At 48.7% G+C, this 54,490-nt stretch carries 43 protein-coding genes and 1 pseudogene; 22 read left to right on the forward strand and 22 right to left on the reverse strand.

Annotation, left to right across the window (positions count from 1 at the left end; translation table 11 throughout):
• The first annotated feature begins 254 nt into the window (after positions 1 to 254).
• From DXC51_RS27175 to DXC51_RS27205, 7 genes and pseudogenes are all read left to right on the forward strand, one after another.
• The gene (locus tag DXC51_RS27175; protein WP_147332416.1) at positions 255 to 2,525 is read left to right on the forward strand and encodes a helix-turn-helix domain-containing protein; all 2,271 of its coding nucleotides are present in this window, start codon (positions 255 to 257) and stop codon (positions 2,523 to 2,525) included.
• Positions 2,526 to 2,715: 190 nt separating this feature from the next.
• Positions 2,716 to 4,293 (forward strand): annotated as a pseudogene (locus tag DXC51_RS30810) (transglutaminase-like domain-containing protein); the annotation flags it as partial.
• Between the two features lie 879 nt (positions 4,294 to 5,172).
• A complete protein-coding gene (locus DXC51_RS27185) occupies positions 5,173 to 6,024 on the forward strand; it encodes a YitT family protein (RefSeq protein WP_021637819.1) in 852 nt (283 codons plus the stop codon).
• Positions 5,990 to 7,498: a leucyl aminopeptidase family protein gene (locus DXC51_RS27190; protein ID WP_243003282.1), complete on the forward strand. Its 1,509-nt coding sequence runs from the start codon at positions 5,990 to 5,992 to the stop codon at positions 7,496 to 7,498. Before DXC51_RS27185 ends, DXC51_RS27190 begins: the two co-directional genes overlap by 35 nt.
• A 102-nt stretch (positions 7,499 to 7,600) precedes the next feature.
• Positions 7,601 to 8,917, forward strand: a complete 1,317-nt coding sequence (locus DXC51_RS27195) for an ABC transporter substrate-binding protein (RefSeq protein ID WP_117545812.1) — start codon at positions 7,601 to 7,603, stop codon at positions 8,915 to 8,917.
• A gap of 9 nt (positions 8,918 to 8,926) precedes the next feature.
• On the forward strand, positions 8,927 to 11,407 hold the full coding sequence (locus DXC51_RS27200) for a hybrid sensor histidine kinase/response regulator (RefSeq protein WP_117545813.1): 2,481 nt from the start codon (positions 8,927 to 8,929) through the stop codon (positions 11,405 to 11,407).
• Positions 11,408 to 11,491: 84 nt separating this feature from the next.
• Positions 11,492 to 14,170 (forward strand): glycoside hydrolase family 3 protein, encoded by a 2,679-nt coding sequence (locus DXC51_RS27205; RefSeq protein ID WP_117545814.1) that lies wholly within the window; start codon positions 11,492 to 11,494, stop codon positions 14,168 to 14,170.
• Between the two features lie 14 nt (positions 14,171 to 14,184).
• On the opposite strand, the gene DXC51_RS27210 is transcribed toward DXC51_RS27205, so the two are convergent.
• The 4 genes from DXC51_RS27210 to DXC51_RS27225 form a co-directional block, all read right to left on the reverse strand.
• A complete protein-coding gene (locus tag DXC51_RS27210; protein WP_117545815.1) occupies positions 14,185 to 14,916 on the reverse strand; it encodes an ABC transporter permease in 732 nt (243 codons plus the stop codon).
• Positions 14,909 to 15,847, reverse strand: coding sequence for an ABC transporter ATP-binding protein (locus tag DXC51_RS27215; RefSeq protein ID WP_117545816.1), 939 nt, complete (start codon positions 15,845 to 15,847; stop codon positions 14,909 to 14,911). Before DXC51_RS27215 ends, DXC51_RS27210 begins: the two co-directional genes overlap by 8 nt.
• A gap of 208 nt (positions 15,848 to 16,055) precedes the next feature.
• Positions 16,056 to 17,141, reverse strand: a complete 1,086-nt coding sequence (locus tag DXC51_RS27220; RefSeq protein ID WP_181970216.1) for a HAMP domain-containing sensor histidine kinase — start codon at positions 17,139 to 17,141, stop codon at positions 16,056 to 16,058.
• Positions 17,129 to 17,821, reverse strand: coding sequence for a response regulator transcription factor (locus DXC51_RS27225; protein ID WP_117545818.1), 693 nt, complete (start codon positions 17,819 to 17,821; stop codon positions 17,129 to 17,131). Before DXC51_RS27225 ends, DXC51_RS27220 begins: the two co-directional genes overlap by 13 nt.
• Positions 17,822 to 18,879: 1,058 nt before the next feature.
• On the opposite strand from DXC51_RS27225, the gene DXC51_RS27230 reads away from it, so the two are divergent.
• Complete coding sequence (locus DXC51_RS27230; protein ID WP_117545819.1) at positions 18,880 to 20,718, forward strand: family 43 glycosylhydrolase; 1,839 nt, start codon at positions 18,880 to 18,882, stop codon at positions 20,716 to 20,718.
• Positions 20,719 to 20,734: 16 nt separating this feature from the next.
• Here the strand turns inward: DXC51_RS27230 and DXC51_RS27235 are convergent, their stop codons facing one another.
• On the reverse strand, positions 20,735 to 21,610 hold the full coding sequence (locus DXC51_RS27235; protein ID WP_320919254.1) for a helix-turn-helix transcriptional regulator: 876 nt from the start codon (positions 21,608 to 21,610) through the stop codon (positions 20,735 to 20,737).
• A 214-nt stretch (positions 21,611 to 21,824) separates the two neighbouring features.
• On the opposite strand from DXC51_RS27235, the gene DXC51_RS27240 reads away from it, so the two are divergent.
• Positions 21,825 to 22,346: a DEAD/DEAH box helicase family protein gene (locus DXC51_RS27240; RefSeq protein ID WP_025488657.1), complete on the forward strand. Its 522-nt coding sequence runs from the start codon at positions 21,825 to 21,827 to the stop codon at positions 22,344 to 22,346.
• Here DXC51_RS27240 and DXC51_RS27245 read toward each other — a convergent pair.
• Positions 22,327 to 23,151 (reverse strand): MerR family transcriptional regulator, encoded by an 825-nt coding sequence (locus tag DXC51_RS27245; RefSeq protein WP_181970217.1) that lies wholly within the window; start codon positions 23,149 to 23,151, stop codon positions 22,327 to 22,329. The two genes, DXC51_RS27240 and DXC51_RS27245, sit on opposite strands and share 20 nt — an antisense overlap.
• Positions 23,152 to 23,291: 140 nt before the next feature.
• On the opposite strand from DXC51_RS27245, the gene DXC51_RS27250 reads away from it, so the two are divergent.
• Positions 23,292 to 23,918, forward strand: coding sequence for a GNAT family N-acetyltransferase (locus DXC51_RS27250; RefSeq protein WP_117545822.1), 627 nt, complete (start codon positions 23,292 to 23,294; stop codon positions 23,916 to 23,918).
• Between the two features lie 220 nt (positions 23,919 to 24,138).
• Here DXC51_RS27250 and DXC51_RS27255 read toward each other — a convergent pair whose 3' ends face one another.
• From DXC51_RS27255 to DXC51_RS30340, 5 genes are all read right to left on the reverse strand, one after another.
• On the reverse strand, positions 24,139 to 25,866 hold the full coding sequence (locus DXC51_RS27255) for a beta-L-arabinofuranosidase domain-containing protein (protein ID WP_117545823.1): 1,728 nt from the start codon (positions 25,864 to 25,866) through the stop codon (positions 24,139 to 24,141).
• Positions 25,867 to 25,906: 40 nt separating this feature from the next.
• A complete protein-coding gene (locus DXC51_RS27260; RefSeq protein ID WP_117545824.1) occupies positions 25,907 to 26,941 on the reverse strand; it encodes an SDR family oxidoreductase in 1,035 nt (344 codons plus the stop codon).
• 109 nt (positions 26,942 to 27,050) lie between these two features.
• Positions 27,051 to 28,685, reverse strand: a complete 1,635-nt coding sequence (locus DXC51_RS27265; RefSeq protein ID WP_102287694.1) for an MGH1-like glycoside hydrolase domain-containing protein — start codon at positions 28,683 to 28,685, stop codon at positions 27,051 to 27,053.
• Positions 28,686 to 28,898: 213 nt separating this feature from the next.
• A complete protein-coding gene (locus tag DXC51_RS27270; RefSeq protein WP_117545826.1) occupies positions 28,899 to 30,740 on the reverse strand; it encodes a sensor histidine kinase in 1,842 nt (613 codons plus the stop codon).
• 38 nt (positions 30,741 to 30,778) lie between these two features.
• Positions 30,779 to 32,446 carry a response regulator transcription factor gene (locus tag DXC51_RS30340; RefSeq protein WP_146045278.1) on the reverse strand — a complete coding sequence of 556 codons (1,668 nt, stop codon included), beginning with the start codon at positions 32,444 to 32,446 and terminating at the stop codon, positions 30,779 to 30,781.
• 156 nt (positions 32,447 to 32,602) lie between these two features.
• Between DXC51_RS30340 and DXC51_RS27280 the strand changes: the two genes are divergently transcribed.
• The 3 genes from DXC51_RS27280 (at position 32,603) to DXC51_RS27290 (ending at position 36,194) form a co-directional block, all read left to right on the forward strand.
• Positions 32,603 to 33,547 carry an ABC transporter permease gene (locus DXC51_RS27280; RefSeq protein ID WP_102287697.1) on the forward strand — a complete coding sequence of 315 codons (945 nt, stop codon included), beginning with the start codon at positions 32,603 to 32,605 and terminating at the stop codon, positions 33,545 to 33,547.
• Between the two features lie 17 nt (positions 33,548 to 33,564).
• Positions 33,565 to 34,464 (forward strand): carbohydrate ABC transporter permease, encoded by a 900-nt coding sequence (locus tag DXC51_RS27285; protein WP_102287698.1) that lies wholly within the window; start codon positions 33,565 to 33,567, stop codon positions 34,462 to 34,464.
• 104 nt (positions 34,465 to 34,568) lie between these two features.
• Complete coding sequence (locus DXC51_RS27290) at positions 34,569 to 36,194, forward strand: ABC transporter substrate-binding protein (RefSeq protein ID WP_117545827.1); 1,626 nt, start codon at positions 34,569 to 34,571, stop codon at positions 36,192 to 36,194.
• Positions 36,195 to 36,300: 106 nt separating this feature from the next.
• Here DXC51_RS27290 and DXC51_RS27295 read toward each other — a convergent pair whose 3' ends face one another.
• Together DXC51_RS27295 and DXC51_RS29365 are read right to left on the reverse strand one after the other, a co-directional pair.
• Entirely contained in the window at positions 36,301 to 37,155 is an 855-nt protein-coding gene (locus DXC51_RS27295; protein WP_102287700.1) for an alpha/beta hydrolase, read from the reverse strand.
• A gap of 128 nt (positions 37,156 to 37,283) precedes the next feature.
• Positions 37,284 to 37,484 (reverse strand): hypothetical protein, encoded by a 201-nt coding sequence (locus DXC51_RS29365; RefSeq protein ID WP_147332417.1) that lies wholly within the window; start codon positions 37,482 to 37,484, stop codon positions 37,284 to 37,286.
• 181 nt (positions 37,485 to 37,665) lie between these two features.
• On the opposite strand from DXC51_RS29365, the gene DXC51_RS27300 reads away from it, so the two are divergent.
• Entirely contained in the window at positions 37,666 to 39,108 is a 1,443-nt protein-coding gene (locus DXC51_RS27300) for an MATE family efflux transporter (protein WP_117545828.1), read from the forward strand.
• Positions 39,109 to 39,314: 206 nt separating this feature from the next.
• Here the strand turns inward: DXC51_RS27300 and DXC51_RS27305 are convergent, their stop codons facing one another.
• Positions 39,315 to 40,319, reverse strand: coding sequence for a hypothetical protein (locus DXC51_RS27305; protein ID WP_117545829.1), 1,005 nt, complete (start codon positions 40,317 to 40,319; stop codon positions 39,315 to 39,317).
• A 352-nt stretch (positions 40,320 to 40,671) separates the two neighbouring features.
• Here DXC51_RS27305 and DXC51_RS27310 point away from each other — a divergent pair, with 352 nt between their 5' ends.
• The 3 genes from DXC51_RS27310 to DXC51_RS27320 all read left to right on the forward strand — a co-directional run bounded on the left by DXC51_RS27310 (position 40,672) and on the right by DXC51_RS27320 (position 42,932).
• On the forward strand, positions 40,672 to 41,283 hold the full coding sequence (locus DXC51_RS27310; RefSeq protein WP_117545830.1) for a TetR/AcrR family transcriptional regulator: 612 nt from the start codon (positions 40,672 to 40,674) through the stop codon (positions 41,281 to 41,283).
• A gap of 152 nt (positions 41,284 to 41,435) precedes the next feature.
• The gene (locus DXC51_RS27315) at positions 41,436 to 42,212 is read left to right on the forward strand and encodes an alpha/beta fold hydrolase (protein WP_117545831.1); all 777 of its coding nucleotides are present in this window, start codon (positions 41,436 to 41,438) and stop codon (positions 42,210 to 42,212) included.
• Positions 42,213 to 42,242: 30 nt separating this feature from the next.
• Entirely contained in the window at positions 42,243 to 42,932 is a 690-nt protein-coding gene (locus DXC51_RS27320; protein WP_117545832.1) for an HAD family hydrolase, read from the forward strand.
• A gap of 15 nt (positions 42,933 to 42,947) precedes the next feature.
• On the opposite strand, the gene DXC51_RS27325 is transcribed toward DXC51_RS27320, so the two are convergent.
• The gene (locus DXC51_RS27325; protein ID WP_025488665.1) at positions 42,948 to 43,436 is read right to left on the reverse strand and encodes a hypothetical protein; all 489 of its coding nucleotides are present in this window, start codon (positions 43,434 to 43,436) and stop codon (positions 42,948 to 42,950) included.
• 259 nt (positions 43,437 to 43,695) lie between these two features.
• Between DXC51_RS27325 and DXC51_RS27330 the strand changes: the two genes are divergently transcribed.
• Positions 43,696 to 44,589 (forward strand): metallophosphoesterase family protein, encoded by an 894-nt coding sequence (locus DXC51_RS27330; protein WP_117545833.1) that lies wholly within the window; start codon positions 43,696 to 43,698, stop codon positions 44,587 to 44,589.
• A gap of 17 nt (positions 44,590 to 44,606) precedes the next feature.
• Complete coding sequence (locus DXC51_RS27335; RefSeq protein ID WP_117545834.1) at positions 44,607 to 45,128, forward strand: methyltransferase family protein; 522 nt, start codon at positions 44,607 to 44,609, stop codon at positions 45,126 to 45,128.
• A gap of 71 nt (positions 45,129 to 45,199) precedes the next feature.
• On the opposite strand, the gene DXC51_RS27340 is transcribed toward DXC51_RS27335, so the two are convergent.
• The 5 genes from DXC51_RS27340 to DXC51_RS27360 form a co-directional block, all read right to left on the reverse strand.
• Positions 45,200 to 46,540 (reverse strand): sensor histidine kinase, encoded by a 1,341-nt coding sequence (locus DXC51_RS27340; protein ID WP_117545835.1) that lies wholly within the window; start codon positions 46,538 to 46,540, stop codon positions 45,200 to 45,202.
• Positions 46,516 to 47,190 carry a response regulator transcription factor gene (locus tag DXC51_RS27345; RefSeq protein ID WP_021635232.1) on the reverse strand — a complete coding sequence of 225 codons (675 nt, stop codon included), beginning with the start codon at positions 47,188 to 47,190 and terminating at the stop codon, positions 46,516 to 46,518. Before DXC51_RS27345 ends, DXC51_RS27340 begins: the two co-directional genes overlap by 25 nt.
• A gap of 140 nt (positions 47,191 to 47,330) precedes the next feature.
• Positions 47,331 to 48,062, reverse strand: coding sequence for a lantibiotic immunity ABC transporter MutG family permease subunit (locus DXC51_RS27350; RefSeq protein ID WP_117545836.1), 732 nt, complete (start codon positions 48,060 to 48,062; stop codon positions 47,331 to 47,333).
• Entirely contained in the window at positions 48,059 to 48,820 is a 762-nt protein-coding gene (locus tag DXC51_RS27355) for a lantibiotic immunity ABC transporter MutE/EpiE family permease subunit (protein ID WP_117545837.1), read from the reverse strand. The genes DXC51_RS27350 and DXC51_RS27355 overlap by 4 nt, the downstream gene beginning before the upstream one ends.
• Positions 48,820 to 49,521, reverse strand: coding sequence for a lantibiotic protection ABC transporter ATP-binding protein (locus tag DXC51_RS27360; RefSeq protein WP_117545838.1), 702 nt, complete (start codon positions 49,519 to 49,521; stop codon positions 48,820 to 48,822). Before DXC51_RS27360 ends, DXC51_RS27355 begins: the two co-directional genes overlap by 1 nt.
• Positions 49,522 to 49,874: 353 nt before the next feature.
• On the opposite strand from DXC51_RS27360, the gene DXC51_RS27365 reads away from it, so the two are divergent.
• From DXC51_RS27365 to DXC51_RS27375, 3 genes are all read left to right on the forward strand, one after another.
• On the forward strand, positions 49,875 to 50,678 hold the full coding sequence (locus tag DXC51_RS27365) for a sialate O-acetylesterase (protein WP_102288577.1): 804 nt from the start codon (positions 49,875 to 49,877) through the stop codon (positions 50,676 to 50,678).
• A 458-nt stretch (positions 50,679 to 51,136) separates the two neighbouring features.
• Positions 51,137 to 52,054 (forward strand): RpnC/YadD family protein, encoded by a 918-nt coding sequence (locus DXC51_RS27370; protein WP_117545839.1) that lies wholly within the window; start codon positions 51,137 to 51,139, stop codon positions 52,052 to 52,054.
• Positions 52,055 to 52,116: 62 nt separating this feature from the next.
• Positions 52,117 to 52,359: a hypothetical protein gene (locus DXC51_RS27375; protein WP_117531464.1), complete on the forward strand. Its 243-nt coding sequence runs from the start codon at positions 52,117 to 52,119 to the stop codon at positions 52,357 to 52,359.
• Between the two features lie 287 nt (positions 52,360 to 52,646).
• On the opposite strand, the gene DXC51_RS27380 is transcribed toward DXC51_RS27375, so the two are convergent.
• Positions 52,647 to 53,132 carry an NADH-quinone oxidoreductase subunit NuoE family protein gene (locus DXC51_RS27380; protein ID WP_117545840.1) on the reverse strand — a complete coding sequence of 162 codons (486 nt, stop codon included), beginning with the start codon at positions 53,130 to 53,132 and terminating at the stop codon, positions 52,647 to 52,649.
• Between the two features lie 224 nt (positions 53,133 to 53,356).
• Entirely contained in the window at positions 53,357 to 54,373 is a 1,017-nt protein-coding gene (locus DXC51_RS27385) for a LacI family DNA-binding transcriptional regulator (protein WP_021635245.1), read from the reverse strand.
• Positions 54,374 to 54,490: the final 117 nt, after the last annotated feature.

A 54,490-nucleotide genomic window follows, 5' to 3' on the forward strand; every position in this document is an offset into this window, starting at 1 on the left:
CAGGGCGGCAGGACCGCGGCGGCGAGAGCCCCTGTGAGGCGGGAACGGGAGACCTTTTTTCATGCAAAAACAGATCGGTTTTTCATAGTAATCTTTTTTTCCTTATAGTATAATGGACGGGTGGGCAGCTGGGGCAGGGTGCGGCTGCAAAGACGGGAGAACGTGATGCCGGGGGAGGCTCCGGTGTCGGATGCGTTCCGGGGGAGCCGGGTATTTTTAACGGCTGTACGAAAGAAAAGAAGGGGAGAGATACTGTGAGAAGACCTGTACGATATAGAGTGAACCAGTTGTCAATGAATCTGCTGATTTCCTATCTTTCTATCCTGATAGCGCCGCTGCTTGCCATAGTGATTATTTATTTTACGGCTACCAGCCTGCTTTTGTCCGTGCAGAAGGAAAAGATGTTCACAACGCTGAATATGACCGCGCTGGAGGTGAACCGGAGTATTGAAGAGGCCGGGAATATGGGAGGCTATATCAGCAATTCCCCGGAGCTGCGGGATCTTTGCAGCAAGATCCGGCAGGAAAAGGATTATTATGATATGTATTTATATATCCGGTCGCTGTCGGATTATTCTATGTTCAACGCCGCCATAGAAAACATCTATTTTTTCTTTGAAAAAGGGGAATACATGGTGATGGACAAGGTGGTGGTGCCTGCGGATGACAGAGGCTACGCTTCCGTGGGCATGCTTGGCAGCGAAAGCTATAAGGAGCTGCTGGAAAACTTCGCCGGCAAGGTATACAGCAAGGATGTGCTCCGCCTGCAGGACGATGGGACGGATAAGAAGCTGATGGTGGCCCAGTCCTTCCCCTTCAGCGGTTATGAGAATCCCGAAGGGACGCTGGTGGTGGTGCTTAACGACAACCTGATAGATGGACAGCTGCGCAACAACCTGATCCATGGGCAGGGGATAACGCTGATGCTGGATAAAGAGCGGGACGGAGAGTATTTCCAGAAAATCATTACCGGGGAAAACTGTGACGTGGGAGCGGACGAGCTGCCCATGGATTACATCCTGGGGAAAAAGGACGGGGAGTTCTCCCTGCATGGGGAACGTTATATCATATGTGCGGTGGAAAGCCCCGGTTCCCCTTACAGATATGTTTCCATACTGCCGAAAAAAACGCTGCTGGGACAAATCGGTTCCATAAAGTATCTGATCGTGGCGCTGTGCGTGACGGCCATGCTGGCGGGGCTGGCCGTATGTATTGGGCTGTGGAGGAAGCGCAGGGACGTGGTTCTTTCCTTCAGCAGATATCAGGATGAATTCGGAACGGCCCAGGGCAACGGGAAGCCGGTGCGCAGCTTCTGGGAGGGCATTCCCTACCTGCTTGACAGCGCCGCCAATCTGCAGACAACGCTGAAGCTGCAGAAGAATTTCATGCGCACGGCAGTGGTGCGCAAGCTGCTGTTCGGAGAATATACCTCCGGCGCGGAGCTGGAAGAGGAGCTTAAGAGCGTGGACATCACCCTGGAGGGGGATGCCTACTGCGCTGCGGTAATCCAGATACGCAGCAGTGTTATGAGTAAGGATCTGGAGCAGTGGAACGAGCTGCGGCTGTTCATCAGGGAATGTATACAGGAGCAGATCTGCATCTCCAAGATTTACTGTGAGCTGGATCAGTCCCGCAGCGCCCTGATTTTTCCTGTGAGCAGGGAGGAAGCGAGGGAGACCATCCGTGAGCTGCTGACAGACTTCGGGGAGAGCCTTCTCATGGAAAAAGAGCTGGAAACCTATGTGGGGCTGGGCAGGAATGTGACGGATCGGATGGAAATCGCCACCTCCTGTGACGATGCCAGGGAGATTACGGAATATCTGGCCTTCCATAACATGCGTACCGTGATGTGCAAGGAGGAAATGCCGAAGCAGACGGACAGCTTCTTTTTCCCCATAGAGACGGAGCTTCTTCTTGTAAAGAGCATCCGCCAGGGCAACCAGGAGGAGATTGACGATATTTTCCGGGTGCTCACCTTTGAAAACTTTACCTACAGGAAGCTTTCCGTCACCATGGCGGGTTACCTGACAGATCTGGTGCGGGCCACCGTGCTGCGGGCGCTGAAGGAGGAAGAGGACGCCGCTTCCGGCGCGGAGGAGCGGATTAACGGGGCGGAGAGCCTGGAAGAGCTTGCGGGGATATGCAGGCAGCTGCTGGCCGGCGCCTCCGGTCAGAAGAGGAAAAAAGAGGAGCAGGATGCGGATGCCCTGAAGCAGTCGATCCGGAAAACGGTGGCTGAAAAATATAGCCGGCAGGATTTTAATCTCAGCCAGCTGGCGGAAGAGCTGCAGGTTTCTGAAAACAGGCTGTATAAGCAGTTTAAGTCGCTGTTTGGCATGAGCTTCAGCGAGTATCTGGAAAATGAAAGGATTAAAATGGCCTGCGAGCTTTTGAAAAAACAGGTCCCGGTAAAGGACGTGGCGGAGGCTGTGGGCTATGGCAGCGATTTTTCCTTCCGCAGGGCATTTAAGCGTGTTATGGGGCTGGCGCCCAGCTATTATGCGGAGGGGCTGGATAATAAATGATGCATGGATGCGCGCGCCGGCGCGATGGATGGGAGGTATGAAAATGTTATCAAATCGTTTGATAGAATATGCGGAGAAAAAATATGCGGAAAGGCTGCCGTATCTGGAAACGGTGCGGGCCGGACTGGAGGAGGGATTCTCCCGGTGCACGCCGGAGGAAGCGGCGCTGATGCGGTTTTTCTACGGCACGATGCCTCTGCGGGATGCGGGGGAGTATGATTTCCGGGTGTTCCTTTCCTTTGTCAGACATGGGCTTTGGCTGCGGGAGCATGTGGCGTGGTGCGCCGCCCTTCCGGAGGATATTTTTGTAAACCATGTGCTGTATTACCGGATCAATTCCGAGGACATCAGTGAAAACAGGGCTTTTTTTTATGAACAGCTGAAGGACAGGCTGACCGGGAAGGAGCTCTGGAAATCACCCCGTCAGGCCGTAATCGAAATCAATTACTGGTGTGCGGAGCATGCAACGTACCAGGCGTCCGATATGAGAACCGCATCACCCATGACGGTATACAGGAGCGGGAAGGGGCGCTGCGGGGAGGAATCCACCTTTATGGTGACGGCGCTGCGCAGCGTCGGCATCCCTGCCCGGCAGGTATACACTCCCAGATGGGCCCATTGCGACGATAACCATGCCTGGGTGGAGGTATGGGCGGAGGGCCGGTGGTACTTCCTGGGGGCGTGCGAGCCGGAGGAGGTGCTTAACAAGGGATGGTTTTCCCATGCATCCAGCCGCGCGCTGCTGGTGCACAGCAGGAATTTTTCAGATTTTACCGGAGAGGAAGCGGAGGAATGTATTGGCAGGGAGGGCGTGACCTGGTTCTATAACAATACCTCCGTCTATGCCCGGACCCGCAGGCTTACGGTGGCGGTAAAGGATCGGGAGGGAAAGGCGGTAAAGGACGCGCTGGTTTCCTTTGAAATCCTGAATATGGGAGAGTACTGCAGCGTGGCGTCGCTGTCAACGGATGAAAAAGGCGAGGTGCACTTGACGGCGGGGCTGGGAGATTTCCATGTGAGGGCGCAGGCCGGCGGCTATTTTGGAGAACAGCTTGTATCCGGGGCAAGGCAGGAGCGGGCGGAAATCGTGCTGGCCGCTGCTGTGGCGCAAGATAACTGGATCAGGGATGTGTGGGAGCCAAAGGAAATAACTGCGCCGGAGGATTATCCCATGAATCCGGGCGCTGTGACACCGGAGCAAAAGCAGAGAAAGCGGCTGCGGCTTGCCGCCGCCAATAAAATGCGGGAGGAGAGAATCCGTTCCTTTTACCGGGAGGAGGCTGCGGCCAGGTATCCGGAGGAAAAGGAGCTGCTGCGCATTGCGGCCGGCAATTTTGACGAGGTGCTCCGGTTCCTGGAAAAGGATGGGAATCCCCACAGGAAAGCGCTGCTTCACAGCTTAAGCGCAAAGGATTATCTGGATGTAAGGGCAGCGGTGCTGGAGGATGCGCTTTGCGGGGCGGAAAAGGTCAGGGGCGCATGGCCGGAGGAAATTTACCGGGAATATCTGCTGTGCCCCAGGATTTATTATGAAGAGCTGACGGCTTACCACAGCTTTATTGACGGGTATTTTACGGAAGCGGAGAAAGAAGCATTCAGGGAAGATCCGGAGAAGCTCTGGGCTTATATAGAAAAAGAAATCAGTTATGAACCGGCGCTTGATTACCGGACCATCTGCGCCACGCCGGTGGGCTGCCTGACGCTGAAGCAGGGGAATGAAACGTCGAGGAAAATCCTGTTTGCGGCAGCCTGCCGTACCCTGGGGATTCCCGCCAGGCTGAACCGGGTGACGGCGGAGCCGGAGTATTATACGGGAACGCAGTTCCGTACGCCGGGGAAGAGCGTTGGACAAGAAAAAGCTGATGCAGCGCCGGGGAATACGGACGCGTCGCTGGTATTGCAGGTGGAGGACGGCAGTAAATGGATTTATTATCAGACCTGGACGATTGGGAAGCTGGACGGCCTGCAGTTTGTTACATTGGATTATGAAGGCCTGCGTTTTGGCGGAAACTGCCTGGAGCTGTCCCTGGAGCCGGGGATTTACCGGCTGATCACCACCTCGCGCATGCCAAACGGCAACCAGCATGCGGCGGAGCGTACCTTCCAGCTGGCAGACGGAGAGCGCAGGGAAATATCCATGAGCCTGCGGGAGGGCAGCCTGGAGGATATGCTTGTGAACAATGAGCTTCCTGATTTTGAGGTGACGGATGCGGACGGGAAACGCTGTCCTGCGGCCCGGCTTACGGCCGGAGGCAGCGCGGTACTCTGTTTTCTGGAGGAAGGCGCGGAGCCTACGGAGCATGTTTTAAATGAACTGATGCAGCAGGCGGGCGACTGGAATGCGGTGGAGGCGAAGCTTATATTTATCGTAAGGGACGCAGAGGCGCTTGCCAACGCCACGCTTGCCCGCACGCTGGAGAAAATCCCCTGTGTTTCCGTTTATTTTGACCCGGAGGGAGAAACGCCGGAGCCAATCGCCAGACGGATGTATGTGGATCCGGAAAAGCTTCCGCTGCTGGTGGTGACAAAGCACGGTATGACAGGAATTTACGCAAGCAGCGGCTATAATGTGGGAAGCGTGGATCTCATGCTGAAAATTCTGAGCAGATAAAGGGGGAAGCCGCCCTGGGGCGGCGCAAAAACAGACGTGAAGGAAAAGAATACAAAAGCGGTTATTGTTCTGAATGTGGTTGGTATCTTTCTGTATACGGTAGGGATGAGGAGCTTTGCGGCGCCGGCCAGGATTGCGCCCGGCGGCGCCAGCGGTATCGCCATCCTGGTGAACTTCCTGACGGGTTTTCCCATGGGTTTGTTCTGTGCACTGTTTAATTTCCCGATTCTGGCGGTTGTGCTGTGGAAAAAGATTTTCCCGGCCGGATTTGTGGGAAAGGCGACGGCAAGCATTGTACTGCTGTCACTGATGACGGACCTGCTGGCGCCCGTCCTGCCCCATTATCAGGGAAATGCCCTTCTGGCGGCGCTGTTTGCCGGGGCCTTCATGGGCACGGGGCTGGCAATGGTTTATCTGGGCACATCGGATACGGGCGGCATTACCATGATTGGCCTGATCCTGCAGAAGTATTTTCCCCACCTGAAGGTGGGAACGCTTGTGTCCGCCATCAATATGGTAATCGTCCTGGCCTCCGGTGTGGTTTACCGGAACATTGACAGCATCCTGTATGCTATTGTGACGGTATATGTGTCCGGGCTTTTTATGGACAGGCTGGTGAACCAGGCGAATTCCAAGGATTTGATTATTGTAATGAGTGAATGCACGGACAAGGTGCGCTGCGTTTTCCTGGATGAGCATAAAGGAATCACCATTCTGAAGGGAGAGGGCGGTTATACCAGCGAAACCCAGAGGGTGATTCTGGGAGCGGCAGGGAAGGCGGACTGTTCAAAAATCCAGGAAAAAATCCGCAGGGTGGATCCAAAGGCTTTAATCATTGTGGCGGAGGCCAGCAATGTGGTGGGCAAGGGCTTCGGAAGAATGCTGTGATTCCGGCGGGAAGGCTTTGTCATGGAATCTGGAAAAAAGGGAGGATGGAAAAATGGTTACGGTAACGGAAGGGAAGAATGCCCGTTTTTATATTGATTTTGCGTGGGAGAAGGATCCCCATATCAGAAGCTTCCGGCTGGGGCTGGAGGAGGTTTTTGAAGGAAAATACCTGGAGACGCTGTATGTGCCCGTTCAGGGACAGGCGTTTCTGCTGGTTGGGTGCGGTAAGGAAAAGGAGACAGGGCTTCTGGAGGTGAAGGAAATCCTGGCGGCCGCCTCAGCCAGGTGCCGGGAGATGAAGGTGAAGGAATGCTCCGTTGATATCTCTGTTTTCACGCAGCTTCTGGGGAAGGATGCGGTGACGCAGAGTGTGCTGGGGCTGGAGCTGGGAGGCTACAGCTATTCTTTTTCCAAGGAAAAGAAGGAGGAGGCTCCCTGCTGTTTCCAGCTGGAAAGGGTCAGCGGGCTTGAAGGGCTGGAGGAATTAATTGAAGAGGCGCAGGAGCTGGCAGGGGATATCCTTTTTGCCAGGGATCTGGTAAATACGCCGGGGAACCATCTGCGTCCCATGGATCTGGACCGGGCTGTGACGGGCTTCGTGGAGGATGTGGAAATCGAGGCGCAGACCTTTGTTTACGGACAGCTGCGCGCCATGAAAATGGAGGGGCTGTATGGCGTGGGCGGCAGCAGTGAGTATCCGCCCTGTATGCTCGTCCTGCGCTACCGGGGCAATCCGGACAGCAGCGAGGTATACGGCCTGGTAGGAAAGGGCGTGACCTGCGATACCGGAGGCTACTGTCTGAAACCCAGCGGTTCCATGGCCGGGATCAAGGGGGATATGGCAGGGGCGGCCGCCGTTGCGGGAGCGCTCCATGCTGTGGCGGCAAGGAAGCTTAAGGTGAATGTAACGGCCTGCCTGCCCATGTGTGAAAACAGGATTTCCCAGTCTGCGCTGCTGCCGGGGGATGTGATCACAGGGTACGGCGGCAAGACCATTGAGGTTCTCAATACGGATGCGGAAGGCAGGCTGATTCTGGCGGATGCGGTGAGCTTTTGTATCCGTGATGAAGGGATAACGAAGCTTTTGGATATCGCAACGCTGACCGGGGCGGCCTGGAACGCGCTGGGCTATACCATCGCGGGGGCGATGTCGGATGATGATGATTTTTACAGGGTATTTGAAAAAGGACTGGCGCATTCGGCGGAAAAATACCTTCGTTTTCCTTTCGGCAGGGAACATGTGGAAATGATTAAGAGCAGCGTGGCCGATGTGAAAAATGTAGGCTCCAGCTGCTGCGGGACAATTACGGCAGGCCTGTTTATCCGGGAATTCTGTGAGGGAAAGCCCTGGATTCATCTGGACATTGCAGGTACGGCCTGGTGCGATACGCCCACCTATGCGTTTGAAGCCAAAGGGGCGACAGGCGCAGGGGTTGCTTCGATGTATTTCATGCTGAAGGAAGCGGCTGAATAACGGGAATGCCGCCGCCGCCCATTGTCTTGTATGTTTCCTTTCCTTTTTATCGTAACAATGATAAAATAGTTTTAACGGGACATAAGGGAGGGGGATTTTGTGATGGGAAAAAAAGCAGTGTCGGCGGGAGCGTTTCTGCTGCTGTCGGTTTTTCTGATGGCAGCGGGCTGCGGCAGCAGGGAGCAGTCAGACAGTTCGTACCAGACGGCGTTTCCGGAGCCTGTCTACGACTGGGGGAAAAGTACGGGGGAAACGCTGGTGATCTGGGGAATTTATCCGGAAATGGAGCGAAGCTATATTGTAAAGGCCTTTGAACGTTACCGGAGCCTTACGGGAAATGAACTGGAGGTGGTTCAGATACCCAAGGAGGAATTCGAAGAAAAGCTGTTTGGCGCGGTGGAAGGAGAGACGGAGAGACCGGATATCCTTCTCAGCTATGGGGGGACCAATATTGATATTTATGATCCTGATGAGAATTTTTATGATTTTACAGAGGCGGGCTGGGTGGAGGATCTGACGGATACCGCAATTAACCAGGCAGTTTATAATGGGAAAATTATCGGGCTGCCACACTGGGAAGCTTCTGTTTCGGGAACCATCTATAATAAAGAAATTTTCAGGAAATATCATCTGGAGGTCCCAAAGACCCAGGAGGAGTTCCTGCAGACCTGTGAAACGCTGAAAAACCACGGGGTGATTCCCCTTTATATGCCCGGGAAGGAAATTTCCATGCTGCTCTACCAGTTCCCGCTGGACAGTGTGGTAGAGGATATTTCCGTATTGGAAGGACTCAATGACGGAAGACTTGGGTATGCGGATATACCGCAGATGGAACAGATAGTCATGTGGTACAGGATCATGGCGGAAAAGGAATATCTAGGTGATAACTATATGGAGGATGACTGGAACGGGATGAACGAGGCCATGGAGTCCGGCAGGTATGCCATGATGCTTTGCTGGGATACCTGGCTGTATACGGATTTTGAGGGAGATGCATCCCGGTTCGGGCTGATGCCGGCGTTTATGGGCGTGCCGCAGGAGGGAACCTTTGAAGGCCCCAACCTGGGAATGTTTCTGGTAAATAAGAACAGTGAGAGACTTGATGCCGCTTTGAATTTTATTACGTTTTTGGCGGATCCCTATAATTATAACGCCGCATTTGAGGGGATTTATACGGCGCCTGTTTTTAAAAACCAGATAGCCAGTATTTCCACCCCGCAGTATCTGGAGGCGGAAAGTGTGATTGAGAGACATTTCCATGATTCCATAGCCTGGCTGCGAATCCGGGGGTTTTCACAGATGGATGCCTCCTGCATCCTGGAATTTATGGAAAGCGGGAGCGGGATGACAGCGCAGGACTGTCTCAGGAATATGGACAGGCTGCGTGCGGAGCGCATGCAGGAAAATCCGGTAAGGTAGGGGTTGCAGATGAAGAGTGGTATGGGGAAAAAGGCGGGAACCCGGATTTTTGCGGGTGCTCTGGCAGGGGTGATTATAGTGTTCGCGCTGGTTTCAGCGTTCTATATCCATAATTTTGATCAGACCCTGCTGGAGGAAAACCAGAGCCATCTGGCGGAGGTGGCGGATCATATCGTTACCTATATCCAGGCGGCGGTGGAGGATACGCTGGATACCCTGGAGACGGCGGCGGATGCCCTGCCCCTTATGGAACAGGAGGAGTGTGTCGGTTATCTGAAGCAAATGGTGGACAGGCATGGTTTCACCTACGCGGGATATGCGGGTAGAGACGGTGTGCTTCATGCGACGCAGGAGCTGCCGTATTCGGATATTTCACGGGAGGATTACTTTCAGGGGGCGCTTAAGGGGGAAAGAATGATTACCGGGCTGATGCGCCGGATCCTTGAGAACAGAGCCGTGTCGGGAATCGTCCTGGCGGTTCCCCTGCGCAGTCCCGGCGGGGAGATTGTGGGGGTGCTGGCGGCCATGCTTGATATTTCACGCCTGAATGATGCGCTGCGCACGGAAAGCTTCGGCGGCGCAGGGTATTCCTATATCATTGATGACAAAGGGAATCTTGTCCTGCACAATAAAAGTATGGACTATAACAACTTTTTCCGGGTGCTGGAAAATGTGAAAATACAGGGAACAAGAGGCCTGGATGAAATCCGGCAGGATATGGCGGACGGCGGCAGCGGCATGCTTCTGTACAATCAGCTGGGAGTGGAGCAGTACGCCTATTACTGCCCCCTGGGGCTGAATTCCTGGACGGTGGTGAATATCGTTCCCAGGGATGTGGTGATGTCCAAAACAGACCGCCTGATCCGGGAAATGGTAGGAATCAGCATTGCGGTTGTTATCATTTTCCTGATGCTGCTGACGGGAATGGGGGCGCTGTGGGGAATTTCACGGAATGAGCGGCATGCAGCGGAGATGAAAAGCGTGTTTCTTGCCAATATGAGCCATGAAATCAGAACGCCTATGAACGTGATTCTGGGAATCAGCGAGCTGCTGCTCCGGTCGGATCTGACGGAAACGCAGAGGGTATCCGTGCAGACCATCCGGAAATCGGGCCAGGGCCTTCTGGATATTATTAATGACATTCTGGATTTTTCCAAGGTGGAATCCGGCAAATATACAATTGAGGAGAGGGAGTATGAGATGAGCTCTCTCCTGTATGACCTCACCACCATTGCGGCGGTACGTCTGGGGAAAAAACCGGTGGATTTCATGGTGGAGGCAGAAGGAAGCGTACCGGCTCTTCTTGTGGGTGATATGGTGCGGGTGAAGCAGATACTTGTCAATATCATTGGAAATGCCGTCAAATTTACCCAAGAGGGCTATGTCAGGCTGTCCGTGCAGGCGGAGGAAGAAAAAGAGGGAATCCGGCTGACCATGAAGGTGGAGGACACCGGCGTCGGCATTAAAAAACAGGATATTGGGAAGCTCTTTGTCAGCTTCAATCAGGTGGATACCCATTATAGCCACGGCCTGGAGGGGACAGGGCTGGGGCTGGCCATCTCCAAAGCGCTCTGCCAGATGATGGACGGGGAAATTTCTGTGGAGAGTGAGTACGGGAAAGGGTCTGTTTTTACGGTTTCCATTTTACAGAAGAAGGGAGGGAGCGCGGAGCCGCTTCTGCCCTCCTCAGGCTGGGAGGGGTGCCGTATTCTTATATTGGAAAAGTCGCCCCGTATGCGGGAATATTTTTCAAGGTGCATGGATCAGATGCGGGTTGCCTATATCCTATGCAGTGATGAGCGCTCCTTTGCTGAAGCGTTGTATACAGGGGAATTTACTCATGCCTGTGCGGAGCGGGCGGCGCTTGAGAAAACGGACAGGGCGCGTGTGCCCGCAAAAACCAGGCTGGCAGTGCTGGCCGGCCGGCTGGACAGCGGCCTGGGGGACATGGGAGGCGCTTCTGCGTATCCTGTCATATATATTCCTCTATTCGGCCTGCAGCTTGCCGGTTTTCTGAAGAATCCCAGGGCAAACCGGAAAACGGAGGAGGACAATGAGCTGCGTCAGTATCCGCATGTGCGGCTTCTGGTGGTGGATGATAATGAGCTGAACCTGCAGATTGCGGAAGGCCTGCTGGAGCCCTTCGGTCCCCGGATCGACTGTGTGCAGTCCGGGGCTGAAGCGGTGGAGGCGGTTAAAAATAAGGCATATGACCTTGTTTTTCTGGATCATATGATGCCGGGAATGGACGGTGTGGAAACGCTGAAGAAGATCCGGGCGCTGCCCGGCGGGGCAGATAAGACGCTGCCGGTGGTGGCGTTGACGGCCAATGCCACAAACAGCGCGCGGGCCATGTTTTTTGAGGAAGGCTTTGATGATTTCATGCCGAAGCCCGTATCCATGCAGCGGTTGGATGAGCTGCTGCTGAAATGGGTCTGGAGTGTTGAGGAGAAGCGCCGGAGGGAGGAAGAAGAAGGGGACGGCGTATGAAAAAAGGATGCCGCGGGCTTTTTTATCCCGGCATTGGAAAATAACAGGAAAAGAGCCGCGGGGAGCGGTGGAAGGAGAAGGAGAATGGCGGAATATTTTGCATCACGGTCACCGGAGATCAGCCGGAGGGAAAAGGCGCATATGGAGGCGGTACGTGCCCTTGCCGGGGAATGTATGGTCCTTTTGGAGAATAACGGAGCGCTGCCCCTGGGGGCGCCGGGCGGAGAGGACATCCATAAGCTTGCGCTTTACGGAAACGGCGCCAGACATACGGTGAAGGGCGGAACAGGATCAGGAGACGTGAATTCCAGGATGGTGGTCACGATTGAGGAAGGCCTGAAAAATGCCGGGTTTACCATCACAACAGAACGCTGGCTGGACAATTACGACAGCTGCTATGCGGATGCGCAGAAGGCCTATCTGGAGCAGGTCATGGAAATCGCAGAGGAGAAAAAGGTGCCGCCCTTCCTGGTTACCTTTGAGATGCCTTTCAGGGAGCCGCAGATTCCGGCGGTGACACCGGAGGATGTAAACAGTTCCGATACGGATACCGCCATTTACGTCATTGCCAGGAACTCCGGCGAAGGCGCGGACAGGAAGGAGGCGGAAGGGGATTATCTGCTTTCCGCATCAGAGCTGGCGGCTCTGGCCGCGCTGGGCCAGGCTTATAAAAAATGTATTGTGGTGCTCAATGTAGGCGGTGTGGTGGATGCAGCGCCATTGAAGGAAATTCCGGGGATCAGCGCGGTGCTTTTGGCCGGCCAGTCCGGAAATATCGGCGGGGATGCCGTGGCGGATGCACTGACCGGGAAAACAATCCCTTCCGGTAAGCTGACGGACACCTGGGCGGCAAAATACGGGGATTATCCATCCTCCGCAGGCTTCAGCGGCAATGACGGCGATGTGGATGACGAGTATTATACGGAAGGCATTTATGTGGGTTACCGTTATTTTGACACCTTCGGTGTAAAGCCGCTTTACTGCTTTGGCTATGGGCTGTCCTATACGCAGTTTTCCATGGAAACGCTGGAGGTGGCGGCAGATGCGCACAGTGTCCGGGCGCAGGTGAAGGTGACGAATACGGGTTCCCGTTTTGCAGGCAGGGAGGTGGTTCAGATCTATGTGAGCGCCCCGGCGGGCGGCGGACTGGAAAAGCCGCTGCAGGAGCTGCGGGGCTTTGGGAAAACGTCGCTGCTGGAGCCGGGGGAGAGCCAGCTTCTTACCATCTCTTTCCCTACGGCATCCATGGCCTCTTACAGTGAGGCAAGGGCGGCCTGGGTTCTGGAAGCGGGAACCTACTATATCCGCGTGGGAAACAGCTCCCGTAATACCCATATTGCGGCGGCAGTCTGTCTGGACGAGGATGCGGTGACCGTACAGCTGAAGAATCTGTTCCGGGCTGAAGAACCGTTGCAGGAGCTTTCGGCAGAAGGTGCGGCAGCCTGGACCTATGACGGCGAAGCGCAGGAAAAGGAGGCGGCTCCTAAAATCTATCTCCATGGAGCGGATATAGAGACAGAAACTGTGACTTACCGGGAAAGTGAGCCGGTATGGAGGGATAAGGGGACTGTTACCGCCTGGACCATGGACGACGTGAGATCCGGAAAAGCCTCTCTGGAGGAATTTACGGCCCAGCTCACCGTACGGGAGCTGGCTGAAATCTGTGTGGGAAGCGCCCGCGGCGGCCAGGGCACGGATACGGTAATCGGCTCAGCCTCTGCGCTGGTGCCCGGCGCGGCCGGAGATACCACCTCCCTTCTCCTGGAGGACAGGAATGTGAAAAATATGATTCTGGCCGACGGACCGGCAGGCCTTCGCCTGAATCCTCATTTTGCCACAACCGCGGATGGAAGGCTGCTTGTCAGTGGGGATACGATCAGCGGAATTCCCATGGGAGAGGATCCGGAGCGGACGGCGGATGCGGTGGATTATTACCAGTATTGTACGGCGATTCCCGTCGCCACCCTGCTGGCCCAGTCCTGGGATATGGAGCTGATTGAAAAAGCGGGCAGAATCGTCGGCAGAGAAATGGAGGAGTTCCATGTGACGCTCTGGCTGGCTCCCGGCATGAATATCCACAGAAACCCGTTGTGCGGCAGGAATTTTGAATACTATTCCGAGGACCCGCTGCTCACCGGAATGTGTGCTGCCGCGGACACAAAGGGCGTGCAGTCCAGGCCCGGGATCGGAACGACAATCAAGCATTTTGCAGCGAACAGCCAGGAGGATAACCGGATGTTTTCCAACGCCCATATCAGTGAACGGGCGCTGCGGGAAATCTATCTGAAGGGTTTTGAAATTACGGTAAAAACAAGCCAGCCCATGTCGATTATGTCCTCCTACAACCTGCTGAACGGAACCCACACGGCCAACCATTACGACCTGCTCACTTCGGCCGCCCGGGACGAATGGGGCTTTGCGGGGCTTGTGATGACAGACTGGTTTACCTCACAGGATCCGTCCTTTATGTTTGGCGCGGCTGTGCATAAGTATCCCATTTCTTCCTCCCCGCTGTGCATAAAAGCAGGGAATGACCTGCAGATGCCGGGCTGCCAGAAGAATGTGGACGATATTGTAGAGGCGGTGGAGCATCCGGAAAAGGCAGGGGAGGAAGCGCTTACGCTGGGTGAGCTGCAGGCCTGTGCCGCCCGGATACTGAATGTCATAGCCCGTTCCAGCTGCTATGAGGGCAGCGCGCCTTATGGGGAGCAGTTCGGAGAACTGCCCTGGATTGGCCGGTGCGAACGGGAGGAGAAATCCTGAAAAACAGGAAGCGGTCACAAATCCTGTTTCCCAAATGCCCGGAGCGCGCCCGCCAGGCCCAGGGCGCCGCACAGGGCTGCGGAGAGGAGGCAGAGAAAATAGAAGCCGCCGCCTTTTTCCACAAGCACAGATACGGACACGGCCGTCCAGGGACAGAGGCTGGCCGGAAGCAGCCACTCCACGCTCACCTGCATGCCGGCTGTTTCCAGGATGGCAAAGCCCAGGACCGCCAGCAGGGCGGGATAGAAGGCGGCCCGCTGGCTGACGGCTATCCAGAGGGCGGGAAGGGATGTAAGAAAAACCAGAAGCGCCTGCTGTGTGAGCTGTCCTGCAATTAAAAGCAGTTCGTCCGTACCAAAGCCGGAGGGAAACAGCAGGCGGGCGCCGGAGATCGTAAGCAGCATGGCTGCGGAGGCGGACAGGAAAAACCACAGGAACCAGATCACGGTTTTGGAAAGCAGAAAGGCGGATCTGGAAACCGGGGCGCACAAGGTATTACGCAGGGTGCAGTCCTGATATTCCCGCTGGATCAGACTGGTCAGCACGAAGCCGTTTACTACGGGCAGCGCAATAGTCTGAAGCAGGAAAATGGTAAGATACCATTCCTGTAAACCGATGCTGTCCTTATCAATCAATATCTTTTTTATCATGGCGAGAACCGGTATGGCGCACAGAAGCAGCGTGCCGGTTCCCGCCATTTTATTTTTCTTCAGTTTCATGAGTTCTGCCGCAAGGATGTTATGCAATTCCCACACCTCCTGTAATGCTTTTAAAATGCTCCTCCAGCGAACCGGCGCAGCGTGTCAGTTCGGTTACTTCAAAGCCGGCTTCCAGCAGCTTTTTGTTGATGGCGGCGGGATTCCAGCCTGTGCCGTATAAGTGGATGGAGCCGTCCGGCTGAATTCCGTCCGGCAGAATGCGCTCCGGGCCGTCCGGGGAACAGGTATTCCTGATAAAAAGAAGCGCCCTGTCAGGGGCGGAAACGCACAGCCGGATATATTTTTTCTCCATCTGCGCAAGCTCCTCCCGGGAGCATTCCTCCACAAGGCGGCCTTCATGCAGGACGCCTGTAAAGTCCGATAGCTGTTCCATTTCCGTCAGCTGATGGCTGGATAACAGGATGGTCCTGCCCTCTTTTTCGCTCAACCGCTTCAACAGGGAGCGCAGCTCTGCGATTCCGATAGGGTCGAGGCCATTGGCAGGCTCATCCAGAATCAGGAGCCGGGGACTTTTAAGAAGGGCGTTGGCCAGGGCCAGCCGCTGCTTCATTCCCAGGGAATATTGGGAAAAGGTTTTTTGGCTGTCAGAGGAAAGACCCACCGTATCAAGGGCCTGCTCTATCCGGGACGAATCCGGCTTTCCTGTCAGACGGGAGAAGATGGTGAGATTTTCCTTTGCCGTCATGTGGGGATAAAAGCCGGGAGCTTCGATACTGCTTCCGATGCGGCTGTAAATGTCCCGGGGAAAGCCCTTCACGGGGCGGCCGAAGAGAAGGATGGAGCCGGAGGTTGGGCGGGCCAGGCCTAAAAGCATTTTCATAACCGTAGTTTTCCCGGCGCCGTTTCTTCCCAGAAGGCCGTAAATTGCGCCCTGGGGGACGTGCAGGGATACATCCCGGACAGCGGCGTGTTCTCCGTAGCATTTGGTCAGATTTTGGGTTTCGATGATATAGTTCATAAGAATGCCGTTTCCTTTCTGCAATTGCCCGTAGCAGCTCGGACAGCCTGACTGCTGCGGTTGTTATCAGTATACAGGCATTCTTTCAACTTTTTATCTGGTTTTGGAAAAATATCAGAATGAGGAAATCCCCGGCAGCGGTTCAATGAGAAGAGACAGAATTGTAAAACGCGGCGGCATTTGCGGGGGAAGAGGCCGCGGGCAGTCTTTAGTCCCCCGCTTTTTGCGGTGCCTTTGGATCCTGGAACAGCAGAAAAGAGGCGGCCACCCGGGCGCCGCCTTCCGGAGCATTGGCAAGTGTCAGGCTGCCATGGTGGGCAAGGCAAAGCAGGCAGCTGGTATAGAGTCCAAGTCCCTGGTGCCCGTTATCCCTGGCTTCGGTAAAAAAGGGATCGCAGCCTTTTTCCAGAGCGGCTGTGGTAAATCCCGGACCGTCGTCGGAAACCTCCGCCAGCAGGGCGCCCTGCTTCAGGGAGAGCCGTAAAGTGACGGTGCAGGAGGCGTGTGCGGCGGCGTTGCTGAGGATATTGTCCAGAACACGGGAGATGATTTCGGGATCGGCGGACAGGGGAGATCCGGGAAGCTGCGATTCCGGGATAAAGGACTTGTGAAGCCGCTGGCAGAGCATGGCGGCTGTACGGAAGAGTTCCTCCTCCAGCTTTCGGGGGCGGATGAGGGAAGGGATGGCCCGGATGCCGTCCGGCGTCGCAAGGGAATTCATGGCCTCTATGTAGTTTTCCATGCGGGCAAGGTGTTTTTTCATTACTGCGGCCTGCTTCTGCAGATCTTTGGGAGACAGGCTGCCTGCGGACAGCTCCTGGAATTCCAGGTAGCCCTTGATAATGGTGAGCGGCGTGCGCATATCGTGGGCAAAGGCGGCGTTAATGCGCTTTTTTTCTTCCGCCTGGCTCCACAGAAGATGGTAATTATCCTCCAGGGCAAGGCGCATGCTTTCCACGTTGCGGCAAAGCTCGCCCATTTCATCGGCACTGTCATAGGAAAGGCGGAAATCCAGATCCTGCCTGCCGATTCTGGCGGCAGCCTCCTTGATCAGCCGTACCGGTTCCTCCAGCTTGCATTTATAGAAGAGACAGGCGGCGGAAGCCAGACAGAGGGCGGAATAGAGGCAGACTATGAGAGGGGAGGACAGCGCATAGTATTTTCCCGGAAGGAGCTGAAGCAGGCCTGCAGTTGCCAGGCATAAAAAGATATCCAGCAGAAGGAAAAGCAGGATAAGGAGGGCAAAGCTTTTTTTAATAGTAAGTTTTTTGAAAGTGCGTTTTATTCTTTCCATGTATATCCCACTCCCCATATGGTTTCAATATAATCCTTACAGCCGTATTCCTCAAATACGCTGCGTATTTTGCGGATATGCTCCGCCACAACGGTGCTGCTGCCTTCGGCGTCGTATCCCCAGACACGTTCATAAATGCGTTCCCGATCAAAGACCTGGCGGGGATTTTGGGAAAGCAGGCTGACAATGGCAAAATCTTTTTTGGCGAGGGGAAGCTCCCGGCCGGAGGAAAAGACCTTTCTTCTGCCATAGTCGATGACCAGGCTGTCCGTGAATTTTACCAGGGAGGAAGCGGCGTTTCGTTGTTCCCTGCGCAGATGGGCAGCTACGCGGGCCTCCAGCTCCAGAAGTGAAAAGGGCTTTACAATATAGTCATCGCCGCCCGCCAGGAAGGCCCTTACCTTATCCGCGTCCTCCACCCGGGCGGTCAGAAACAGGATGGGGCAGTTGATGAAGTCCCGGATTTTCCCGCATAGGCTGAAGCCGTCTTCTCCGGGCATATTGATGTCAAGAAGAATGAGGTCAGGACGGGTCTCTACCTGCCGCAGGGCCTGGGAAGCGCTGCCTGCGGTTATGGCTTCATAGCCCCTGCTTTGAAAGAAGGAGCTCAGCATTTCTGTGATATCCTGTTCGTCGTCTATGATGAGAATTTTCTTTTTCTTTGGAAGCTTCTTTTCCATGGGGAGTTTCGGTCCTTTCCTGGGTGGGAGGGTTTCTTTTATGATAGCAGGTAATTATCTGGTTTTTATCTGAAAATTGCATTCTATAATATTGTTTTTATAATTCACTTTTGCGGGAATATTTCATGTTTTTTGTGTATTATAGGCTGCTGGATAGTAACTGAAAACTAATGTTTTCACAGTTTTTTGCTCTGATATGGCTTGACAATTTTATATCTTGGTTATATTATAATGTTAGCGAAGAAAAGACGCTATGTGCATTATGCCACAAAGCGAATCCCCAGAGAGTTGCAGCTCTCTGGGGATTCTTTTTTTCCTTAATTAGGGTAGGATAACCCAGGCTGGCTGCTGTTGCTTATTTTCTGTCCAGCCATTTGCCGATGTAATAGCAAACCACACCAGCCACAACAGAAATAAGAAAAGACTCTATGTATTGCATAATGCCACCTCCTTCCAGCTGGAAAGATTTAACAGCAATTATATTATAATCTACTGCAGAAGCGATTGCAAGGAAATAAGAGAGAATACACAAATAAATATCATTGAAATTATTTATAGTATATGATAAAATATTACTGTCAGAAATATTTCTGGGGATTGAAATAATGATATTTATTTGTGAAGTATTTGGAGCATTTATTTACTTCCCTTTCTTTGGTCATATATCGCAGATTTTCGGGAAAATTATTTACCAATTTCGCAATATATGACCAAAGAAATTTTTCGTACTATTTTAAAATTTATTGTTGTGTTTATGAAGTTATCTGATGAATGCAGATATGCAACAGAATAGATATAGGATTTGTAATATAAATTATAAAAGCAGTTTTGATGTTTACTTTAACGGATTCATATACAGCATAGGGTACCACGGCCTTCTTTCACGGCAGTTATCTAAAGCTATGTAAGAATCCTTAAACACTTCAAGCTGCTTTTTTTATCTCTAAATTCCCGTATAAGAATAAATCAAGTTTATCTGAGAAAAAATCATTGTTTTACTCCCTGTCTTGTGAAAAAATAGTTATAGCAGTTTTATGTTGGATAACAGGAGGGAACCAATGGAAAACAGAAATAATGGAAAAAATAATTACGAATTACTGTGCTACACCAGGCAGCCTGGGGAGGACAGCATCTATTCGGAGAAGCTGGCATACAGCATGCATCTGGCGCTGCGCAGGGAGGGAGAAGGCTTTGTCCCGCTGAATCACAACGCAGGCATACTGTACGCAAAGGCAACGCAGCGGGAGGACGGAACGCTGCATGCGAAGAGCCTGAAAAACCCGTGGCTTTTTCAGATGGCGGACGGCGCTTTCGGGATCCTTGCGGTCAGGATGGAAGCGGACGGCAGTGAGGATGAAGAGTCCAGGGGAAAGCTGCTGCTTTTTACCTCAAAGGATCTGGTGCGGTATCATGAGGAAGAGCTGCTTGACCTGAATACAGGAGTGTACGTAGAAGATGCGGTATGCAGGTATGATGCGGACAAGGGATGCTATTGCCTGAGGTGGAAGGATGCACAGGGCGGCTGCTTTGCATACAATCTGCCGGAGCTGTCCGGGGAGGCGGTGAAAGCGGCGCAGCCTGAGAGGCTGGAGGCTGGCGCAGTGCTTGCGGAGATGGCAGTCCTGCCGGATTGCGAGGAAGCTCCGGAAGGGGCAAGGCTTCGCAATATTATTTCCATAGGGGAAGAAACGGCAGAGAGGCTGCGGTGTAAATTCCTGGTGCCGGTGAATGTGGCAAATGAGGTGCCGGAGCGGATATGCGCGGCATCGCCGGAGGATGTGAAGAAGGTCAGGGCGAACGCTAAATACAGCGATGGCACCTGTGTGGAAAAAAGAGTGGACTGGTACACCGGGGAGGTGGATTTTGCCCATCCGGGCACTTACCGGGTGACGGGCAGGGTGCATCAGAATCATTATGAATTTCCTGTTGCATGGCATCGTGCCGACCCCTGCATCGGCAAATGGAAGGGAAAATATTATTTTATTGCCACCAATGATTATGACAACAACCATTCCCTGTATATCCGGGAAGCGGATACGATTCCGGAGCTTGTTACGGCCCAGGAAATCTGTATTCTGAATACCTCCATGTACCCCCATCTGGGGAATCTGCTCTGGGCGCCTGAGTTCCATATTATACGGGACAAGCTGTATATTTTCCATGCGGGGACGCCGCAGGAGTTTGAGAAGGAGCAGTGCCATGTGATGGCGCTGAAGGAGAACGGAAATCCCATGAAGGCCTCCGACTGGGAGATGCCGGTGCGGGTAGTGAAAAAAGACGGAAGCTATCTGTACGGGGAACAGGGAATCACGCTTGATATGACGGAGTTTGAGATCAGCGGAAGGGTTTATGCGGCATGGTCCCAGCGCCAGTTCCATCCTGTGGATCAGGGCGCGTGGCTGTATATCGCGGAACTGGATCCTGAGGAGCCGTGGAAGCTGATATCCGATCCCGTCCTGCTTTCCATGCCGGAATATGGCTGGGCAAATAATCATACCTTTGTGGATGAGGGGCCTTTTGCCCTGATAACGGATAAAAAAATATTCCTTACCTTTTCCAGCGCAGCTGTGGACAGCACCTATGTAGTGGGCCTGCTCAGCGCAGATCCTGATGCGGATCTGCTCAACCCGGAAAGCTGGGTGAAGGAAAATTATCCGTTGATGTCCTCCAGGAGCAAGGAAGGGGAATATGGAACAGGCCATAATTCCTACGTAACGGATGAGGACGGGCTGGTGTGGAATGCCTACCACGGCAAGCCGGGTGTTGACGGGCCGAGAAGTTCAGGACTGCGCCGTGTGCATTTTGGTGCCGACGGCTATCCGATCCTGGAAATGACGGAGGAAAAGGATCTGGCGCCGGAGCTGACGGAGGTTTCCATGGAGGTTGTGGTGAAATAACAGGTTGGCCTTTCCTTTACGGAAGCCTGTCCGGGCTGCGTTTTTCTGCGGATGCCCGGAACGAACGCGGGCTTTCTCCCATAATCCGCTTAAACTGGCGGCAGAAATGCTCAACATTGTGGTAGCCGCAGAATTCCGAGATGGCCGCAATTGTTTTTCCGGTGTAGCGCAGCTGATCCTTTGCCAGCCGTATGCGGGCATTAATGCAGTCATCCATACAGGAAATGCCGAAGGTGTTTTTATAGACAACCTGCATATAGCCCTCGCTCAGGTGGAGCTGCCGCGCCATGTCCGGCACGCTCCAGGGTAGCTGGGGGCTGTTGTAGATGGATTTGCGCAGGTTCACCAGTTCATGGTAATGGGAAGACAGCGAACCCGGAATTTTCAGGGAGGCTTCCTGCAGCTCGGAAAAAAGAAGCTGCAGGAGCTGGCCTGTTATCCGCTCATTATGTGCGCCGGGAAATGCATTTTTCCAGGTGAGCAGCTGGAACAGGTTGTGGCAGTAATCCGCATCCGGCAGGGAAAAGGGGATTCCCTGGATCGGGAGAGAGGAAACATATTCTTCATCCGAATCGAAACGCAGCCAGTCATTTTCATATCGGTCCCCGCAGGCACAGTAATAAATAGGAGAAAAAGGCGGGAAAAGGATTGCGGATTTGGCCGGGTATTCCTGCAGGCTGCCGTCCACCCGGAAAAGGGCGGGGGTATGCGTGAGCACCAATAGCCAGCAGTCGTGGCCTTCCGGCACATCAAATACGAAGCTGCCGTCGTGTACGGCATTATATTCTACATAACGGATATGATTCATGGACGCCTCCATAAACAGTTTTATTGCAGCCTGGGAAATATGGGGCAGATGCAGGGGAAAAATATAGGAAACGGCCTTTGGCATTGTTTTTTCCCCTGTGGTTTTGCTACAAATTTTCAATAGTATACCTCAGGCCCTGCCCCGCGTCAAATCAATGTCGGAAAAATCAATTAATACCCGGAAAATCAATACCCGGAAAATCATTACCTGGGAAATCAATACCGGGGAAATCAATACCGGGGAAATTGATGTCAGTGAAATTAGCGCCGGGATAATCACGAAAAAGGGAGGAAAACCAATGAAACCGGATAAAAAATTCCCGTTATTTATTGTATCAGGAGCCAGCGGTGTGGGAAAGAGCACGATGTGTGAAATCCTGTTTAAAAAAGAAACGGATTATATTGTGCTTGAAAGCGATATTCTCTGGCAGGAGGTTTTTAATACGCCCCAGGATAATTACCGGAATTTCAGGGAAGTATGGATGACCATGTGCGCCAATGTTTCCCAAATCGGCATGCCTGTGGTTCTGTGCGGCTGTGGGATTCCGGAGCAGTTTGAAATATGCGACGCAAGGGAATATTTTACGCAGATTCACTATCTGGCCGTGGTTTGTGAAACGCCAATCCTGGAAAAAAGAATGCGGGAGGGGCGGGGTATCCAAGAAGAAGACTGGATTCGCAGCTCCGTTTCCTTTAACCTGTGGCTGAGGGAAAATGCGTCAAAAACGCAGCCGCAGATTACGCTGCTGGATAACACAAACCTGACGCCGGAAGAAGCGGCAGAAGAGGCCGATAAATGGATCAGGAAACAAGGATGGTAACCTGGGTTACATATTCCTCACTGTCGGAAATGGCAAATTCATTCAGGCCGATTTCATAGGAATACCCCTGAAGCTCCCAGCCTTTTTTCCGGGCAAAGGCCAGCATCCGGCCATAGAGTGCGGGAAGCCTGTCCCAGCTGCCCACACAGAAAGCGCGCAGGTAAAGCCCGGCAGGTTTTCTGTAAATACCACTGATTTGTGCAGGCTGCTCCAGGCTGGTGAACAGGCCGTCGTACTCGTCGAAACGGTGCTGCTTGATTTTTTCCAGGGAAAGCAGGCTTCCGCAGCCGGTCTTGTATTCGGACAGATCCCATGCGGTCTGCAGGTGGGAAAGAAGGGTGTCCATCTGCATTTGCTTCTGCTCCGGGAGCGGTTCCGAAGGGGGAAGCGGCGTGATAAAAAGATATTCCTCTTCACATCGGACGGTGTCAATCTGACCGTCCTTTATTTGCATACTCAGATGCAGCATTTCCTGTTTTTTCTGCATGATGGCACGAAGCTTAGTAAGGTGCTGGATTGTCTCGTCAATTTCACCGATTTTCCTCTCCGAAAGGGCGAGAAAGCTTTGGGCATTGGGCGAATGCAGATAGGACCTGATTTCGTCGATGGACATATGGAGCTCACGCAGCGCCAGGATGTTTTCCAAATCCGCGCTTTGCTGCCAGGTATAATACCGGTAGTCGTTTTCCCCCTTGAAGGCAGGGGAGAAAAGCCCGATTTCATCATAATAGTGCAATGTTCTTTTATTCAGATGGTGAAGCCTTGCGAATTGTCCTGTGGTAAAAAGCAGGGATTTTGTGGGCATAAATACCTCCATGCTGCCGCGGTACTGCCATTTTTACGGCCCGTTCTGTTTTTATTGTAAAAATCTCTTGACTTTACAGTTACTGTATCCTTTAGGATGACTATAACATAAAAAGAAAACAGGGAAAAGAGGTTTCAGATATGGAAGAAAAAACAGTACTTCGTGATTATGAAAGAAAGGATGCGCCGTTTCTGCAGGATATCATAAGAAAAACCTGGCAGTATGACAGGTTCTGTTCCCCTGGAACAGCAAAAAGGCTGTCACGCCTTTATCTGGCAGGGTGTATGGCGAATCAGACTTTTATGAAGGTAGCGGAGGTGGGAGGAAGGCCGGCAGGCGTGATTATGGGAAAGGACTGCGGGGCGTGGAAACCTTCCGTAACCGGCCTGCTGCGGCAGACGGCGGCAGCGCTGGCGCTGCTGTCAGGAAAGGAGGGAAGGGAAGTTGCCCGGGCTTTTTCGGGGATTAACCAGGTGGACAAAGAACTGCTGAAGGAGAGTGAAAAGGAATATCCGGGAGAGCTTTCCTTCTTTGCACTGGACGTAAGATACCGCGGCCTGGGAATCGGGAAGAAGCTGTTCCGGGCTTTGCTGGATTATATGGAACAACAGAAAATTTCCCGTTTTTATCTGTATACGGACAACAGCTGCAATTATGGCTTCTATGAACATCAGGGAATGCGGCGTTGCGGACAGAAAAGTTATAAGGTCCCGCTTGCTGTGGATAATGAAATGCAGTTTTTTCTGTATGAGTATGATGTGGATTAGGTGACGGCGTTGTAATACGGTTTGTGTTGCCGCCTGCGTAAAATATAGCGGATCAGCCTGTCGGTCATTGCCGTGGCTGCGGCAGTGACCGATGGGCTGACCGGCGATGGAATTTCTATGTCTGTCCAAGCCTATACCGGTTTCGCTTCTTTTGACTATGTGATGACCGTGCATGGAAAGGAGCTAAGGCAATAATACCGTTTCCATTTTTCTTTTGGAATCACCCCTTGTGAAATTTTGTCGCATGCGCAGTAGTATCATGATATATGAAATAGCGTTCGTTTTCCCTGTATTCATAAAAAGGCCGGAATGTAATTGTATCAATTCCATCCACCGTGTAATGAAGCGGCCGGCCCGGGACAGAGCGCATTTTTCCGGTAAGGGATTGAACATCCATCCAGTCATTCGGCGTCTGGACGCCGGTGTATTCGGCTGCCAGCACGACCGGGCCATGCAGAAATGCATTTGGTCCTTTTTTTACAGGATCAAAGGAATGCATCCATACGTCCTGTGGAAGCGTTATGGTGAGACTGTCTCCGTCATGCCACTCAGAAGAAAAGGTTAACCAACCGTTTTTGTCAACCAGGGCCGGCATGACAACACCGTTGCATTTTATTTCCATAGTACCGGCCAGCCATTGCGGCATACGCAGGTGTATTGAAAAAGCCGCAGGAGAGGAAAGGGAAAGTGTTAAAGCAGTGCTGTCTTCCAGCGGAAAGGAGGTATCCTGCCGTACTTCAATTTTAACGCCTTCCCTGTTCCAGTGAAGCGTGGATGGTGTATACTGGCTTACAAAAAGATCCGCATTTTCTTCAAAATAGATGAGACGCTGCATTTCGGTAACAAGAAGAGGCCTTGTACCGGTACAGCAGGTCCAGCCGTCCTGACGGTTCTTTTTTTGCCCGCCATACATATTATAATCTGAATAATAGATGATATTTCCTTCCTCAGTCATGGGAATTGTAGCTGCGACGGCATTGAATAAAAGTGCTTCAATCCATCCGCCATATTCAGGCTCTCCGGTAAAACGGGTAAGGTATTTGCAGAGGCGGAAAGCCGCATAGGTATCACATTGAGTCTCAAAGCTGTCATGACCGGTACGCAGGGCGTCGATAATCCGGTATTTTGGCATCAGATGTTCATAGTTCGGGCCATATCCGCCGGTTGCCATAATTTCTTCGTTTTGCATGAACCGGTAAAAGGAGCGCAGTGCTTTCAGGTAATAAGGGTCCCTGGTCATTTCATAGCTTCTTGCACAGCTGTTAAAGGAATTGACATGGCTGTAGGCATGGCAGTATTCCGAATAAAGTCCAGCTTCGGGACGTCTGGAAAAAGGATCGGCATCTATATAAAAAAGATCCCAGAATTCTCTGTACGCAAAACGTTCCGCCAATTTTATCGCATCCGGAATGCCAAGGATGTCATAGGCATCCCAGAAGGATTCCGTTAAGGTATACCATTCTGTGGAGTTATCTCCGAACAGGTTATCACAGGTAAGATTACAGTATGCAAAATCAACCAGAAATTCTCCCCGTTTACGGGCCTGCGGATAAGCGCAGTACAGGTGGAGATCACAGTGTGCCCGCAGCAGCTTTTCCAGATCATAATGAGAACGGCTTGTAAGAAAAGGCTCCGAAGAAGCTGCGGCATCATAGCAGCTCCAGAATTCATCGGCGAGGAAGACTGCTTTTTTGCGGAAGGCTTCGTTGCCGGAGATTGCATACATACGGCTGAAGGCAGAGAGCCACTGCCCTATTAAGGCAAGTCCTCTTGATTTCGGATACCATCCGGTGTAATAAACTCCGGGCGCTTTTCGGCCTGCGCTTTCCCGCATATATTTCAGGATATTATCATTGGGGATTTTCAGGTAAAATTCCATGGTATCATCAAGTACCTTTTTCAACATTCCGTCATTGAGAGTTACATCTTTAAAATCAAAGCTTTTCATTATTATTCCTTTCTGCCTGTTTTATCAGGCGTTCAAACAATTATTCACATACGGGGAACTTTGCTTTCAGTGCAGCGGCGGTCAGTGTAAGAGCATCAATTACGCTGTCGCACCAGGCATCAAAAACAGGGTCTTCAGCCTGGAGGGCAGGATCTGTAAGAAGATTATGAAGAGCGGTCTGTACTCCGGTACGGAAAGGGACAGCCGCCTGATAGCCGGGAACCAGGCGTTTGAGTTTGTCATTACGGAATACCGCGGTCTGTACGCGCTCTCCAAGCAGACAGCTCTTAAAATCAAAAGGGCCGGCCTGATGCAGAAAAAGGGAAGAAACATAAAAAGGGTGAAGCGGTACATGAAGGGCATCTGCAATTGTTTCATAAATTTGATTCCAGGTCATGACCTCGTCGGAGGTTACATTCACTGCTTCTCCCAGCGCATGGGGATTTCCTGCGATTCCAAGAAATGCCCGGGCAAAGTCACTATTGTGGGTAAGCGTCCACAGGGAGGTGCCGTCGCCTGGAATGATAACCGGCCGGCCCTCCTGCATTCTTTTTATGACACTGTAGCATCCATGCCATCCGGTTATACAAAGTGGAATATTATATTCATCATAGGTATGGCTGGGACGGATAATCGTAGCCGGGAAACCTGTTTTACGGTAAAAATCCATCAGCTTGTTTTCGCACAATATCTTGTTTGCGGCATAGTCCCAGTAGGGATTGCTCAGCGGTGTGCTTTCCGTGATTTCATAATGGCTGAGGGGCTTTTGATATGCGGAAGCGGAGCTGATAAAGATATATTGTTTTGTCCTTCCGTGAAAGAGATGATAATCCCGCTCAATTTGCTCTGGTTTTAATACTATAAAGTCGGCAATACAATCGAAGCTCTGTCCCGACAACGCTTTTTCCATGGCGTTTGTATCATTGATGTCACCAGTTATATAATTTGCGCCTTCAGGCAGTATATGATTATGGGTGCCTCTGTTGATAAGCCACAGTTCATGTCCCGCAGCCAGAAGCGCTTTGGATACTGCGGTACTGATTATGCCCGTTCCGCCAATTAATAATATTTTCATATATACCTCCTGCATATCGCAGGCTTGCCTGCAATACTGAATTGTTAAGTAGTTAGAAAGAAACGGGAAAAAATTTCCAGTATGTGTGCTGAAACATGCCTGTAAATTTTTATTCCTGTTTATATGGATAATCAAATGCAATCTGCCGGATTTGCCGAAAGGAACCGTTTTCCGGCAGTACCTGCTGATTAGGGGAGATGGTGCCATGGTAAGAGGTGCCTCCAAAGTATAGGGAAACAGGAGTTTCCGTTTCTTCAATGCCGGATAATGAGATAATTTCTCCGCTTAAGGAGGTTACCACCTGGACCCCACAGGAACAGGTAAAAACAGGAGTTTCATCCAGAAAAGCCTGCATGTTCTGACCATCCTGAGTGAGAGTGTAGGTATGGCCGTACATCATTTGTTTGTAGGTACCGGCCGGCCAGTTTCTGACTGCGCTCCAGGCAGCCTTTTCAAAGGCAATGTTCACACCACAGAGCAGGGAAATGTATTCCAGGGCAGCGAGAATCGTGGGTCCATAGCCTTCAGGCCCCAGTGTGGCAACTCCCTCATATCTTGCTGTTTCATCGCCTGCGGGTGCAAGTCCTTCAGAACGTGTCACACAGGGAGTACCGTCAAAAGGATCGTATTGCTGTACCAGCTTCTTCTGATCACGTAAAAGATACAGCCATTTTTTCCCCAGCATGCGTATTTCCGAAACATGGCCATATTGCTCCAGTGCCTGAATGGCCCTCTGGTAGGTAAGCCCCTGAGGCTGTCCGCCCCAGTTGTTGAAGTTGATGTTGGTAAAGCATGGATCATTGGCTGCGATGGAGGGGAGCGGAACATTGGTCCAGAATTCATCAGGATTAAGCAGATGGAAGCGGATAAAACGGTCGGCCATATCCTGATCAAAGGAACCATAATACATACATCTGAGATTATTGTGGGTGAGCACATCCATAAACCGGTTATCACAGTCGCGGTCATAACAGGCATTTTTCTCTTCAATCCACAGGTAATCCCGTATTTTGGAGCGGACCTCCTGAGCCTTCCGGCGCCAGAAGTCACCCTCGCCATTCTCCAGAATATCGGAAATATCTGCGAGAACCGCTCTTGCATGGCAAGAGTAGGAACAGATGTCCATGGATTCATAGGGAAGTCTGCCATGTCCTACAGGCGCGTCTTCACCGCCGAACCCTCCATCTTTTACACCGTACTTTGTAAACCGGAGGGAATTATCCTCCCCGGTATCCCAGGTGCACCAGCTTTCCAGACAGCCGTCGCCGTCGCTGTCACGGTAGGTCCATAAATAATTGTCATAGGATTTGAGAGTATCGTAGAGTTTCGAAAGATAAGCCCGGTCTTTGCCAATCAGGTAATACATTTTAAAAGCGGGCACAGGAAAACAGAAACCCTGCAGCCAGTCATAAGAAACCTGCAGCAGAAATGGTTCCTGAAATTTAATCATGCCGGGCAGACGCCCGCTTTTTCTCTGATTTTCCATGAAAATCAGCTGATTGCCCAGAGCGGCCTCCATGTTGCGCTTAGCATACATTTCGCCGCCCATCGGCTGTGTTTCCAGCCATACCCCATCATAGTCAGAGCCTTCCCGCAGAACGAGTTTATCCGTGAAAACCGCCAGATTATTTCTGCAGTACATTTCGCAGCGGTCAAACAGATCCTTCAGCCAGTCGGACTCGCAGGTAAATTCCACACCGGTAGGGGTTAAACAATAGTCTGTTGCTTTGTAGCCTTTTGCCATATTTGACATCCTTTCCTTTTTAAGATGGATGTCAAACGAATCGTAATGAGATAACTGAGCAGAAGGAACTTCCCTTTCATCCTGCTGCAGATACCCGTCTTGGGTGAGATTATAGCATTACAGTTTTTCACTGTCAAATAAAAGTACACATAATAAAATATTAAAATAAATATTCATTGTCTTGCAGGTTCCCAAATCTGGAATGAAAGGCAGCTATGATAACTCGTCCACATGCAGTGCAGGGAGTAAAATCGTAACCCTGGTTCCTTTACCGGGGGCACTTTCAAAGAAAAGTCCGTAGTATTCCCCATACTGTAGCTGAATCCGTTTATGTATATTGCGCAGGCCGTAATGGCTGCCGGTTTCTTCCTGGCGTTCTTTTTCCCCGCAGGGCTCCAGGAGAGTATTTAACTGTCCGGGAGGAATTCCTATCCCATCGTCCTCAACACACAGACAGACCTTATCCTGCTCTAATTTCCCGGTGATTTTAATCTGGCCGGTTTTTGACTTTTTTTCAAGAATTCCATGAAACAGAGCGTTTTCCACAATAGGCTGCAGGGTGATCTTTGGAATGGAATATTGCTGGATGACAGGGGCTATGTCGGTGATAAAATGAATATTTCCAGAAAATCGTAAATCCTGTATTTTCATGTAGTAGGACACATGACTGATTTCATCACTGATTGGAACTATATATTTTCCTTTATTCAGGGACAGCTTATAAAAATTGGCCAGGGAATAAACAATATCGCCGATTTGAGCGGATTTGTTCTGATAAGACAGCCAGCTTATCATATCCAGGGTGTTATACAGAAAATGGGGATTTATCTGCGACTGCAGAGCTTTATACTCCGCACTTTTCAGTTCCCTTCCCATTTGATAATTTTCCCTGAGGAGGGTGTGGATTCTGGAAATCATAAAGTTATAATTCTCATAAAGCGTACCAATTTCGTCCCTGTATATAACATCCGGGGCTTCCTGCAGTATCCCGTCTTTGGTCCGCTGCATATAACGGCAGAGCAGATCAATACGTCTGGTGATGGTATGGGCAATAGGTTTGGAGAGAAACCAGGCCAGAAGCAGGATCAAAAAGGAAACACCGATAATAATCTTGACGAGTGAGGTAAGCGCCAAGGTAAAGGAGGAATAGGGTACCAGCGTAACCATATTCCATTCGGTTCCGGGAATGAGAGTCTGCATGGCCATATAGCTTTGGCCGGACAGTTGTATTTTAACCGCCGAATCTGCAGTAAAGGCGGGGAGTGTCAGATAATCAGGATTCTCTTCGGAAAGAGGAATGGAATCGGTGGTATTTGAACCTGCAATTATTTTTCCTCTGGAATCCAGCAGCAGGGTGCAGCTGTCGTTGGTATAATTAGCAGAATTTAAAATGGATTCCACGGTACTCCGGGGAATATCCAGGCGAAGAATAAAGGATAGCTCTGAATAGTCATTTTGTCTGTACATGGCTCTTATTAATGCAATACATTTCTGGTTCCGGTAAGGAATATCTTCCAGTTCATCATTTCCCACAAAAAGGTGCAGTCCCTTTTTACGGAAAAGATTATCCCACCATAGTGAAGAGGCAGCCTGTGACAGAGGACAGATATTAACGCCGTTTCCGGAGTAGATGAGCTGATCAGGGACATAAATGCGGGCACGTTTAATGTCTTCACTTTCCTGGAGGCTTTTCATCAGGTGAAGGATTGTTTTGGAATCGGCAACCTGCTCCATAACGGAATAGCTGTTTTTGTCTTTATTGAGGATGTCATTCAGAGAGACATTATAGATTACCATATCACTGGAGGAGCTGATTCCATTCAGCTTATAGGTCAGATAGGAACTCGCCTGATTAAAACTCTGCTGAAGGCTGAAGGTACTCTGCGTACGTATTGTGGAGGCGGTAAAGGTATAGATGGATGCAGCCAGGATCCCCACCAACATAAAGATAAAAAAGAAGTAGGTGAGCACTATTTTTCTATGCAGGCTGATGTTATTAAAAAGTGTGAGCAGAGTACGGAAAAACCGGAGGTTTTTCAGACGATTATATATCATAATATTGTCCTTTTCTTTAGTTTGATCAGGGAATTATACTAGGAGGAACGGTAGTCTGCCGGAGTTGTCCCGGTGGTTTTCTTAAAAATCCGGATGAAATAGTTGCAGTCCCGATATCCTACCAGTTCTGAGATTTCCTTGATCTTCTTATTTGTGTTCTTCAGATAATCCCGTGCCTTTTCTATCCGGCAGTCTATTATGTACTGATTGATGGTATTGTTAAATGCCCTTTTAAACAGGACGCATAAATAGGATTCACTGACGGAGAAATATTCAGCAATTTCCTGAAGAGAAAGATCCTCTTTTTCAAAATTTTCATCGATATACAGGCGAAGCTGGTATGCCAGCGGATACTGGGCATATCTGTCATCGGTGGATGAGAAAAATATATGAAGCCGATCTGTGATTTCTTTTTCAATATCTGTCAGAAAGGACAATTTCCAAATAATATCATCCAGGGCCTCAGGGGTTTCCTCCGCACTGAAGGCGGAACTGCCATAAAGTTTTGATGCCTCATAAAGGCAGCGGTAAACCCGGATAAAAAAGTTTTTAACACTGCTGACCAATGTACCGTCAAAACGTCTCAGCTTTTCCACAAGGGCGGAAATAAACTCACAGGCAGACTGTTCATCATGCTGCTGAAGCGCTTTTTCAAAAGGCACTAGTGTATCATCGGAAAACTGGTAAATAAGATGATTATGCTTTTCCTCATAAAACAGGACAGCATTTTCTTTATGGAAAAAACCTCTTTGCAGGCAGATGGAGGCTGTCTGGTAAGACTCAAATATCTGCTCAAATCCGGCTGCGGGATGGCCCGTAGCGAGAAGAAAACGGCAGGTGCTTTTCAGAATATCGCACAGCATATAGCAGATATTTCCGATCTCAGAGTCAGGCACCGGAGCGCCATTCCGGCTTACCAGGTTCATATGTACAACAATAACCTGATCACTTTTCTGGCCGATAATTGCCCGGGAAAACTCGGACAGGGCAAGACGGCTGTCAAGCAGATCACAGATCGCATCCTGTATGGAAACAGCACCCGTATTTGCTTCCTCCATGTTTGGCAGAAGCATGATTAGGAAGGTGATCCAGGCGCCTTCTTTCTGAAAGCCGGGATAAGCGATTCTGATATACTCATCCAGCTCATTCTGAGAGGATAACGGATGAAGAAGCGCAGTTGCAATTTTATTTTTTATTGCAGGGAGACTCAGGTTCAGCTTGTGGGTTAATTCGCTTGCCGAATGGAGGGAGGCTGCCTGGTCATTGCTTTTTCTGACCGCAATTTGCAAGGTGGAATTCAGTTCGTCGGGATGAAAAGGTTTCTCAATATAGTTTACCGCAGACAGGCGGATAGCTGACTTAAGATATTCCTTATCCGCATAACCGCTCATGAAAATAATGCTGCATTCCGGCAATTTTTCACGGATTCTGAAAGACATATCCACACCATCCATACGAGGCATTTTTACATCTGTCAATATGATTTCAGGCGAATAAAGCAGTGCTTTTTCCAAACCGTCCTCTCCGTCCTCTGCGGTTATCACTTCATCGATCCCCAAATCATGCCATGGGGTAATGGAAAGAATCCCTTCCCGGGTAAACTGTTCGTCATCAACGAGAAGCAGCTTCATATTATGCTCCCATCTGCGCACCAGGGTGCGCCGGTAATTCGTATTGCTTATTTTTAGTCCTGATCTGTTGTACAAATAATATCACCAATAAAAATGAGACGCAATGGCACATAAAGGCAGAGTTAAAGATTGTGCTATGTATAAAAAAATAGTCTGATTTTATTTGCCCAAAGCAGATGTTAGGATAAGGGTGTCAAACGAATCGTAAAAATAAAATAAGGAGGAATGTGTATGGCAGCTTCCGGCAAAGGCAGAGGAAAATCATTTTTCCATGAGCTGAAAAAGAGCAGAATACTTTTACTTATGCTCCTGCCTGCAGTAGTGACCATTTTCATATTTGCCTATCTTCCCATGGGCGGTATGATACTTGCTTTTAAGAATTTCAATTATAAGGATGGAATATGGGGGAGTCCGTGGACGGAAGGACTGTTTGATAATTTTAAATTTTTCTTTCTGTCAGGAAAGGCCTTCAGCGTCACCGCAAATACTTTTTTGTATAACCTCTCATTCATCGCAGTAAACACATTTTTGGCAGTGTTGTTTGCTATTATCCTAAGCGAAGCGGGAAACAAGCATTTCAAAAAGCTGACACAATCAGCGATTTTTCTTCCTTACTTTGTTTCCTGGGTTATCGTGGGGACGATTGCCTACAATCTTCTCAACTATGAGAATGGCGTTATAAACGGAATCCTGGGAATGCTTGGGATGGAGCCGGTAAATATCTACGCAAACGGCCCGGCATGGAGAATCATTATTGTTATATTTAATGCATGGAAAAGCGTGGGGTACAGCATGGTGGTTTATCTGGCGGCTGTTACGGGAGTGGATATGCAGCTTCACGAATCAGCAAAGATTGATGGAGCCAATATCTTCCAGAGGGTGCGGCATGTCACGTTTCCGGCAATCCTGCCTACAGTGGTTACCATGGTGCTGCTTGATGTGAGCAAGATATTCCGGGGAAACCTGGATTTGTTTTATCAGCTGGTGGGAAAAAACGGCGCTCTGTATGATTCCACGGATGTAATTGACACCTTTGTATTCCGTTCCCTGCTTGAAACTTCGGATATAGGCATGGCGGCATCTGCCGGATTTTACCAGTCGATTTTGTGTTTTGCAACGATTATGCTGGTAAATGGAATTGTTAAACGGGTGCAGAGCGATTATGCATTATTTTAGAAAAGGGGGTGAAAGATATGCGGAAGAAAACGCAGAAAAACGGACATGCAGATACTTTGTGCTTTAAAGCAATCGGCTATCCGCTGTTATGTCTGTTTGCATTGATTTGTATTATACCGTTTTTTCTGATTATTGCATCGTCATTTACCAGCGAGAGCTACATTATTAAAAATGGATATGTACTTTGGCCAAAGGAATTTTCACTGACAGCCTATGAACTGATTTTTAAAAATCCGGCAAAAATTCTTCGGGCATATGGGGTAACTGCCTTTGTTACCATTACAGGCACCGCATTGAGTGTTTTTATCAATGCCATGACCGGTTATGTATTACAGCGGAAGGATTTTAAATGGAGAAATATTTTTTCTTTTTATTTCTTTTTTACCACACTTTTTTCAGGCGGGCTGGTTCCCTGGTATATCTTATGTGTAAAAACCCTGCACCTGAAAAATACAATCTGGGTATTGATCATACCGACCATGGTATCCGTATGGAATATCATTTTAGTCAAAGGATTTATGGGTGGTATACCCGGTGAAATAACGGAATCCGCTAAAATTGACGGAGCGGGGGATTTTCGTATTTTCGTAAAGCTGATATTGCCGCTTTCCAAACCCGTAATAGCGACAATCGGCCTGTTTACAGCATTGGCATACTGGAATGACTGGTATATGTGCATGCTTTTTATTGATAAAAAAGAATTATTTGATTTGCAGTATTTACTGTATCAGCTGATGGGGAGCATTAAGGCCCTGCGGGAAATTGCAAGTCAGACAACGGTTTCCGTAAGCTCCATGCCGATCGAGTCCACCAAAATGGCCCTTACGATTGTAGCTACCGGACCGATTATACTGGTTTATCCATTTGTACAGAAATATTTTGTAAAAGGGTTAACATTGGGATCTGTAAAAGGTTAGTGCAGATTTCATAAAATCAATTAAGGGAGTAAATTCCTCTGCCCATCAGAGGATAAATTTCTAAAGAAATTGCATTTTACTCCGCAAAACAAGGAGGAAACAGAATGAAAAGGAAAGCTTTGGGAGTACTGCTGAGTATTATGATGTTGGGGACCTGTGTTATTACAGGCTGCGGAGAGGGCGGAAGTGAAGCTCCTGCTTCAGGCAGCCAGGCGGCGGATACGGCCGAGTCAACAGAAACAGCCGCCGGGACAGTGCAGGCAGGTAGTGAAGCTACGTTGGAATATGGCGGAAACGATATTTCAGAACATAAGGAACTTGTCATGTATGTGATTGGGGATGAACCGGTAGCGGCTGACGAGGTGGAAGAGGCCCTGAATGCAAAACTGGAAGATAAGCTTAACTGTACGGTTGATATCAATTATATAGCGCTTAGTGATTATACGCAGAAGTACTCACTGCTGCTGGCGAGCGGAGAAAATATTGATATAATTTATACATCAACCTGGGCTTTTTATAATGAAGAGGCAACGAAAGGCGCGTTTGCAGAAATTACAGACGAGCTGCTGCAGAAATATATGCCGCAGACGGCAGCAGGGGAAGACAGTATGGCATTTGAACAGGCCAAAATTAATGGAAAATGCTATATGATTCCTAAAAACAGTCCCTACGTTAACAATGCGATGCCCGTTCTTATCAGAGGTGATTTACGTGAAAAATATGGGATAGATAAAATTGACAGCGTGGAAAAGCTGGAAGAGTACTTTACGGCAGTTGCGGAGAATGAGGAAGGAATTTATCCTTATGCGGCAGCCGGAGATGCTGTTGAAATGTCAATGAACCTGTTCCAGAGCAGAAATAATCTGGTGCCTATGAGCTGCGGAAGCGGAAAATATTTCGGCTATTTCTATCAGGGAAAAGATCCCGCTGCGGAGGATGTTGTCTGGCAGTATGGAACTGATGAATATTTAGAGTACTGTAAACTGATGAAGAGCTGGGCAGATAAAGGATTCTGGTCAAAAAATGCCGTTTCCAATACCACTTCGCCTTTGGATGCATTCCAGAATGGAACAAGTGCCGCCCTTTTCTGGAATCTTGATACCTGTGAATCAGCTAAAAATGTTGTAGATTCAGAACATCCTGAATGGAAGGCAGAGCTTGTAAATGTAACCCCTGGTGTCGTACATGTTAAAGGCGTATATACGGGAGACGGTTTTGCAATCCCTGCGGTTTCAGAAAATCAGGAGCGTGCGCTGATGGTTCTGGATGTCCTGAAATTTGACAAGGAATGCTACGATATCTGCAGATATGGAATAGAAGGTTCAACCTTTAATGCAACCAGTGATACCACATATACACTTGGAGATGAGCAGGCAAATTATGCGGTAGGAAATGCACCGGTTTCCTGGGGACTGAAAAACGATGTTCTGGAAAGAATACAGGGAGAGGCCGGCACCACCCAGAGCGAAATTCGTCAGGAATTAATGGGAGATGCCATATCTGAAGTAACAAGCGGTTTTATCTTTGACGACTCTTCCGTAAAGAGTGAGCTTGCTGCAATGAATGAGGTCTGCTCACAATATGTACCGCTGTTGGAGCTTGGCCTTGTGGATGATGTGGAAGGAACTCTGGCGGAGCTGAACAGTAAATGCGAGACTGCGGGAGCCGAAAAGCTGAAGGAAGAATTTATTTCCCAGTTTACCGCTTACCTTGAAGGTCTGGAAAAATAATCTATATGTTATAGGAAGAAAGAACCAAAAGACTGATAATAAACCTGTCTTTTGGTTCTTTTTATTCTGGTTAAAGGTTGGCAAAACGTTGTCTTATTTACGGACCTTACAAGCCTGCCTGCGTTTTCATAAAGCCTCTGAAAATATCCCAAAGCTCCCGGCTCCAGAAATTCCCCTCATGGACTGCGCCGTCCACACAGATAAAGCTGACCTGGGCTCCGCATTCCTCCAGACGCTTCACCAGCTGCTCGCTTTGGGAAAAGCTGACAGTGGGATCGGCGCTTCCGTGGGCGATCATAAAAGGCACATAGCTTTTCCCCTCCTGCACATAGTTTATGGGGCTCATTTTTTTCAATAACTCTTTATCGAGAGTGCCTCCGCAGAAGAGTGTGAACAAAGCGGCGGCCTCCGAACGTACCTCAGGCTGGGGGGATTCAAGAAAAGCGGTCAGATCCGTGGGGCCGAAGCAGTCAATCACAGCGCATACGCTGTCTGAAAATTCCGGATATTCATCGGTTTTAAATTCCGGCATATCCCCTGTCAGGCCGAGAAGGAGAGAGGTATTTCCTCCGGAGGAGGTGCCGAAGGCAAGAACCTTATCCGGATCGATATGATACTGCTCTGCATTGGCACGCAGAAAACGGATCGCTGTCTTTACATCCTGGAGAAATGCCGGCGCCGGATGGCCTTCTTCTATGTTCCGGTGGGTAACGGATGCGACCACAAAACCATCATCGGCAAAGCGGGCCAGCTGCGGGATTTCATAGTTGGTATCCGGGAAATGCCAGGCGCTTCCCTGAATGAAGACAATCAGGGGATACCGTTTTTCGCACGCATCCTCCGGTATCTGCGGCATGAGCAGATCCAGCGTGATGTCCTTGCCGGTATGGGTGGAATAGACGATTTTGGGAGAGAGGACGGAGAGTCCTTTCAGGCTGGGGTTGCTTGCAATGTGAAGCATATATTTTTCCTCCTGTTTAAATATTGGTATCGTGTTCGATAGATGAATTATACCACATATATTCTGAAATCCGCTATTGATACCGTCTGTAAACATGGTTTTCCCAATTGGTAAGATCTGCTTCGGGATCAAAAATATCTGATCCCATGAGCAGCAGACGCCTTTTCTTTCTTTTTCCCTGCAATATCTTTTGTTGCAGATGCAGCCACATATTCGTTTTCCTTTTCCACGTTTGTTCCAGAGGTAGGTAATAGGAATTGCGCGGAATGGCTTCCCATTGGCCATAATGCCACTCTGGAGCGTAATTCGTCCCATCTCTGCAGTGACAAGGGATGCGCCTCCACTTTGAAGCCGGAACGGACTGAAATTTTTATAAGATTCTACCAGGATTTTAAATTGTAAAATCCTGTAGATATGTAACCTGTTTTTTTCATTTCCCCTATTGTAATATGGCAAAAGAGCGATATAATGGAAAATACTTGGTAATTTGGATTGAGAGGTATTGTAAGAATGAGGGGAAAAGCATTAAAAAAGAATCAGGTTGACTGGAGCGTTTTTTTCAAGGCGGTGGTGACGATTGCCCTGCCCATTGCTCTGCAGAATTTCCTGTCTACAACGGCAAGTATGGTAGATACGATTATGATAGGCAGTCAGGGAGAGCTGTCGGTGGCGGCGGTGGGAATCTGTTCTCAGATTTCCTCACTGTTTTTCTCCTGTTATTTCGGATTTGCGGGCGGTTCTCTGCTGTTTTTTTCTCAATATTGGGGCGCGGGGAATCATAAAGGGATTAATAAGACCTTTGGAATTTCCATGACCTGCATGCTGGCGGTGGCGCTTATCTTCGCGGTGACGGCGACTACAAGCCCCGGTTTTTTGCTGGGGATTTATACGGATAAGCAGAATATTATCCAGGTGGGGATTCCTTACATAAGGATCGTTGGTTTTGCTTATCCGCTGCAGGTATTTGCGGTTCTGATAAGCTTCCTGATGCGTTCCACGGAAAGGGTAAAAGCCCCTTTAATCAGCTCCATTCTGGCGCTTATCACCAACTTTATTTTGAACTGGATCCTCATTTACGGCCGTTTCGGCATGCCGAAGATGGGAGCGGCCGGTGCAGCGGTGGGAACTCTTGTTTCCGGAATCGTGAATCTGATTGTACTGCTCACCTTCCTGCTGCGGGATAAGAATACGTTGGTTCTTAAGCTCAGAGAGATGTTTGCATGGGGAGACGGATTCCTGAAAATATATCTGAATAAATGCTTTCCGATCATTTGCAATGAGCTTTTCTACGGAATCGGACAGATGCTGATAAATGTTGTTATCGGAAGACAGAATGAATCGGCCATTGCCGCCATGGCGGCCTTCCGTGTGCTGGAGGGCTTTGTATTTGCCTTTTTCGGAGGCCTGGCGGATGCCAGCTCCGTGGTGGTGGGCAAGGAGGTCGGCGCAGGGCATCATATGAAAGGCTATCAGTATGTTAAGGGCTTTGCGCTTCTCTGCCCGGCCATTACCTTCTGTATCTGTGCCATCGGCCTGACCTTTAATGCGCCCCTGCTTCGTCTTTTCGGCCTGGGGGCGGAAGCCATGTTTTATGGAAAATACATGATTATGATTTATCTGGCGGCGGGAACCATCCGTACCTGCAATTATATTATGAACAGCTGCTACCGCGCGGGCGGGGAATCCATTTTCGGAACCGTGCTGGAAATCGTATGTCTTTTTACCATCAGTGTGCCTGCGACATGGATTGCCGGCATGGTGCTGCATCTGCCTTTCCTGGCAGTGTTCGCTTTCCTGTATACGGATGAATTGATCCGGCTGGTATTTGAGGTTTATTATACCAGGACCGGTAAATGGGTTAAGCCGGTTACGGAGGAAGGAAAGGCTGCAGTACAGCAGTTCCGGGAAGAACTGGCGGAGAGCAGAGGGCTGAAAAAGGCGGTGGAAAACTGAGGCGGAAAACGGCCGGAGGTAAAATAAAAATAATAAGATAACAGCGGTATGTCGGGAGAGTCTGACGTGCCGCTGTTTCTGTACTTGGGATAAATATAATATCATCGCTTAAATAGATATATAATGTATGATTCCGGATATCAGGTTGCTGTAATAAGGAAATGCTTCTGTTTTGAATTTTGGTTTTATATTCGCAATATTTAAGCTTAGCTCCTGATTGTATTGCAATATCTTTCGTCAGTTATATCATATATGCTGATATGATTCTCATGGATATATCTCTTTTGCCACATCCAGAACAAATCCCGCAGACGGTATAATTGTTCATTTTCCTTATTGCCATATATTTCTGCCAATTCATTGATAGAGGGAATTGCCTTATAGTAATCATCATCTAGTTTTTCAACATATGCAATAATCTCGTCACAGCTCATGTTTTCAAATTGATCGATGTTATCTTTACGCAAGGTGACGGTGAGCGCTCTTTGCGTATATTCAGGCAAAACCCCTGATGACAGCCAGTCCTTTTGCGTTTTATAGCGGCTGATGTTGAACGTCTTCTTAATTTTATCCGATAATTTTTCATAATCCTGAACTGTAATACGGGCCTTTTCCATCAGGTAACCCCGTCCGCGGTAATCCGGCAGGAAGGAATATATCCGGCCTATGCCCGGTATACTTTCCAGAGTATCAAATAATTCATCCAACATGCTTAAGCTTTCCCTGCTTACAATCACCGTAGGGGAACAGTTTAGATCCAGGGCGGCGGCGCGTTTGGCAAGCAGGAGCATGAAATCATAATCACCTTCTCTTGCTGCAAAAGAATCATGATATTTGGGGTTACCAAAAAAAGTGGTATCAATATTCTCTATACCGGCAGACTTTATATTTTTAATAAATTGATCTGTTTCGGAAAGAGTTCTGATTTTTAATCCATTGCACTGAAGAAAATTTGCGCCTAAGAACCCGTTTTCTTTGTTAAAAGAGATATTATCCGATAATTGAGGATACTCGGCACAGTATGAAATGCAATAGAACGGCAATGGGGTTATGTTTTTATTTTTTGCCCAGACAATAAATCTTTCAGCTAATTTTTTTCCCCTGTAATAGTCAATACCTTCGGCTTCTTTACAGGATTGTAAAAGACAATACTTACAGGCACAGGAACAGGGAACGCAGGGATTATGTATCCCAATGGATATTGTTTTCATATTTACCTCATAAAAGCTATGAATCCGGCCGCATGTTCTTTTCTTGTTTCAATCAAATAATTATACTATACTTTCAGGGCCGTATCCATGCTGTTAAAGAATATTGCAACGAATTACATAGATGCTTGTATGAATTTTTAATTGATCTGGTTTTTCTATTAAACAAATTATGGAAAAGGTCTTCTCAAAAACGGTCAACGACTATATAATCGCATTAACCAGATCGGTTAATGGATTCCACACATTTAACAGCGGCATAGTTTCTGTAGATAGTTGTATAAGCTGTTTACAGGTTGCAAACGGAACGACGTCCACAAGGCCGGAATGACGGCATATAAGGAAAGGATATTCAATGAATCCCAAATTCTTTCAGTTACCTGAAGAAAAACAACAGCATATTATCAACGCCGCCTACAAGGTATTTGCCGGGAATTCCTATAAGAAGGCGCCGATGTCTGAAATTGCTGACGAATGCGGCATATCCAAAGCGCTGCTGTTTCACTATTTTGAAAATAAAAAGGAACTGTATCTTTTCCTGTGGAAGCAGGCAGAAGAGCTGACCGGAAATGCTGTCCGGGAATTCGGAGTCATGGATACGACAGATTTTTTTGAAATACTGGAGAAAAACCTGCGGGTAAAATGTTCATTGACGAGAGTGTATCCCTATATTGGTGCGTTTTGTTTAAACGCCTATTATGAGCAGGAGGAAGAAATCAGAAAATGTATTCAGCCGGAATTTTCCCAGTTAAAACGGATGGGGGAAAAACATATTTTTGAACGGATAGACCTTTCTGTATTTCGGAAGGATGTGGATTTGGAGCTGATGTATCAGGAAATTTTGTGGACGACGGAAGGTTATCTGTGCCGGAGATACCGCATGCAGGATGTTGATGCGGAGGAAATAGAAAAGGATTTTCTGAGACTTATAAAGCAGTGGAGAAGGATTTATTATAAGGCGCATTAATGGAATGCCTGCAATATTTCAGAGTAACGCAGAGTTATAATATTACCGGAAAAACATATAGGATCGATGGTGTGTCTGGGAAAAAAGAATTATGGGCCGCATAGGTTCTCGCTGCATGGGGAAGCGCCTGTAACACACAGATTGGAGCAAAAATGAAATTTCATGAGTTCGGAGACTGCGGGAATCCGCACATCATGCTGATTCATGGAGGCGGAAATTCCTGGTGGAATTATTTAAGGCAGGCCCGTGTCCTGTCTGAGAAATACCACGTCATTCTGCCGACGCTGGACGGGCATGGGGAAGAGTATCTGACCGAATATATTTCTACGGAGGATACGGCGGATAAGCTGATGGAATATATAGAAAAGAAGTGCGGCGGCCATCTTTTTGCGCTGGGAGGAGTGTCTTTGGGAGGACAGATCGTAATGGAGCTGTTGTCCCGGAAAAAGAATTTAGTCCAAAAGGCGGTGATTGACGGTAGTATCTGTTATCCACAGCCTGCTATGGCACGTTACTGCATAGCGACGGTCCGCTTATGCGGGAGGCTGATGTTCGGGAAAAACGCGTGCCGTTTCCAACTGGCGGTGATGAATCGTTTTTTCCCCTCATCCATGCGTTATCCGGAGGAAATAGCAGAATATTATCTGCGTGACATGCCGCGTCTTCGTAAAGAAACGCTGTATGCGGTATACCGTACATATATGATGCAGTATACGCTGAAGGAAAGCGTCCGCAGCACAAATGCGGAGGTAATGTACCTGTACGGAGAAAAGGAAATGAAATGTGTCCGGGAATCGGCCCGGATGTTTGGGGAGTTGGTGCCCCACTGCAGGATATATGAAGCAAAAGGATATAATCACGGATATTTATCCGTATATCTGCCGGAGGAATGGCTGAAGCTGATTCTGCCTTTTCTGGAAGAACGGTAAAAAAAGTGAGTATTACTACAGGAGAATTGTATGGAAACTGCAGGCTGCTGTTTTTTTGACTTATTCTTTACATTAATTAAACCGGAATACTGTCCTGATATGAGTGAGAACGAGGTGCTGGGTTTGAGCATTGAGGAATGGGAATCCTATGCAGAGGATAAAGCGCTGTACCTTGAACGGGCCGGCGGATTTGTCACGGAGGAAAGCAAAATCATAGAAGATATTACAATGCTTCTCCCCATGCGGGTTAATCCTTTTCAGAAAAAAGAGCTGCTGCGTCAGAGGAAAGCGAGAATGCGGCATGCGCTTATGAATGTGGACGGAAGAATCCTGGAAATGCTGGAGCGGCTGAAGCTGTCAGGCTGGAAGCTTTGTCTTATCAGCAATGCAGATGTGATAGATTGTATGTACTGGAAAGAATCCCCGCTGTTTTCCTGTTTTGATAAGGCGCTTTTTTCCTGCCGCGAAAGGCTTTTGAAGCCGGATGTCAGAATCTATCAAAGGGCAATGCAATATATGAATTGTACCCCGGAACAGAGCATTTTCATCGGTGACGGCGGTTCCGATGAATTGCGAGGGGCTGAAAATGCAGGGATGAAAACGGTTTTTACTGAATATCTGGAACGCAAACCGGAGGAGCGGCGGTGGGAGCTTATGAAGGAGGCGGACTGGCATATTACAGATATCGCGGAGCTGCCAGGGATAGTCAGCAGGGGATAGTGGGAGAAAAAATCTTTAGTCCTGGGCCCGGTTTTGAACCTTGATTTCATTCTCCAGAAACTCTTTGATAAAAGGATAGTTTTCCTCATTTAATGAAGGCATAAACGCCATAAACCGGCATTTCTGGTAATGGGTATCCTCCATATGGAAATCATAGCCCATCATACATTTCGGGTTGCAGTCGTCCGGATTTATGAGACGCTTGCAGGGAGATGCTTTTCTGATATCTTTTTTCATCTTTTCCGGGAGAGTTTCCAGAAAATTCTCATATACATTTAAGCCCTGGGGAAAAATCCTCATTTTTACGCCTGTTTTGCGGCATACGAAGGTAGCCAGAGTTTTCTTTGTCTGCGGCAGGATATAGGAAACAGTAAAGCCGCTTTTTGCTGTTTTGATTTCACATTTGCAGCCCTGCGCCAGAAGAAAATCGTTGATTTCGGAAGCGAGAGGTTTGCTGTTGTCATCTATGGTTTCAAGGAATGCGGGAAATTGATTATCGGCCATTTTGAATACTCCTTTTTGGTATGGGATGCTGTGGGTACTGCTATCAGTTTAATGACCTTTACTGTGTCAATCCTCTCAATTCCTGCACAAAAAAGAGAGCTGTATACCTGAAGCTGAGAAAAAACCAAACCGGCAGGGATACTGACTTTCATACCATATTTTGAGTGGCTTTTCAGTCGGTCAGCGGATAAAATAATATAGGATACATGAAAAATACCGTTTGCCGCAATTTTGTTTTTGAATCCCAGGAGGAAGGAAAATGATTCGATTTGCTGTTTTTACGGACCTGCACTATGACCACATTCCGGACGGAGACAGAAGAATAAAGGAGTTTCTGGACGCAGTCAGGCTGAAAAATCCTGATTTTATCATGTCGCTGGGTGATTTGTGTTATCCGGCCGCTGAAAACAGAAAAGTTATTGACGCCCTGGAACAATCCGGCGTACCGGTGTATCATACAATCGGCAATCATGATACGGATCAGTATTCGCTTGAAGAAGTGATGGATTTTCTGAAAATAGAGTCATCCTATTATTCCTTCCTTATTGACGACGTTAAATTTATCGTCCTCAATACCTGCTATATCCGGGATGGGCAAAAATGCGTTCCCTTCCTGAAGCGTAATTATGATAAGACAAAACAGGCTTATCCCTGGCTTCCGCAGGTGGAAGCGGACTGGCTTTTGCAGGAACTGGAATCGGAAGACTGCTATTATGTTGTGTTTTCCCACCACAGCCTGGCAAATGATTTTAGAGACAGGGGAATCGCAAACAGAGAAGCAGTCAGGGCGCTGCTTGAAAAACGAAAGGTTCTTTTCTGCATGAACGGCCATGATCATGGGGATGGCTGCACTATAATAAATGGAATTCCATATATTACACTCAACTCCATGTCCTATATCTGGCACGGTATGAAGGAACTGTACGCCTACGATGCAAAGACGCATGAAAAATACCCTTCTCTCAAGAATATGATTTTATATCAGGAGCCGCTGCATGCGTTCGTTGAAATAAGTGATAAAGAGGCGCGTATAACGGGAATGGATGGCCATTATCACACAATTACCCCGGAAGATGCGGAAATAGGCAGGACATGGAACGGTGTTTCCATTGAACCAAAGGTCTTATCCCGAACTGTGAAGTTACCCAGATAATAGGGGAGGAAATATTTATGAATGGATTTTTACTGCTAATCCCTTTTTTACTGATAAGGTTTGGCGTCCTTTCACATTTGGACAGGGCTGCGGTAAAACGCGCGGCTTTTTTTGCGCCGATGGCCGGAAAGGAAATTGCGGCATATTGGATATACCAGCTTTCCAATGCCGCAATTTTTATCGTTCTGTTTTTTCTTAAAGTGCCAATTGATTTTTCCTGGCAATTTTGGTCGGGGACGTTGTTCTATCTTTTGGGATTGGTTCTGTGCACTGCATCAGTGATAGATTTTGCAGCCCCATCCGGTGAAGGCCTGAACCAAAACGGACTTTACCGGTTCTCACGTAATCCCATGTATTTATCATATTTTATACTGTTTATGGGCTGTGCCCTGCTCACGCATTCTGTGCTGCTTGGCGGAATCGATATCATATTCCAGCTGTCTTCCCACTGGATTATTCTTTCAGAGGAACGGTGGTGCATTGGCAGATTCGGGGATGCCTACAGGCAGTATATGAAAAGGGTAAGGCGGTATATATAGAGTGCTAGGATTAATTTTGGCGTACATTATGAGGAGGGGGAACGATGTTGATGTTGCGGGGTATTGGATTTTTATAAATTCCTGCGGAACTTAATGACAGCCATGCCGCCGGATTCGCAGTTTTTCAGTTCCAGCTGTCCACTGTGCGTTGTAACCACCTGCGCTGCGAACCAAAGCCCGAGTCCATTGTGTCCGTCAGAACTCCGCGCCGTATCATCACACCACAGGCGTTCTGTCGCATGGTGCAGCGCGGCCCTGCTGAAGCCAGGACCTTCGTCACGCACGGTAATTTGCCAGCCGTTTGCCAGCATGCATCCTTCCAGATATACGCTGCCGCCTTCCGGCGTATGCTCGATGGCATTCTGCACCACATTGCCGAGAGCGCGAAGCAAATGGTCTTTTTGTATTCGGGCGGAACCCTCCAGGCTGTTTTGGCTGTGCAGAAAAATCCCGCTGGCTTGTGCAAGGGCATTTGTGCTCAGGCAAAGCTCGTCAAACATGGCGGGCAGGGCGGTATTTTCAAACGTTTCGTCCGTACCGGATGAGGTTTCCAGAAGACTGGCAACATAACGTTTTGCACGGTCGCTGTTTAATACGATGGTATTTAACATTCTCTGGCAGTTCTCAGGCAAATTTTCATCCAGCAGAAGCTCCGCGTTTCCCCCTATCAGTGTGAGCGGAGTTTTCAGATCGTGCGCGAGTGCGGCTATTTCCGCCTCACGTTCCTGTTGGGCCGCCCATTGGGAGGACAGGGAGCTATATAATGCTTCCCGCATATGTTCCATGGCGTCCAGTGCCTGATCATATTCCCGTATGCCCGCATGAGGGACTGTAAAATCCAGCTCCTGTGCGCCTACCCTATCACTCACTTCACCGAACAGCCTGAGCCTGGCGGCAAGGCGCCGGCGGAGCCGCAGGGTATTAAAAATCAGGCAGAACACCCACCCCGCGCCAAGCGCGGCCAGCCACAGGTATTCAAAAGGAGGAAGCAGATTGCGAAGGATCGGATTTACAAATTCCGACCTGAAATACCATTGAATAATAACGGTACTCCCGTCCGCGTAGGTGCGACGCGAAACATGGACGTCATCAGGAGCCTGCAGAAAAAATTCTCTCAGAGTCTCCAGTTTCTTTCCTTCCACATTGCTTTCCAACACGTTACCGTCCGGGGCAAACAAAGCATATTCGGGCAGAAAATCCGCACCCGGGGAAATAAAGTTTTTTGTGTCTTCGGTCAGAATCCGCTCCGTCTGTTGATTGGAGACGTAGCCCTGGTAAATAATACCGGCGTTTCGAAGCTGCGTAAAGCAAAGCATCCATACCAGGCCGCACAGCAGCATGCAGCCGAGCATAACGACGGCAAAGCGCAGAAGAACGAAGGTAAGACTTACAGAACGCTGTTTTTTTGCCATTTATACCCCACCCCCCAGACTGTCTCAACAGGGCTTAATCCTTCGGCCTTCAGTTTGGCGCGGATATTTTTGACATGCTCCGCAATAGCCGATGGATCGCCCCCGGCGTCAAAGCCGAAAACTGCATCATATAATTGTTCTTTGGTAAAAACCTGTCCCGCGTGCAGGGCAAGGTGTTCACAGATCGCATATTCGCCCCTGGTAAGGGGCAGTGTGCGTTCTCCGGCAAAAGCCTCTTTTGCCTGCATGTCAAAACGTACGCCGCCCCGGTTCATGGTACGGACCGGACTGCGCGCCTCGCGCCGCAGATGGGCGTTTACCCTCGCGCGCAGTTCCGCGATACTGAAGGGCTTCTTAATATAATCATCGGCGCCCAGGCCAAAGCCCTGCACAAGGGCAGCATCTTCCGCCCTGGCTGTTAAGAACAGGATGGGGCAATCCACCTCATCACGGATACGGCCGCAAAGGGAAAAGCCATCCTCGCCGGGCATCATCACATCAAGCAACAGTAAATCATACGCCTGACACCGCTCGGCCTGTACCGCCGCCGCATCCGGCTCAATATCCACCCGATGCCCGTCCTTCTCCAGGGCAGCGCGCACCAGAGCCAGCATTTCAAGATCATCATCAACAACCAACACCCTAAACATCAAATCCTCCTTATAATCCTCCTTGTTTTGCGGAGCAAAATGCGAGCCCTGGGCGAGCAGAGGATTTACCTCCTTGTTTTGCGGAGCAAAATGCGAGCCTTGAGCGAGCAGAGGATTTACCTCCTTGTTTTCCTCTATGTTTACTCCTGCACAATGTTGCCTTCCCATCTGTCAAACCACAGTACCGACAAAACAAGAACAGCCAAAGTAATAATTATCAAAGAAATTATCCCGGAAAAAACAGGAATATTCGAAAATCCAAAGAGTTTTTTCAAAAACCTGACGCCCCATTCCCAGGGAATGAACGGCCAAATCTGATCGCCAATCGCGTTTTCAAAATAACCTGCTGAAATTGTGCCTGCAATGCCTGTGAATACCGAAATACCCGCCCCCAGTCTGAAAGCAATGAATATGTGTAATAAATACAAAAATATATTTCCAAATAAAAAAATTAAAAACATCACAAGATAAGAAGTATAATCCATTATACTGATGCCCAGAAAAAATCTGACTCCCACATAGAAGCACAGCTCATATAGTATCATACTTAAAGCACACAAAAACATAAGAAAGAACAATTTCCCTAAATATACACCTTTTCGTGTTTCCGTTAAGCCAAGGGAATTTTGAATATTGCTTATATTTCTATCCAGGTTAATCAAAACCGGCACCGCAATACCTGCAAAAACAGGGAAACATATCTGCAGTATAATAAAAAACAGCCTCACATCAGGAATAATATGATATCCCGCATACTTATAATAAACTAAAAATACCGCGGTAATCACGACCGGCAGTACCAAATGCAGCAAAATAACAGGTGTCCGTCTGATTTTGGTAAAATCGGAAATAAACTCCCTTATAACAGTCATTTACGATATACCTGCCTTTCATACCAAAAGGAAAATGAGACGGAAAGAACTGCCGCGGCCAACAGGGAAACCAATACCAGCAACAGACTTCCTCCCGGGCTCAGTATCAAACGTGAGTCTGTTTCCGCCAGTAATCCACTGGGCAGCACGCCAAATAAGGTAACCATAAACCTGGCGGTCCAGCTATAAGGGAAGAACCAGAACAAAGGCGTAAGGGAAAAAAACAAACCTCCCAAAGCGCATGCAAACAGATTTATTAATGTGGAACCGACAAAACCGATTTTCCGGTCCAAAAATAAACAGAAGGGAACCTGCCATAAAAAGGAGAGCCACAGCAAACAATATCCTGCCGCATAAAGCCCGCTGCGCCCAAGTGCTGCCCGGACGCCTGAAAACATGCATTCAGAGATCACAGTGATGAACGACAGCAACAGAGATATTATCAAAAGGGTAAGCGCAGTTAAAATAATTTTAGAAATAAATGTTTTCTTCAGGTCAACAGGCAGACTGTAAAGCGTCCTGTATCCATGCTTTTGCTCTTTTTTATTTGCCAGATGGCATAAAATAGTAACGGATAAGCAGGCAACGGGCATACACCAGTTACACACGACAGAGCTGGAAAAACCGCCCATGCCAATGCCGATAAAAATAAAAATCACAGACATTAAGATTAAACCTGCCGGAATCAACAGGATGAGTTTCCTGAACAGGGAACGCCTGAATTTCAGGTTTTCTGCTTTCATATAGGTAATAATCATCAGGCCTCACGCTCCTTCCTCACAATATCCATAAAAAGTCGTTCCAGATTTTCACCCGTATCAATTGCATCCTGATACAGAAGCGACCCATTGTATATGATTCCAATATCATCAGCAACCTGCGCGACCTCGCTTAAAATATGGCTCGATACGATGACAGACATCCCGGACGCCGCAAATTCCCGAAGCATACACCTTAATTCTTCAATGCCGAAAGGGTCCAGCCCGTTTGTGGGTTCATCCAGGACCAATAATTTCGGATGATTCAGCAGTGCCAATGCGATCCCCAGTCTCTGTTTCATCCCCAGGGAAAAATCTGAGGCCTTTTTGTTTTTGGCATCCGTCAGGTCCAGTTTCTGTAAAACGTTATCACAATTGCTCATAGGAATCCCCATAAGCGTTGCCCGCACTTTTAAATTTTCAAAAGCTGTTAAATTCTCATACAGCGGTGGAGATTCGATTAACGAACCGATATTTAGTAAATCCTTCCGGGTCCAGGGGTGATCGCTGAAAAGTATTTCACCGGAATCAGGTGTGATAATACCTGTGATCATCTTTAACAGAGTGGATTTTCCAGCCCCGTTCGGCCCTAATAAACCGTAGACGGAATTTTTTCTGACAGACATGGTTAAATCTTTTACGGCACGGGTTTTTTTAAAGCTTTTGAAGACATGATTGGTTTTTAATATATATTCGGACATCTTTTCCCTCCATTTCTATTCAGCCGCCGGCAATAGACTGTATTCCCAAAGAAGCGGCGTCTTTGTTTCGGTGCTTTTATGGTAACAGTTAATTTTAAGGATTTTATAAAGAAGCAGATATTTTTTTGAAAAAATACTAGGAAGCAGTACGGATAGTGTAATCGCACAGGATCCTGCAACGGAGTTTATGGTATTGAAAAGTGCATGTAACCATTCAGACTTATCTACACTTTTATGAGGGAATTCCTTATGCGGAAAATAATGGCGGGAGAACGTTGCATTTTAAAATGAAATCAGGTAAATTAAAAGAAAAACGGAGCATCGCCAGATGCGTTCCGCAGGCCGGAGAAGCGATGGAAAATAAATGCGTAATTAAAAACAGTAAAACAGTCGATTTATTCTTATTTATGGGACAGTCAAATATGGCGGGCAGAGGGATTGTTTCTGAAAAATGGGCGCAGCCGGCGCCTCAGATTATGGAAGGGGCAGGATATGAATACCGGGCAATATCGGCCCCGGATAAGCTGTATCCGCTGACGGAACCGTTTGGAAGGCAGGAAAATGCGGAGGATGGGATCAATGACGGCAATATGAAAACAGGTTCACTTGTTACAGCTTTTGTGAATGCCTGCTATCAGAAAACGGGAGTTCCCATTGTGGGTGTTTCTGCGTCCAAGGGCGGCTCATCCATTCTGCAGTGGCAGCCTGGCACACCTTATTTATCAGATACGCTGCGGCGTCTGGCAAAAGCCAGGAGATTTCTGGAGAAGGAAGGGATTTTTATCCGGCATACATTTATGCTGTGGTGCCAGGGAGAGACAGATGGAGATCATCATATGACTGCCGGGGATTATCAAAGCTATTTTATGCAAATGTGGGAACGTATGAAAATGGAAGGCGTGGAGAGATGCTTTCTCATACGGATTGGAAGATATAACGGTGCGGAGAAAATCAGCTATGAGGATATCAGACAGGCGCAGGAAGCCCTTGCCCAAAAGATCCCGGAGGTGGTAATGGTGTCCCGTAAATTTGCGGAAATGAAGGCGCGCGGGCTGATGAAGGATGAGTTTCACTATTATCAGCAGGCATATAATGAAGTAGGCATACAGGCAGGTGAAAATACAGCGGAATATATCAGGATGGAATCAGGCTTGTGAACGCAGGAGCCTGGTTCTGTCGTCTGCGGCTGGCTGGTTAAATTAAAAAAGCTGTGGAGGCATAAAGCTGTAAAGGGACAAAGCTATAAAAGAATAAAGCTGTAAAAGCCCAAAGTCTATAAAAGCCCAAAGTCTATAAAAGCCCAAAGTCTATAAAAGCCCAAAATCTATAAAAGTCTTAAGTCTATAAAAGTTATAAAATGTCAAAACCAAAATGCTTGACACATGGATAGAAAAATGTCAAAATAGAGTTACTTTCAGGAAGCGATCGCTTCTGTAATTTCTTCTACATAACATTTCTGATTTCATCTTCTGTGGATTTATTTACTTTATCTTGCTATATTTCAAACTTTCTTTTATAATATTCTTATAAAAATCCCTTTTGATATTTTATTATGATTTGGTTTGCGGAAGCGGTTTTTTCCTGAAAAATCTTAGGTTCAAGGAGAAAATCTGCCATGCACACAAATGAAGCAGTACTGGCCCGCAAGCCCCAGAAGGCGTATAAGGACCGCATGTTCCGGATGTTATTTTCGGAACGGAAAGATTTACTGGAGCTGTATAACGCATTGTGTCAGAAGGATTATACGGATCCGGACGCATTGGAAATCACCACACTGGATGATGTAATCTATATGGGGATGAAGAATGATGTTTCCTTTCTTCTGGATGGAAGAATGGGTTTATTTGAACATCAGAGCACCTTTAATCCCAATATGCCGTTGCGGGGATTATTTTATTTTTCAGACCTGTATAAACGCTTCTTCCATGATCGTTTAATTTATTCCACCAGGCTTTTGAAGATTCCTACGCCGGTATACGTTGTCTTTTACAATGGGGAACAGCAGCTGCCGGACATTTCGGTTTTAAAGCTGTCGGATGCGTTTATGCAGGGAGAGGATATGGCCTGTCTGGAGGTACGTGTCCGTATACTGAATATTAATGAGGGGCATAATGCGGAATTAATGGGACGGTGCCGGAAGCTAGAGGAATATGCCATATTTATAGGATGCGTGAGAGAGTTCCTGAAGTCTACGGAACCGGCGGAAGCGATCCGGAAGGCAATGGAACTGTGTATTGAGAAGGGGATATTGGCCGTTTTTTTGAGTCAGAGGAGGGCAGAGGTAATGAATGCGCTTTTAACGGAATATGACGAAGAAAAGGTGATGAAGAGCCTGAGTAAGGAATTTTATGAGGATGGCTACGAAGATGGATGGGAAGCTGGGGTGGCAGAAGGAATACACGCTTTTGTAAGCTATAACCTGGAAGTTGGCAAGTCTGGGGAACAGATAGTCAGCGAAATGATAAAGATTTTTTCTCTGTCAAAGGCACAGGCGGAAAAAAATTTTGCGGAGTTCACGGAAAGTTTCTGTTGAAAAGCATATGAGGAGTATATTGAGGAATATACCATTTTTTGAGTCAGAGGAGGGCAGAGGTAATGAATGCGCTTTTAACGGAATATGACGAAGAAAAGGTGATGAAGAGCCTGAGTAAGGAATTTTATGAGGATGGCTACGAAGATGGACGGGAAGCTGGGCTGGCGGAAGGGTTAGCAGAAGGAATACACGCTTTTGTAAGCTATAACCTGGAAGTTGGTAAGCCTGGGGAACAGATAGTCAGTGAAATGATAAAGATTTTTTCTCTGTCAAAGGCACAGGCGGAAAAATATATACAGCAATGAGTTATGAAATTGATTAAAAAGCTAAAATGGCGTATCCCAGGTTTGCTGCCAGGGAGGCCGTTTTTCACAAAAGGAATGCCGGGCATAATGTCCGGCATTTTGACTATACGGGAGAACTTTTTTATTTCCGCGGGCAATGCACCAGACAGCCATGCTTGCATGGATATTTGGTGACTGCCGCGAGGGGGGGGCTATGTGCCAGTGGCACATGTTTTGCACCGACCGAAGCGGAGCGTAGACCAAATATACCGCTGCCTTGCAGTGCTGCAAGCTTGATATTCAATTGTTTACCGCGGGGTATTCGATTGCCCCTTTTCAATGAGGGAACGCAGCAGCTCAGGAGTGGCCTGTGAGTATAATTTCCCGTCCCATTTCATACTGGGTCCATTTGCACAGTTTTTCATACAGCCGGTGAGGCGGTAGGAAAAACCGCCTTTGGCACTGATTCCGCCGTTTTTCACCTGATAATTTTTTTCTATAAAAGCATGGAGACGGGCGCATTCCCGTTTTTGGCATCTGGGGCCGGCACAGAGCTCAAGGCTGTGCGGTGCAGTTTGAGTTCGAAGGCCGGGACAGCGTTTGAGAATTGCCGTCAGTATAGCCGGACGGATGTCAAGCTGCGCGGTGATTTCCTCCAGCGCGCAGGCAGGGATGCTGCCGCCGTTTTCGGCCTGGACCTCGCGTAAAAGCTCAATGAGAGCCTGCTGATCCTGGGATACGTTCTGACCTCGGTAATATTCGATTGCTTCTGTTAAGTTCCAATCTGCTTCCATAAAAATTTCCTGTCATCTGTATTTTATGTTATCTGTATTGCGTGTTTAATAGTGTTTCCTAAGCGAGGTCATTCTATTACACGCAGGCTGGTTTAAAAAGGTGAAAGCAATGGCTTTTTATCATATGGATAGGGCTGTCAGGCAGGTCGATGCCTGGTGTAACAACTGGTTATTGCATTACGTATCGTGTAAAGAAACTGAACAGCTATGTTAAGTGAAGCGTCTCACGTAAGAACGGAGACGCTTTCTCTTTTGATTAACTGGGTGGACATGGAGATTTTCAGGTATTCCTTTTTGTTATCGGCAATCCGGTCCATCAGGCGCGCAATGGCGGCGGCGCCCAGCTCCTGCTTGCGGACCCGCATGGTGGAGAGGGACGGGACCATCATATCGCAGAGCGGCATATCGTCAAAACCGATAATGGAAATATCCTCCGGCAGCCGGAAGCCGCGTTCCCGGAAGGCCTTCATGGCGGCGGCGGCAATGATGTCGTTATCCGCAAAATAAGCATCCGCCAGCTCCGGATCCGCATCCAGAACCGTCAGCATATCCTGATAGCCTTCCTCGGCCGTAGGGGAAATGGCGTGGACGTAAGGATGAGAGGTGCTGATGCCGTTTGTACGCAGCGCTTTATAATAGCCGTCGGCGCGTTCCGCAAAGTTGCTGATTTCCAGATTGGAACGCAGGTAGCCGATTTTTTTATGGCCGCATTTAATCAGGTGGCTGGTGGCATTGAAAGCTCCCTGAATATTATTGATCAGTACACAGTCGTATTTCAACTCATCATAATAACAGTCAAGTACCACAATCGGTACGGGAAAATCCCTGAATTTTTTGAAATCCTCCCTTTGCATTTCCGTAGCCAGAAGCAGAATGCCGATGCAGTCCACCTCCTTCAGTGATGTGAGCTGGGCGGAAATATCCATATTTTCATAAAAATAGGAAATATGCAGCACACAGTTCTGACGGCGGCATTCCTGGGTAATGCCTTCCGTCAGCTGGGAAAAGAAGGGCGTATCGGCCGCTATTTTTCCATGCTTTTTGTAATTGATTAGCTGAATGACTCTGGAAGAGGCGGAAGCGGGCGGGGCGCTTTTGGGGGTGTAGCCGTATTTGGCCGCCGTGGTTAAGACAAGGTCCCTGGTTGCTTCGCTGATTCCCGGTTTGTTGTTGAATACCATGGAAACGGTTGCGGGAGATACGTTGATGAGTTGGGCTAATTCCTTTGCTGAAATTTCCATTGGGGTCTCCTGGCTGTTAAATTTTTTATTTAATTTTAATACGCCTTTTAACAGAAGTCAAGGGCGGCGCTTCCAGCATCGGCTGTGAGGGGGACGGGGGGCTGCGGGGGTCCGGGC

It is taken from the genome of Eisenbergiella massiliensis (assembly GCF_003435485.1).

Excerpts from the sequence above, each read along its gene's own strand:
- DXC51_RS27280 (WP_102287697.1), top strand. The coding sequence starts at position 32,603 with ATGGCAGCTTCCGGCAAAGGCAGAGGAAAATCATTTTTCCATGAGCTG.
- DXC51_RS27355 (WP_117545837.1), bottom strand. The coding sequence starts at position 48,820 with ATGATTATTACCTATATGAAAGCAGAAAACCTGAAATTCAGGCGTTCC.
- DXC51_RS27230 (WP_117545819.1), top strand. The coding sequence starts at position 18,880 with ATGGAAAACAGAAATAATGGAAAAAATAATTACGAATTACTGTGCTAC.
- DXC51_RS27335 (WP_117545834.1), top strand. The coding sequence starts at position 44,607 with ATGAATGGATTTTTACTGCTAATCCCTTTTTTACTGATAAGGTTTGGC.
- DXC51_RS27255 (WP_117545823.1), bottom strand. The coding sequence starts at position 25,866 with ATGAAAAGCTTTGATTTTAAAGATGTAACTCTCAATGACGGAATGTTG.
- DXC51_RS27365 (WP_102288577.1), top strand. The coding sequence starts at position 49,875 with ATGGAAAATAAATGCGTAATTAAAAACAGTAAAACAGTCGATTTATTC.
- DXC51_RS27375 (WP_117531464.1), top strand. The coding sequence starts at position 52,117 with ATGAATGCGCTTTTAACGGAATATGACGAAGAAAAGGTGATGAAGAGC.
- DXC51_RS27340 (WP_117545835.1), bottom strand. The coding sequence starts at position 46,540 with ATGGCAAAAAAACAGCGTTCTGTAAGTCTTACCTTCGTTCTTCTGCGC.
- DXC51_RS27330 (WP_117545833.1), top strand. The coding sequence starts at position 43,696 with ATGATTCGATTTGCTGTTTTTACGGACCTGCACTATGACCACATTCCG.
- DXC51_RS27270 (WP_117545826.1), bottom strand. The coding sequence starts at position 30,740 with ATGATATATAATCGTCTGAAAAACCTCCGGTTTTTCCGTACTCTGCTC.
- DXC51_RS27345 (WP_021635232.1), bottom strand. The coding sequence starts at position 47,190 with ATGTTTAGGGTGTTGGTTGTTGATGATGATCTTGAAATGCTGGCTCTG.
- DXC51_RS27295 (WP_102287700.1), bottom strand. The coding sequence starts at position 37,155 with ATGCTTCACATTGCAAGCAACCCCAGCCTGAAAGGACTCTCCGTCCTC.
- DXC51_RS27245 (WP_181970217.1), bottom strand. The coding sequence starts at position 23,151 with ATGCCCACAAAATCCCTGCTTTTTACCACAGGACAATTCGCAAGGCTT.
- DXC51_RS27360 (WP_117545838.1), bottom strand. The coding sequence starts at position 49,521 with ATGTCCGAATATATATTAAAAACCAATCATGTCTTCAAAAGCTTTAAA.
- DXC51_RS27240 (WP_025488657.1), top strand. The coding sequence starts at position 21,825 with ATGAAACCGGATAAAAAATTCCCGTTATTTATTGTATCAGGAGCCAGC.
- DXC51_RS27265 (WP_102287694.1), bottom strand. The coding sequence starts at position 28,685 with ATGGCAAAAGGCTACAAAGCAACAGACTATTGTTTAACCCCTACCGGT.
- DXC51_RS27320 (WP_117545832.1), top strand. The coding sequence starts at position 42,243 with ATGGAAACTGCAGGCTGCTGTTTTTTTGACTTATTCTTTACATTAATT.
- DXC51_RS27190 (WP_243003282.1), top strand. The coding sequence starts at position 5,990 with ATGTGGTGGGCAAGGGCTTCGGAAGAATGCTGTGATTCCGGCGGGAAG.
- DXC51_RS27305 (WP_117545829.1), bottom strand. The coding sequence starts at position 40,319 with ATGAAAACAATATCCATTGGGATACATAATCCCTGCGTTCCCTGTTCC.
- DXC51_RS27315 (WP_117545831.1), top strand. The coding sequence starts at position 41,436 with ATGAAATTTCATGAGTTCGGAGACTGCGGGAATCCGCACATCATGCTG.
- DXC51_RS27385 (WP_021635245.1), bottom strand. The coding sequence starts at position 54,373 with ATGGAAATTTCAGCAAAGGAATTAGCCCAACTCATCAACGTATCTCCC.
- DXC51_RS27200 (WP_117545813.1), top strand. The coding sequence starts at position 8,927 with ATGAAGAGTGGTATGGGGAAAAAGGCGGGAACCCGGATTTTTGCGGGT.
- DXC51_RS27250 (WP_117545822.1), top strand. The coding sequence starts at position 23,292 with ATGGAAGAAAAAACAGTACTTCGTGATTATGAAAGAAAGGATGCGCCG.
- DXC51_RS27350 (WP_117545836.1), bottom strand. The coding sequence starts at position 48,062 with ATGACTGTTATAAGGGAGTTTATTTCCGATTTTACCAAAATCAGACGG.
- DXC51_RS27370 (WP_117545839.1), top strand. The coding sequence starts at position 51,137 with ATGCACACAAATGAAGCAGTACTGGCCCGCAAGCCCCAGAAGGCGTAT.
- DXC51_RS27310 (WP_117545830.1), top strand. The coding sequence starts at position 40,672 with ATGAATCCCAAATTCTTTCAGTTACCTGAAGAAAAACAACAGCATATT.
- DXC51_RS27290 (WP_117545827.1), top strand. The coding sequence starts at position 34,569 with ATGAAAAGGAAAGCTTTGGGAGTACTGCTGAGTATTATGATGTTGGGG.
- DXC51_RS27225 (WP_117545818.1), bottom strand. The coding sequence starts at position 17,821 with ATGGAAAAGAAGCTTCCAAAGAAAAAGAAAATTCTCATCATAGACGAC.
- DXC51_RS27260 (WP_117545824.1), bottom strand. The coding sequence starts at position 26,941 with ATGAAAATATTATTAATTGGCGGAACGGGCATAATCAGTACCGCAGTA.
- DXC51_RS27235 (WP_320919254.1), bottom strand. The coding sequence starts at position 21,610 with ATGCCAAAGGCCGTTTCCTATATTTTTCCCCTGCATCTGCCCCATATT.
- DXC51_RS27285 (WP_102287698.1), top strand. The coding sequence starts at position 33,565 with ATGCGGAAGAAAACGCAGAAAAACGGACATGCAGATACTTTGTGCTTT.
- DXC51_RS27380 (WP_117545840.1), bottom strand. The coding sequence starts at position 53,132 with ATGGAAGCAGATTGGAACTTAACAGAAGCAATCGAATATTACCGAGGT.
- DXC51_RS27195 (WP_117545812.1), top strand. The coding sequence starts at position 7,601 with ATGGGAAAAAAAGCAGTGTCGGCGGGAGCGTTTCTGCTGCTGTCGGTT.
- DXC51_RS27205 (WP_117545814.1), top strand. The coding sequence starts at position 11,492 with ATGGCGGAATATTTTGCATCACGGTCACCGGAGATCAGCCGGAGGGAA.
- DXC51_RS27325 (WP_025488665.1), bottom strand. The coding sequence starts at position 43,436 with ATGGCCGATAATCAATTTCCCGCATTCCTTGAAACCATAGATGACAAC.
- DXC51_RS27300 (WP_117545828.1), top strand. The coding sequence starts at position 37,666 with ATGAGGGGAAAAGCATTAAAAAAGAATCAGGTTGACTGGAGCGTTTTT.
- DXC51_RS27220 (WP_181970216.1), bottom strand. The coding sequence starts at position 17,141 with ATGGAAAGAATAAAACGCACTTTCAAAAAACTTACTATTAAAAAAAGC.
- DXC51_RS27215 (WP_117545816.1), bottom strand. The coding sequence starts at position 15,847 with ATGAACTATATCATCGAAACCCAAAATCTGACCAAATGCTACGGAGAA.